The following is a 57,671-nucleotide window of genomic DNA, read 5'->3' on the forward strand; positions in this document are numbered from 1 at the left end:
GCTTTTTTCAAGTTCATCATCCTGTTTTGGTAAAACTGCTGAGCAGAAAATAATAAAGGAAAGAAATACAATTAATGGTTTCATCTGAACAATTACATAGATATCAGCAAAAAGGCCTTACCAAATATTCGATAAAGCCTTCTTGATTTTAATTATTTTAAGTCTTGGGCTACTGCGTACAACTTTTTCTGAATTTTCAGGAAAGATGTTTCAGGTGAATCATAGTAATGTCAGAGATAATTAATGTTCTAGGATAAGAACTTCGTGTTTAGTTTACTTACTTCACCAATTCCAACTCATTAAGATTCGCTGTAATAAATTCTATTTCTTCTTTGGTAAGGTCTATGTCCATTGCTTCTGCATTCTGAACCGAATGTTTAGCATCCCGGGCTCCTACCAAAGCAATGGTGATTCCCGGCTGTTCAACCGTCCAGCGAATCACGAGCTGACCCAGTGTTGCCTGTTTTTCATCAGCCAATGGTTTGATCTTATCCAGAAATTCATTTACACGTTTCAGGTTTTCATCCTTATAAAAATAGATTTCTGACCGGTGATCATCTGCTCCGAATTTGTAGCCGGGTTTCATTTTTCCTGTCAATAAACCGCGTTCGAGCGGACTGTATGCCAGAATAGATTTATTTTGTTCAATACAATAAGGCACTGTTTCTTCTTCGATATCGCGTTTTACCATACTATATGGCACCTGATTGGATACGAGGTTGATGTATTTTGCCGCTTCCTTCATCAATTCCGCGTCATAATTACAAACACCGGCATAACGTACTTTCCCTTGTTCGATCAGCATAGAAACTGCTTCCATAGTTTCCTGAATCGGGGTGGTTTTGTCGTTCCAGTGAATTTGGTATAGATCGATGTAATCCGTGCCAAGACGTTTTAAACTGTCTTCACATTCTTTAATAACACTTTCCTTGCCGGCATATTTATAAATGTCGATCTCTTTCCCATCATTGTTCTTGCTATGCATCGCCAGGTCTCCTTTCGCAAGATCCCAACGCATTCCGTACTTTGTCAGGATTTGAACTTTATCTCTGGGAATGTCTTTAATTGCTTCTCCAACTATTTCTTCGCTAAGTCCTTGTCCGTAAATGGGTGCAGTATCAATGGAGGTCACGCCATTGTCATGAGCGGCCTGAATTGCTTTTATCGCTTCACTGCGTTCTGTTCCGCCCCACATCCATCCGCCGGCTGCCCATGCACCAAATGTTACTACCGAAATTTCAAGATCTGAATGTCCAAGTTTTCTATATTTCATAAGAATGTAGATTTGTTTGGTTGTCTTATAAAACAACTATTCCACCGTTATGGGTTACACGGGTTTTTTAGTTTACACAGAGTATCACGGAGATAAAAGGAGGTTACACAGAGTTTTTTTAAATAAAATTATAATGCTCATTGTCTGCGCTTCTTTGTATATAAATAGAATTACAGTAAAAAAGAGGAGCACACAGATTTAATTAAAAAATCTCTGTGCCCCTCTTTTTATCTCTTCCTTCTCTGTGTAACCTAAAAACTACTTAGTAAGCGAGAAAGGCGCGGTTTCTGGTTTGATACCCCAGGCCTTTGAAGGCGCGCTGGCCATATTGAATTGAAGCGTTCCTCCGTTTTGGATATCCTTATGTTCAAGATATGTATTGGCGTAAGGCTTTCCATTCATCGTTGCACCATCCACATACATATTGGCATCACTTGTTTTTGGAGAATCAATAGTGAATTTTTTGCCATCTTCAAGGGTAATAGTAGCTTTTTTGAAAAGCGGCGAACCAATCACATACTGGGTTGTACCTGGTGTTACAGGATAAAATCCTAATGAAGAGAATACATACCAGGCAGAAGTTTGTCCGTTATCTTCATCTCCACAATATCCGTCAGGCGTGGCCTGATACAGTTTTTTCATTACCTGACGCAGCCAGAACTGTGTTTTTGAAGGTGCACCCGCATAGTTGTACAAATAAATCATATGCTGGATCGGCTGATTTCCATGTGCATAATTACCCATATTCATAATCTGCATTTCACGGATTTCATGAATAGGGAAACCGTAATAGCTGTCGTCAAAAATCGGAGGCATTGTAAATACTGAGTCCAGTTTTTGAACAAATGCTTCTCGTCCGCCCATCAAACCAACCAAACCTTTCACATCCTGGAATACCGACCAGGTATAATGAATGCTGTTTCCTTCCGTAAATGCATCACCCCATTTGAACGGATTAAAAGGCGTCTGGAATTTACCATCCTGATTTTTTCCACGCATCCATTTTGTCGAAGGATCGAAAATATTTCTATAATTCTGACTTCTTTTCAAATACAGGTCAATGTCTTTCTGTGGTTTTTTCAATTCTTTTGCCAACTGAGAAATACAAAAATCGGCGTAAGAGTATTCCAATGTACGGGCTGCATTTTCATTGATTTTCACATCATAAGGAACATAACCGAGTTCGTTATAATATTCATGTCCAAAACGCCCAACCGAACTTACCGGACCGGCATTTTCTGTATTTTTAATGATGGCGGTGTATAATTTTTCAATATCATAACCACGGATTCCCTTCATGTAAGAATCTGCAATAAGCGAAGCAGAATTGGACCCGATCATACAATCACGGTGACCAGGACTTGCCCATTCCGGCAAAAATCCACTTTCGTCATAAGCATTGGCCAAACCTTCCATGATATGCGCATTCATGGTCGGATACATCAGCGTGAAGAATGGAAAAACAGCCCGGAAAGTATCCCAGAATCCGTTATCGGTAAACATATATCCCGGACGAACTTCGCCATTATAAGGACTGTAATGCACTACTTTTCCTGCTTTGTCAAATTCGTAAAACTTTCTTGGGAAAAGCAAAACCCGGTATAAACAGGAGTAAAAAGTACGGATCTGATCAATGTTATCACCTTCTACTTTAATACGGGAAAGCTCAGTGTTCCATATATTACGTCCTTTTTCCTGTGTCTGGTCAAAAGTATCTTTGCCAAGTTCTGTTGTTAAATTTCTTTCAGCCTGTTCGTAACTGATGAAAGAAGAGGCAACTTTTAAACCTATTTTTTCACCCGTTTTTGTTTGAAAACGAACAACGGCACCGACGTGATTTGCTTTGATTTCAAGTGTATCTTTTGTGATCTTAAATTTGCTCCATGCAGATGAAAATTTGAAATCTTTATCAAAAATCAAGACAAAATAATTTTTGAAATTCGCAGGAACACCACCGCTGTTTTTGGTGGTATAACCAATAATCTTACGCTCAGAAGGAATCACTTTGACATAAGAACCTCTGTCAAAAGCATCCAGCAAAACATAAGAACTGTCTGATTTTGGGAAGGTAAAGCGGAATTGCGCAGCACGTTCGGTCGGTGCGATCTCCGTAGTTACATCATAATCAGCCAGATATACTTTGTAATAATTTGGTTTGGCCACTTCTGCCTTATGGGAAAACCAGCTTGCACGTTCGTTTTCATCAATCTTCAAAGCACCGGTAACCGGCATGATCGAAAACTGGCCATAATCATTGATCCATGGACTTGGCTGATGCGTTTGTTTGAAGCCGCGGATTTTTTCAGCATCGTACATATAACTCCACCCATCACCCATTTTGCTGGTTTGCGGCATCCAGAAATTCATCCCCCAGGGCATGGCAATGGCAGGATAGGTATTACCGGAAGACAAACTGAATTTTGACTGGGTCCCCATCAGCGGATTTACCAGATCGACCAGATTGGTATTAGTCGGTGCTGTCTGGGCAAAAACAATGGAATGTGTTAAAAGGGTAAAAAAAGCGAAACAGGAGATAATTTTCTTCATGTCAAGGGAAATCCTTTTGAGTTTATGGTAGCAGTAAAACAAAGATAGTGATCACGCGCTAAATCCTTTTAGTTTTCCTTATAGATTGAAATAGCTGGATTGATTTTATCAGGGTTGCCGTTTTCGGAAGGCAATTTACTAAAAAGATTTACGTGGAAAGAACGTCAGGAATTATTTAACTGTGGTATCATTTTTTTAAACTGATATCAACGAAGGAATATATTTGCAAAGAGAATTTTACAGGCTCGCTCGAAAACGTTTAGGCCTTGCAGTATCCCCGCCTTTTTTTACAAGAAATCGGTTTTCTCTTCGTTAAAGCAGACATTTAAGCTTATCTAGTAAAAGTATTTTATAAATCCCACTATGACTGAACACTTGAACCGCCTTACGCCACGACAAATTGTCTTTGAACTGGATCAGTATATAATCGGACAAAATGACGCAAAACGTAATGTTGCCATTGCGCTGCGAAACAGATGGAGGCGAATGAATAGTCCTGAAGATATTCAAAAAGAGATTATACCAAATAATATCCTGATGATAGGAGCGACGGGTGTCGGTAAAACCGAAATCGCGCGTCGTCTGGCAAAAATAGCTGACGCACCTTTTGTAAAAGTGGAGGCTTCCAAGTTTACCGAAGTTGGTTACGTTGGCCGTGATGTTGAAAGCATGGTTCGTGACCTGGTTGAGCAGGCTGTTGGAATGGTCAGGACTCAGAAAAAGGAAGAAGTAAAAATCAAAGCCGAGCAGGCTGTTGAAGATATAATTCTTGACGCGCTGATTCCTCCGATCCATGGAAATAACGCTGTGAAACCTCGCCCGGAAAATACAGAGTCAAACGGAACAATTCCTGAGGATGATAATGAACTGAACCAGCGTACACGTGAACGTTTTCGTGAAAAAATCAGGAATGGTGATTTGGACGAACGAAAAATTGAGATAGAAATCCAGCAGAACCAGTCGCCAAGTGTTGGTATGATCGGTGGAGCGATGGACGATATTTCGATGATGAATATCCAGGAAATGATCGGCAATATGGTACCGCGCCGTGGTAAAAAACGCAAGGTAACTGTTGGAGAAGCCAAAAAACTGCTTTTGGATGAAGAAGCGGGAAAACTGATTGATATGGACGAAGTGAAACTGGAAGCCATTCAAAAAGCAGAAAACCTCGGTATTATTTTTATTGATGAAATTGATAAAGTTGCATCAAGTCGCTCAGGCGGTGGAAGCGGGCCGGACGTTAGCCGTGAAGGTGTACAACGTGACCTTTTGCCGATCGTTGAGGGAAGTGCGGTTAATACCAAACATGGTGTGATTAATACGGATCACATACTTTTCATCGCAGCCGGAGCTTTTCATGTTGCTAAGCCATCCGATCTTATTCCTGAGCTTCAGGGCCGTTTTCCAATTCGTGTGGAATTGAACAGTTTGACAGAAAGCGATTTTTATCAGATACTGAAAACACCGAAAAACGCTTTGACAAAACAATATGAAGCGATGATGGAGGCGGAAGGTGTGGATCTTCAATTTGAAGATGGCGCACTGCGTGAAATGGCGCGGATTGCTTTTGAAGTTAATAGTGAGGTCGAAAATATCGGGGCCCGTCGCTTGCAAACGGTGATGAGTTTGCTTCTGAATGACTTTATGTTTGATATTCCGGATGTGATCGGGCCTGATTCTTCAATCGTGGTTACCGCAGATATGGTGAGCGAAAAATTATCCCATATGGTGAAAAACAGGGATTTGAGCCAGTTTATTTTGTAAATGATTTGAAAAGAAAAATGTCCCTGACCGAAGATTATGGCTTCGGTCAGGGACATTTTCTTTTAACAATAAAATCTTACTCTCCTGAATACAGCCACTTCAAAGCCTTGGGGAATTCTTCTCCCCAGCAGCTTTCTGAATGTGTACCTTTTTCATTTAAGGACGTTTTAATTTTAACACGACTGTAACCAAATCCCTGATTAACAAGTGTTTCTTGCAATTTTTGAATATTCGGGATCATTTCCGAGCCTTCTTTTCCGCCTCCGTACAGATAAATCCGCGTCTCGAAAGGTTCGAAAAAATGGATGGCGTCAAAATATATTTTACGGGAAATCCATAGCGATGGAGAAAAGATCATCAGTCTGCCAAAAATATTCGGATACATTAAAGCAGCATACAAACTCAACAATCCACCGACAGAACTACCCCCCATACCAGTGTTCAGTCGATCTGGTAATGTTCTGTACTTTTCATCAATATGTTTTTTTAATGTCTCGGTAACAAATTTCAAAAAGAGATTTCCAAGACCCTTTCCAAGATTCGGATTGTCGTATGGTGAAAATTCCTGAACACGCTCGTCTCCGCCGTGATCAATGGCTACAATGATCACATTTGCTTTATCTTCTCCGGCAAGTTCGGCAAGTTTCTTATCAATTTCCCAGTTTCCGTAAGGTGAACCTTCACCAAAAAGATTCTGAGCGTCGGTCATATATAAAACTGGATAACGACGGTCGGGCTGCTCATAATAATTGTGAGGCAATAAAACGTGTACGCGCCGTTCTCTTTGTAATTGTGGAATTTCAAACGTCTCGGAAAGCACTTCAACAATCGGCATCATGTCCAATTTTTTCGATTGATCTGTCTGCCATCTGATCACATAATCAGTGATGTTTTTTTCCTCTTCCGTGATAAAACGATTGGCATATGGCTGGCCGTAACGATCCAGCTCTACCTGGTCCCAACCGCCGCGGGTATACTTGTATTCCAGAGGAAATTCAAAATCAATGTCTGCGGGGAACTGAAAGGTGTAACGTCCTGGTGCCACTTTTGTCATCTGATAATCAGTCAGATCCGGCAACCACTTGCAAAAAGGACCTGTTATGAAAATGGGGCGATCGTCTGTATTCGGTGTAGTTAACGTTATAGTTATTGTTTCTTTTAACGTATCTATTTCTTTAAGCATTCTGTTAATAACACTGAGGTCGATATAAGTGTCAAATTTACAGTATTTTTACAACGAATTGTAACGGTATGAACAGATTAACGAATTTCTTCTATCATTCAATAGTATACTTCTATTCTCGCTAATTGCCTGATGATCATTTATTTCCTGATCATATCAACAAAGTCAAAAGAAAACTGATGCTTCTCATCCTGATTGTGATGTGTTCGTTCTGATTCTTTCCACAACTCAGGATTTTCTATTTTAAAAAATGTATCACCCTCAGTTTCAGTATGTACTTCTGTTATATACACGTTATCAGTAATAGGCTGTACCTGATTGTAAATATCTCCACCACCAATTACAAAGGCTTCATTCGTTCCGGTATTTCTTGCTTCTTCAATTGCTTCATTCAATGAGTGTACGACAATAGTACCTTCAAAAGTGAAATTTTGATCGCGTGTTATGATGATGGATTGTCTGCCTGGAAGAGGTTTTCCAATAGATTCGAAGGTTTTTCTACCCATGATCATAGGATGGCCAAGGGTTAGTTTTTTGAACCGTTTAAGATCATCCGGTAGACGCCAGATCAGTTGGTTGTTTAATCCTATTACGCCGTTTTCGGAAACAGCAACGATGATGGAAAGAAGCATTTATTGAAAAAGTAATGATTTATTAGATTGCTTAAAAAACGGGTTGTTGGGTTGTAAAAGGTTTTTTGTTTTGGTTCGCAGTACCCCGGATTTCGGATTTTTATGAATTTGTTTTGTACAAATATTACGGTGCGCTGCACCCTGAATTTCGGATTTTTATGAATTTGTTTGCTACAAATATTTCGGTGCGCTGCACCTTGGATTTTATCACCTATGTTTGATGCAAATACTTCGATAACCTTCTTCGTTTGCAATAGGTGCGGAGCACCGCAATATTTGTAGAGAGATGCAATGGAGGAAAGTAGTTAAAGGTGCAGCGCACCGAAATAAACACACTCAACCAAACAATTCGATCAAACAACAATTACAATTTTGCCCCTCTCAAAAAATCCCCAATTTCCATTTTTTTCTTCCCTTCCAATTGCAAAACCTCAATTGCCAACCAAAAATCCCCAGCCCGGAAATGCAAAAATGTTTTATGGTCCGTTTTAAATTCTCCCGGATTTGCTTCGCTGGAATCTTCTGTAATACCGGTTTTGAAAATTTTGCATGATAAACCATTCAAAATTGTCCATGCTGCCGGATAAGGCGAAAGACCTCTTACAAAATTATGGATTTTTTCAGCTGGTTGCGTCCAGTCAATTTCACAGGTTTCCCTGAAAATTTTTGGAGCCATTTTTATCTCTTTTGACTCATCCTGCGGTTCCTGCGGATAATTTCCATCTTCAATCGCCTGAACTGTTTTAACAACCAGCTTTCCTCCAATGTGCATCAATCTTTCATAAACAGAACCTGCATCATCGTCAGGTGTAATCGGATCTCTTTCCTGGAAAATAATTTTTCCGGTATCAATTTCCTTTTCAATAAAAAAAGTGGTGACACCAGATTCCGTTTCACCATTGATAACAGCCCAGTTAATCGGTGCCGCACCGCGATATTTCGGTAATAAAGAGCCATGTAAATTGAATGTTCCGTATTTTGGCATACTCCATACAATTTCCGGCAACATTCTAAATGCAACGACCACTTGCAAATCTGCATTTAATGACTTTAATTGAGCAATAAACTCAGGATTTTTGAGTTTTTCTGGTTGAAGAACCGGGATTCCCTGTTCTTCTGCATATATTTTGACAGGGGATGACATCTGTTTTTGTCCACGCCCGGCGGGTTTATCTGGCACGGTAATTACAGCAATTACATTAGAATTGCTCTCTACCAGGCTTCTTAAACTTTGGACAGCAAATTCTGGCGTCCCCATAAAAATGATTCTTAATTTATCAGGCATGGATTGTATCTGCTTTTAACAATTTGGTTTGTTACCATTTACAAATATTGCTATTTTTGTCGTTCATATTAAAAAACAATGGAAAAGATAAAAAGATATTGCTGTCGAAAAGCTAAGGTTTTCTAGTCCTCTACTATGGGTTATAACAAACTCTTGTAGGACGGTCTTTGAACCGTTCTTTTTTTTTACCCTAACCACCAATTAAAAATTTAAGGATATTTAAACATAATTAAGTCATGGCTAAAATTTCATACTATACCGAAGAAGGATTAAACAAGCTGAAGAATGAGTTGAATGATATGAAAACCAAAGGCCGCACCGCTATCGCTGCACAAATTGCAGAGGCGCGTGACAAAGGGGATTTGAGTGAAAATGCAGAATATGATGCGGCGAAAGATGCACAGGGAATGCATGAAATGAAAATTGCCAAACTGGAAGAAATCATGTCAAACGCCCGTGTGATCGATGAATCTTCGATTGATAATTCACAGGTTGCAGTGCTTTCCAAAGTGAAGATCAAAAACCGTAAAAACGGCATGGAAGTTACTTATACGCTTGTTTCCGAAGAAGAAGCTGATTTAAAAACCGGGAAAATTTCTGTTGGATCACCAATCGGAAAAGGTCTTTTAGGTAAAAAAGTAGGTGAAACAACCGAAATTAAAGTACCAGCCGGCATGATGGAATTTGAAGTTCTGGATATCAGCCGTTTCAGCGAATCCTGATTTTAGATAAACCGGATTAAGATCTGTTTATTAAATAATATAAAAAGAAGAATGTTGAATTGCTGAATGTTTATTCATTCACTAATTCAACATTTTTTGTTTAACATTGGGTGAAGATAAACAAGACCAATATGAAATTTAGAGGATATCTGCTGACATTTTCATTCCTCTGGGTGGATGGTATGGCTATTTTTCCTTTCATATTTTCAAAGTCAAAGATGCCTGGAAAAGTGCTTTTGTATCATGAAACTATTCATTTAAAACAGCAGCTTGAAATGGGTTTGCTGCCATTTTACATTTGGTATTTCCTGGAATACCTGATCCGTCTCTTTCAATATAAAAATCATTACCTGGCTTATCTTAATATTTCTTTTGAGCGCGAAGCCTATGCAAATGAACGCGAATTTGAATATCTTGTGGACCGGAAATTCTGGGCATTTTTGAAGTACTTATGACAGAAAATGTGACCCGATAAATACAAAGTGACAACAAATTTCAATTAAATTAGTATGACTGAAGAAAGTAAATCATTTTTATACAAATACCTGAACAATGCTTCCCCAACAGGTTTCGAAGCCTCGGGACAGCAAATATGGCTGGATTATATCAAGCCTTATATTGAAGAACAAATTATCGATGTATACGGAACGGCTGTGGGGGTGATCGGCGGCGGGCAGGATTACAAGGTTGTCATCGAAGCCCATTCCGACGAAATTTCCTGGTTTGTGAATTACATCTCAGATGACGGATATATTCACGTGCGCAGAAATGGCGGGTCGGATGCGGCTATTGCGCCTTCTATGCGTGTTAACTTACATACGGCTAAGGGTGTGGTAAAAGGCGTTTTTGGCTGGCCGGCCATTCATGTACGTGATACTGCCAAAGATCAGGTGCCAAAGGTGCATGAGCTTTTTATAGACGTTGGTGCTGCGAAAAAAGATGAAGTGCTCGAAATGGGAATCCATGTGGGAACGGTTGTAACTTTTGTTGACGGTCTGGATGAACTGAATGATAAATTTTACGTTGGCCGTGCTTTGGACAACCGCATGGGTGGTTTTATGATAGCAGAGGTTGCAAGAATGCTGCACGAAAACAATATTCAGCTCCCATTTACGCTTTACATCGTCAATGCAGTTCAGGAAGAGATCGGCTTGCGTGGTGCAGAAATGATTTCACGCAGATTGAAACCGGATCTTGCGATTTGTACGGATGTGACCCACGATACGCAGTCGCCTATGTATAACAAAAAAGAGCAGGGTGATTTGAAATGTGGAAACGGGCCTGTGATTTGTTACGGACCGGCGGTTCAGAATAATGTGCGCGATTTATTGATCAACGTTGCGGAAGAAAAAAGTATCCCATTCCAACGCCAGGCAGTCAGCCGTTCAACAGGAACAGACACGGATGCTTTTGCCTATTCGACAGAAGGAATTGCGTCTGCGCTGATTTCGCTTCCGTTGAAATATATGCATACAACCGTTGAAATGGTACATAAGGATGACGTTCAGAATGTAATTCAACTCATGTACGATGTGCTTCTTTCTTTGAAAGGCAATGAAGATTTCAGGTATATAAAATAATATTGAATTAAGACAACACGCAGTGGGAAAGGGAATAGCGTAATAAAAAACCTATTCTCTTTCCTTTTATTTAGCTGGCAGATATAAAGGCTGATAACTATTTTACACTTCATCAAATGGACAATCGGGCGAGAGGCAGGGGAGCCGGCATTAATACTGATAATAAATTTCGAAAGCAGGAAATTGAATATACTTCCGAAGACTGGCAAAATTGGGAAGAGCCTGAAACGAATGTTAAAACATTATTTATTGAGGAGATCTCTAAATCTATCCTGAGCAAATCGGATAGTCCGGATCTGCGGAATTTTAATTCTATCAATCCTTACAGGGGTTGTGAACATGGCTGTATCTATTGTTATGCACGCAATTCTCACGAATACTGGGGATTTTCGGCAGGGTTGGATTTTGAAACAAAAATTGTCGTAAAAAAGAATGCACCTCAGTTGCTTGAAAAGTTATTAAATTCAAAAAGCTGGGAGCCGCAGACAATATTCTTTTCGGGAAATACGGATTGTTATCAGCCTGCTGAAAAGAGATATGAGCTGACACGTCAGATGCTTGAAATTTGTCTGAAATACAGAAATCCTGTCAGCATACTTACCAAAAATGCGTTGATTCTACGGGATCTTGATATTCTTGAAAAGCTGGCGAAATTAAATCTTGTCCACGGAGCGGTTTCAATTACCACTTTGAATGAAGATTTGAGAGGGAAACTTGAACCTAGAACAGTAACAGCAAAACGTCGTTTGCAGGTTTTAAAAACATTGCACGAAGCTGGCATTCAGATGGGCGTCATGACAGCACCAATAATCCCGGGCTTAACCGACCATGAAATTCCTTCCATTATCCAGGCAGCGGCAGATGCAGGTGCAGTTTGGGCAGGTTATACAGTCGTGAGATTAAACGGAGCAATAGGCGAAATTTTTGTGGAATGGATCAATCACCATTTTCCCGATAAAGCTGCCAAAGTTTTAAATCAGATAAAGGAATGTCATGGAGGTCAGGTCAACGATTCTCGTTATGGTCTTCGCATGAGTGGTGAAGGCAAATTCGCTGAAAACATCAGACAGTTGCATGATTTTGCCTGTCGTAAATATTTTGCAGGCAGAGAAACAAAAGAGCTTGATACTTCGCTGTTCATAAGAGGCGGACAGATGAAATTGTTTTGAAACATTTATTTTTATACAAAGTCAGAATAACTCCTAAATCCATATGCAATGAAAAAAATAATTCTGGGCCTGAGTTTATTAGCTTCATTTGGAGCCGTAACGACAAGTTGCGCCAGCAGTTCCGGGACTAAAAGTCCATTTCTGTCTGTTATTGATTCTCTCGAAAATCGTTCTCCGTTGGTTGCAAAAACAGTGATTACCGGAGCGGATCAAACATCAGAATATCTGAAATATCTGAAAGGGAAAAGGATTGCCATGGTTGTTAATCAGACTTCCATTATAGGCAAAACACCCAGTGTGGACAGTCTATTGGCTCTTGGAATAAACATTGTCAGAATTTTTGGTCCTGAACACGGGTTTCGGGGAAATGCCAGTAATGGTGCAAAAGTGAGCGATGAAACGGATCCGAAAACAGGTATTTCAGTAGTTTCGCTCTATGGAAAATATAAAAAACCAAGTAAGGAACACCTTGCTGATATTGATCTGGTAATCTTTGATATACAGGACGTTGGGTGCCGGTTTTATACCTACATCAACACATTGGATCATGTGATGGAATCCTGTGCTGAAAATGGCAGGGAACTCATGATTTTAGATCGTCCGAACCCGAATGGTTACGTTGTTGACGGTCCGATTCTGGAAGATCATTTGCATTCGGGAATCGGTATGCACAAAATTCCGATCACACACGGAATGACCATGGGAGAATTTGCCCAAATGCTTAATGGAGAAAAATGGCTTCCCGGCCAATTGCAGTGTAAACTGAAAATCATTAAAGTAGCTAATTACGATCATGACACGCCCTATGATTTACCTGTTTTTCCATCACCAAACCTGAACAGCAATCAGTCAATCCTGCTGTATCCAAGCATTTGTCCTTTTGAAGGAACCATTGTGAGCCAGGGGCGTGGAACTTATATGCCATTTACTGTACTGGGGGCTCCGCTGTTGAAAGGAAAATACGAATTTTCGTTCGTGCCAAAAAGTATTCAGGGTATGAGCGAAACTCCGCTGCATCAAAATCAGGAATGTTATGGCCTGGATTTAAGAAAATACGACGTTGCATCTTTAAGAAAAAGTAAACAGATCAATTTGAAATGGTTAATTGAAATGTACAAAGCTTATCCCGACAAGGAGAAATTTTTCGATATGTCCCAGAGTAAGCAAATGGGTAATTTTGATAAATTGGCAGGAACTGAAAATCTAAAAAGACAGATCATTGCAGGTACCAGCGAAGCTGAAATAAGAAAAAGCTGGGAGCCCGGACTTACAGAATATAAAAATATGCGGAAGAAATATTTGTTGTATCCATAAGAAATCTTATATTATAATAACAAAAAACCCCTGAGGCATAGTCTAAGGGGTTTTTAAATTTACTCAACGAGATTAGATATTATTTTGTCAGATATCGGAACATCTATATAATTAAAGTGAGAAATATTTGCAGGCGTATATGCCATTTTCGCTATTTACGTTTTCTTATCACTTTTAGATCACTTGGATTAAAATTTATTTGAAATATTTTTCTATTTTTCGTATATGTCTGAAAATCAGACTTTTAAATCTTTATTATTTATAGATTTACACGAAAAAATACTCTGCCATTCTAGGCAAAGTATTTTTTTTGTATAAATATTTGACGAAATCAGTATTTATTGATCAGAATTTTGCTCCCAGCACCTTCGTATCGCAGCCCACTGCCCCATTGTTTACAAATCCGACACTAACGTCCGTAAGCCTGGTAGATTTTCCTGCCGGAAAATCCCTCTTAATGGTGATAACTTTCGTTGTTAGTGCTTCTTGTGTCTCAGACAGATATTTAAATTCCACCTCAATACTCTTTGCAGATTTGCCTGTTTTATTTTCAACAAGCATATTATGGATTGCGATTCCGCCAACAGAATGCCACTCGTTTTCAATAATTTTAAATTCCTGATCCACTTTGCTTTTTAATAAGGCATCCGCAATATTTATGGAATCTTTTTGATCTAATACCGTGGTTACCGACTTGGGTTCTTTGTCTTTTTTGAGAAAGTCGAGTTGGTTATAATAATACAGGATATAAATAAATGCACATATGGGTACAATTGCACTTACCCATTTAAGCCACTCAATCGCTACTTTTTTGAATTTGGCACTTTTTCGTTTTCTTGACGGCATTGTATTTGAATTGCAGTGAGACTTACAAATAAAAGCATCTTATGTAGTAAGAATACTATCCTGTGTCAAATTTTTACGGAAATGGAAATATTTTTTATTTGTAAAAGAGTGGATTTTGGATAAAAAGAAGTGTGTTAACGGATAAGTTAAACGAAAATTGATGTGGAAGGCTTGATATATAGAGGAGGTTGAAGGCGGAAATTGAAAATTTACCACCACACGTATTCTAAAATGTTATAAATAATAAAAACAAGTACTGAAAATAAAATTACAGACACAATAATTTTCCACCTGCCTGTATAATCAGGCTGGTCGTCACTCGAATTCTCCATGATATTCCAAATGTTGTAGAGGTAATGGTAAAATACTTTCTAATATATTCAACGCAGAATCACCAATTCTGATATTATTAGCGGGTGTATACTATGATCCAGGAAATAGGTGTGTGGTCTACATATGGTGACACAAGATTGGTTTTTTATGGTGTGACGCCAAACCGTTAAATAAGTTTTGTTGAAAATAGATGCATTTGTCGTATAAATACGATATACTGCTATAAAACTACTTGGAATAACGTTACAATTGTAAAATATGATTGTCTTTATTTTTTTTAAGTTTATTTTTAGGACGATTGACTGGGAAACAGAGAAAATTACCAGTTTCAGAAGGTGTAAATCAAGGATCAATATCAGGAATAAAATATTCCTTCATAGTTTTTAATGCATGTAAGAAGGTTGCATTTGTTACATTATATTTCAGAAAAAGTGGCGCACTCGGGTCACAGAGATTTGGATAACGGATGGACATAAATTAAAGCAAAGCGCCGTACAATTCGTTTTTAATCAATTTAACGTTATTTAACTGCGGTATAGCCAAAACTTTGTCTCTTGGAACGACGCCCCGCGAAATCCAGTTCTGGACACGGCTTACTTTCAAATTATGCATTCTTGAATAGTCTGAAATCGTAACCCATTCATGTAAGTCATATTCTGCCCCTGCAACAACAATCTTTACGTCATTTAGCAACCGAAGCTCATTTATAGCATCTTTAATATCTTTTATCGCTTGTCGTGCGGATTCTTTTATTTCTTGCCAAAACGGGTCAATTTCATTTCTTTCTTTTTCACTAAGTGAATAATACCATTTTGAAAACTCTGAGCGAAGTTTTGGAACTTCCAGTTTATCAGCCTTTTTCATTTGAGACAAATAATTGTCCAGTCTATTTTTTAAGTGAGCTTTCATCGTTATTGTAGATTTTAATCATAAAAATTTTAACATTTCCCGAAGCTTATTTGCTTCCGTTTTCAACTCCTCAAACTCCTTGTCAGTGAAATATTCTGGTGGTAACAGTAAGAGGTCATCCAGTTCTACGAGTCTTTGCGTAATGATTTCCATTAGCTCCTCTTTTCGACTTCGCTTCTTCATTGTAGTGTGCGTTATGGATATATAGTGTTTTGTAAACTAAGTATACAAAAACTTTTGTATATATACTATACATAGTGCTGAATTATTTGCTAACAGTTTTAGGGTTTTAAATATGGCAAGGTTCAAAGCGCTAAAAAAAAAGTTGACACCATAAATGATATCAACTTTGCTTATTAACATATTTATTCAAAACCAATTACGGTTTTTTCACCGTCGTCGTATCCGGATAAACAACACCTCCGGTCGTAATAACTCGTTTTTTCCTTCTAACCGTGTAGCCCGCTGTTGTATCTGCACCTGGCCGGCCGGTACTGCTTCTGCTGCCATCGACTGATCCATTAGAATTAACATTTCCGTTGTCGTTCAAAACCGGAGCATTTTCTTTTATGACCGGATCTTTTGACAAATTCACCCTTTTAGAGGTATCCATCACGGTCACTCTCTTGGAAGTTTTTGTTTTGGTAGCATTCTGTGTCTGGGAAAAACCGACAGCCGGGATAGCCAGTAATGTTATAATCAAAAAATTTTTCAACGATTTCATGCTGTAATTATTTATATATCAGATAAGAAGATTCTTATCTTTAAGTATTAAAAATATTATTCCAGTTATGATCCTGCTATGGAATAAATGACAGACTCACCTGATCTGCATTATTCTGTACTTCATCCATTTCTTCCTGCGCTTCGGTAAAGTTCAATTTTTCAGTGATTCGTAATCAATCAATTTTGACTTAAATCTAAAAAGCCTAAGGATGAAAACATTTTTACTTTCCCTCCCGATAATTTGTCTGACATTAACTACACTCGCACAAACAATAATATCCGGCAAGATTTCAGACCAAAAAGGATCTGGAATCCCTGGCGCTAATATTCTGATCAAAGGCACATACGACGGAACTTCCTCGGACGCGGATGGAAATTTTAAATTTGAAACATCGGAAACAGGAAAACATTTGCTGGTTTTTCAGGCAATGGGTTATAAACCGCAGGAACGTGAAATTGAATGCTCGGGTCTTCCAGTAAGTTTTCAGATTTCACTATCTGAAAACATCAATATGTTGACGGCTGTAACCATCACGGCGGGGGCTATGGAAGCTAGTGATACCAAAAAGGCAGTTGTGTTGAAACCGCTTGACATTGTAACTACGTCCGGAGCGATGGGGAATATTACAGCCGCCTTACTCACTTTGCCCGGAACGTCAACCGTCGGTAACGATGGAAGATTGTTTGTCAGGGGTGGTGACGCATCAGAAACTTCAATTTTTATAGACGGCTTACAAGTTGGAAATGCCTACGGAAGCACGGCAGCCAACGTGCCGACACGTAACCGTTTCAGTCCCAATTTATTCAAAGGCTCTTTTTTTAGCACAGGCGGTTATTCGGCCGAATATGGACAGGCACTCTCGTCTGCACTTGCTTTGAATACGCTGGATCTACCGCTTCGGAATCAGGGCGATTTGAGTATCATGTCTCTGGGTGGTGGATATACACAGACATTGGTAAAAGAAAATAACGCACTGACAGCAACTGCCAATTATTACAATCTGGCACCGTATCAATCGCTGATCAGCCAAAAATTTGACTGGGAAAAAAGTCCTTCGAACTGGGATACGGAGGTTTCGCTCAGACATAAGTGGGGGAAAGCAGGTTTTCTGAAAGCGTATGCGCATACCGAAGGAAGCGATATGACGATATGGCAACCGGTTGCTGGTGAATCGGGCAGGGGTGACCGGGTTCACATCAACAACCGTTATTCTTATGGCAATCTTTCATTTCGCCAGTCCGGGAAACATGATTGGTTTTTCTATGGCGGATTGGCCTATTCGCACAACCGTGATGCGATCAATTTAAATTACGTTCCTGTTCGTCAGGTGAATCAGCTTGGTCATGCTAAGGTGGTAGCTGTTAAAGATTTCAGTCCTCAGTTTTCGTTAAAAAATGGCATAGAATATTACTTGAAATCATATTCAGAGGAATTGGTTGATGACCATTTGAAACGCAGCATTACTGATAATCAGCTTACCCATTTTATTGAAACGGATTATTATTTCAGTAACCGGCTGATATTCAGAGGTGGATTGAGGTCCGGGTATAGTACTGCCGCAAAACAATTATGGCTGGATCCGCGGATTTCACTGGCTTATAAATTAAATAACCAGGGACAGTTTTCAATTGCTGCCGGGAAATTCCATCAGCTTCCTGATGAAAAATTGAGAGTGTTACAGAACAATCTTCAAAACGCAGAAGCCAGTCATTATATACTTAACTATTTCATTGTCAATAATAACAGGACATTCCGGGCGGAGGCATTTTATAAAACTTATGACAACTTGTCAACTTACAACGGAACCGATCTTGCACCGGTAAATATTACTCAGAAAGGCTCCGGATATGCAAGAGGTGCAGACTTTTTCTACCGTGACAAGACAAGTTTTAAGAATACGGATTTTTGGATTACATACAGTTTTGTCGATAGCAAACGCCGGTATTCAGTTTTTGAAACAAAAGTGCAGCCGTCTTTTGCGCCAAAGCATAATGGCTCTGTGGTTATCAAACATTTTGTCGGCGCTTTAAAGTCTCAGCTTGGCACTTCCTGGTCATGGAACAATGGCTATACCTACAACGATCCCAACCTTGCCGGCGAAATGCAGCGCAAAACCAGAGCGTATAGCGACCTGAGTATCAGCTGGAGTTATTTGCCTCGACCGAATATAATACTGCACGCTGCATGTTCAAATATTCTTGGAAGGAATAATGTGTTTGGTTATAAATATGCATCACAGCCTGATGAAGCTGGTTACTTTGCCAGAATTCCTGTTGGGCAAGGAGCAACCAGAATGGCTTTTATAGGTTTGTTTATCACCTTTTCTCACGATAAAAATGCAAATCAGCTCAATAATTTATAATCATAAACACAAAGATTTTCTCAATTCAGTTTCTATTAAACAAAAGTTCTAATCAAGTTTTTACAATGCTTTCCAACTTTTAAATCGATAAAAAATGAAAAAGTCACTGTTAACCATCATGTTTATTATTTGTGCGGTTATAACAACTTTTGCACAGGATTCTGCTTATCAAAAAGCCATGAAAAAGGAAATTGACAAACTGGATGCTGCTGATTCTTTGCATAAATTTCAGCAGTCAGCCAACGGTTTTGCCCGGATCAGCCAGTTAAATCCTAATGAATGGCAGCCATATTATTACAATGCTCTTGCCTGTATTTATCAGGGACTGGATAATTCACTGGACCTTAACAAAAAAGATGAAGTCCTTGCGAAAGCAGAAGAACTTATCAAAAAAGCTGATGCGATTTCACCCAACAATTCAGAAATCGTAACACTCGAAGGTTTCAAAATTATGGCAGAAGTAAGTGCAGATCCTGCCAGTCGCGGACAAAGCTTGTCGGGCGCAGTGATGTCAACTTTTGGAAAAGCAATGAAAATGGATCCTCAGAACCCAAGAGCAGCACTTTTGATGGGACAAATGGAATTTGGCCTGGCCAGATTTTTTAAATCCGGTACTGAAAAAGCATGTGGATTGGTGAAACAAAGTCAGGCTATATTTGCAGCCCAGGACGATGAAGCTTTGAAAGCAAAACTGGCGCCAACCTGGGGAAGACCACTTGCTGAAAAGTCTGCAAAAGCTTGTCAGTAAAACTTTGAAATATTACATTGGAAAAACAAACGGATCATATGGCATCTTCAATAAGAGGCTCAAAACAATTCTGGAATTTCTCCCCGGCCTTTTTTGGTGTGAATTTGATTATTGCCGCTGTAATTACAGTATTACTTTGTCCTTCCTGTTTTACCTCAACATCAGGCATATTATCCGTAGCCAGCGACTTTTTATACTCTTTTATTTTGTCATGCATATTGAGCTACGGTGGTTTTCTGGCAGAATATTATTTTGATAAGAAAATGCCCTGGATTCAATATCCACTCAAACGGCTGATTTTAGAAAGTACTAGCTATATTCTGTATGTTTTTGTTACAAGTTATATCATATTATTTTTAATCGAATTCCTGATAAGACAGTCTTTTTCGATCAATAATGTTCCCTGGAAATGGCTGATGGTACATACCAGATTGCCCATGCAGATTTCCGTAATTATTGCATTTGTACTGATCAGCCGGTCTTTTTTGCTGGAATGGCGTAAGTCGGCAATTGAGGCTGAACAATTGAAAACGCAGCAATATGCCCGGCAATACCAGACTTTGAAGGATCAGTTGAACCCGCATTTTTTGTTTAATTCCTTTAATGTTCTGAGCAATCTGGTTTATGAAAATTCGGATACAGCGGCCAGGTTTATCAGGCAATTATCTAAAATTTATCGATACGTTTTGGAAGTTCAACAAGAGAAACTGGTCAAACTTTCCAGCGAACTTGAATTTGCAGAAAACTTTCTTTCACTTCAAAAAATAAGGTTTGAAGAGGGTTTGCTATATACAATTGAAGTTAGTCCAAAAGCGGATTTTTATCTTCCACCGCTTTCGCTGCAAATGTTGCTGGAAAACGCAATCAAGCACAACGTTGCGTCCATGGCCGATCCGTTATTTATTGAAATTCTGCTGGAAGAAAATCAACTGACCGTTAAAAATAACCTGCAACTGAAAAGTAGTTTGTCCGAGGAATCCACAGGAATCGGCCTTTCCAATATTCGCAAAAGATATGAATTGCTTACCGAAGAGGCTGTATTAATTAAAGAAACGGCTGATTATTTCATTGTGAAACTTCCATTAATAAAAAATCCGCAAGTTTAAATTTTGCCAGACAACTAAAAAAATGCGAATACTGATCATTGAGGACGAAAATATGGCGGCCCGACGCCTGATCAAGTTGATAAACGATTCCATACCAGACTGTGAGATTTTTGGTAATCTGGATACGGTCACTTCTGCTGTGGATTGGCTGAATCATAATCCACAGCCCGATCTGATTTTCCTTGATATACAACTGGCAGACGGAATCAGTTTCGAGATTTTTGAGCACGTAAAAGTTACCTCGCCCATTATTTTTTGCACCGCTTTTGACCAATATGCGATCAAGGCATTCAAGTTAAACAGTATCGATTATCTGTTAAAACCAGTCGATCCGGACGAGTTGAAAAACGCTTTGGATAAATTTCAATCAGGAAGAAAAGCACCGGAAATTACGCTGGATCAAATTCGGGTTTTATTACAACCTGTTCAAAAGGTATACAAAAACCGTTTTCTGGTAAAAACCGGAGAACGTATCCAGACAATCGCAATTGACGAAATCGGTACATTTTATAGTGAAGATAAAGTCACTTTTTTGATGACCAGACAAGGCAAAAAGTTTATCATCGATTATACGCTCGACGAAGTTGAAAACTTACTGGATCCGGAATTGTTTTTCAGATTAAACCGAAAATACATCAGCTCAGTCGGTGCGATAAAAGGTGTTTTTACCTATTCAAACAGTAGGCTTAAAATACTGCTTGAAAATTCCAGTGATAACGATATCTTGATAAGTCGTGAAAAGATGGCTGCGTTTAAAAGCTGGCTGGGGCAATGAGTAATAGCAAATAAAAATCCATAAGATACCCGAAGACATTTTCCAAGCCACTCGTCCGACGGCTTTTTTTGCTGTCGGACGGGTTTAAAAACCGGCATAAATGTTAAAATCCAAAATTAAAACCCACAAACCCTATCTCAAATCCCTTCATAAATCCATTGACTTTTCTACAGTAATAATAGATCTTTACAAAAGCCAGGCGGTATTATTGTGGTTTGCCAACAAACATTAGTACATTAAAATGTAATCGCTGAAATTCCAGATCACTGGAACGAAAGTTGCGCTTATAACCCTGGTGAACTGTATCATTCAATAGAAATCAATACCTATTCATATGTCAAAAAAAGTAGCAGAACAACTGACGGATATGCTCGTTCAGGCAGGTATCAAACGGATTTATGCAGTAACAGGCGACAGTCTGAATGAGTTGAATGATGCGGTAAGAAAAAATCCGGATATAAAATGGATTCATGTAAGACATGAAGAAGCCGGGGCATACGCCGCCGCGGCAGAAGCCGAACTTAATGGTTTGGCTTGTTGCGCAGGCAGCAGCGGACCAGGTCATGTGCATTTGATCAACGGACTTTATGATGCGCACCGCGCAGGAGCATCGGTTTTGGCAATTGCATCAACTTGTGCTACCGTGGAATTTGGAAGCGGATATTTTCAGGAAACAAATACAATCAAACTTTTCGACGATTGCAGTTATTATAACCAGATAGCGGCCACACCAGCCCAGCTGCCAAGAATGACGCAAGCCGCATTGCAACACGCCATCCAGCAAAAAGGCGTGGCGGTGTTAGGTTTGCCGGGCGATGTGAGCGCTATGGATGCAGTAGAAAATATCACTGCCGACAAAAATTATTTTTCCAAATCCCAGATCAGGCCAAATGATGATGACCTTCTGGCTTTGGCAAATCTGATCAACAAACATAAAAAAGTCACGATTTTCTGTGGAATCGGTGCGTCGGATGCGCATGACGAAGTTGTGGAATTGGCTGCGTTATTGAAGGCTCCGGTCGGGTACTCGTTCCGCGGGAAAATGGGTATTCAATATGACAATCCTTATGAAGTTGGAATGACTGGTTTGCTCGGATTACCTTCCGCATATCACGCTATGCATGAAAGTGACCTGGTGATTTTGCTCGGAACTGATTTTCCATACACACCTTTTATTCCGCAGGATAAAGTTTTGGTACAGATCGATACGCGTCCTGAAAGACTGGGAAGAAGGGCGAAACTGGAAATGGGCTTGCATGGAGATACCAAATCGACAATCAAGGCACTTTTGCCACTTCTGAAAATCAAGGAAGATGAAAGTTTTTTAAAAGCGCAGCTGCATATTTATGAAAAGGTAAAAGATCATTTGCAGACCTACGTTGAAGACAAAGGCAAAAAAAATGCGATCCACCCGGAATCCGTTGCTGCCGAAATTAATAAGCTGGCTACGCAGGATGCCATATTTACGGTGGATACCGGTATGTGCTGTGTCTGGGCTTCCCGGTATATTCAGGCAACCGGAAAACGGAGTATGGTTGGGTCTTTCACGCATGGTTCTATGGCCAATGCCATGCCGCACGCAATTGGTGCCGCGCTGGCCTGTCCGGATCGTCAGGTAGTTGCTTTTTGTGGTGACGGCGGTATTTCCATGTTGCTTGGGGATTTGGCCACGATCAAACAATACAATCTTCCGATCAAAATCGTAGTATTTAATAATCGTTCGCTGGGCATGGTGAAGCTTGAAATGGAAGTGGCCGGTTTGCCTGATTCTGAAACAGATATGGTAAATCCGGAATTTGCATTGGTGGCAGAAGCAATGGGGATAAAAGGAATAACAATCAACGATCCGGACAATCTGGAATCCGGTTTGAAGGAAGCATTTCTTTATAATGGGCCGGTTTTGGTGAATGTGATGACGGATCCAAATGCGCTGGCCATGCCCCCAAAAATTGAATTGAAAATGATGACTGGAATGGCGCTGTCCATGACCAGACTAATGCTTGGCGGAAAGTTTGAGGAAGTTTTGGATACTGTAAAGTCTAATTATAAACATTTAGAAGGTTTACTGGATTAATAATTGATATAACAGAAAAAAAATGGTTGGACTAATTCGGTTTCCGGATTAATCCAACCATTTTTTACATGTAATTTTAATCAAAAAAAATCATGACAAAGGCATTCAAAGCTTTATATATAAGCCAGGAAGAGGGAAAGTTCAAAAAGGAAATTAAAGCGTTAAATATTTCTGATCTTCCGGAAAACGATGTGCTCATCAGGGTGAGTTACTCATCATTGAATTATAAGGATGCTTTATCGGCGTCTGGTAATAAGGGCGTAACCCGGAAATTCCCACATGTGCCCGGAATTGATGCCGCCGGAATTGTAGTGAAATCCAGCACAAAAGATTTTAAAGAAGGCGACTTGGTTCTGGTAACCGGATTTGACCTGGGCATGAATACCTGGGGTGGTTTTGGTGAATATATCAGCGTTCCCTCCTCCTGGATTGTGGCCTTGCCGGATGGTCTTTCATTATTGGAAGCGATGCGTTTTGGGACGGCAGGTTTAACAGCCGGTTTATCCGTTGAAAAAGTAATCACCGGCGGAATCACGCCCGATCAGGGCGAAATAATAGTAAGCGGCGCAACAGGAGGGGTTGGCAGTATGGCCACGGCCATTTTATCAAAATTGGGTTTTGATGTTGCGGCGATTTCCGGGAAAAACGAAAATGATTTTCTGACCTCTGCACTCGGTGCCAGTCAAATCTTAAAACGCGATGAATTTATTGAAAAATATAACAGTAAACCTTTGTCATCATCTGATTTTGCAGCTGGGATCGATAATGTGGGTGGTCCGACTTTGTCCGGAATTTTGAAATCTGTAAAGCAAAATGGAATTGTCACCTGCTGTGGGAACGTCTCTTCGGCGGATTTGAATACTTCTGTTTTTCCATTCATTTTACGCGGTATCACACTGACGGGAATCGATTCCGCCCAGGCTTCTATGGCTTTGCGAAAAAAAGTTTGGCAGTTGCTGGCAAAAGATTGGAAACCGGTTCATCTTGATATGATGGTTCAGGAAATTGGTCTGGATGAATTGGCAGATAAGCTGGAAGAATTATTAAAGGGACAAGCAAAGGGAAGATATGTGCTGAAACACGATTAGCAATCGAGTGGATTAGAAATAGCCAGGATATAGGATCAACGACCTATTACTCGGGCTATTTCTTTTTAGGATTATTTTATTTGAATATATGATAATTTATAAGTGAAAATGGGTTTGGTTAATCTTTTATTAAGCATTCTGTTAATCCCCTGCGCCTAACTTGGCTGAAAATTATTCCGGTTGCTATCACGACTGATTCGCCTTTTTACTTTTATTAAATATTTACAAATAAAAATGATTAGAGTATTCTTTTTCGATTCTTATCTAAGTGTCACCTTTCTTTTATTTTCAATCACTACTTTTTGATAAGGTATCTAATCATTCACATGAAAAATATTATTCTTTTCTTCACTGTTCTATTGCTTACATCCAAGGCATTTGCTCAGCAAACTGGTGCGCTGAAACTTTGGTATAACAAACCTGCGGGCAAAATCTGGACGGATGCACTGCCGGTCGGTAACGGGCGTTTAGGGGCGATGGTTTATGGAAATCCTGAGCAGGAAATTATAAAATTGAACGAGTCGACGGTATGGGCTGGCGGGCCAAACCGCAATGATAATCCCAATGCGCTTGCCGCATTGCCACAAATCAGAAAATTGATTTTTGAGGGAAAACATGCCGAAGCAGAAAAGTTGGCGGCACAGAATATTGAATCGAAAACCACCAATGGTATGATGTACCAGCCGGTTGGGAATCTTAATCTCGCTTTTCCCGGACATGAGTCGGTAACGGACTATTACCGTGAACTGGATCTGGAAAAGGCGATCACGACCACTTCCTATACCGTCGATGGTGTTCGTTACACCCGACAAGTTATTTCTTCGGTGCCTGACCAGATCATTGCAATTCGCCTGACTGCCGACAAACCCGGAAAATTAAATTTCACTTCATTTCTGACAAGCCCGCAAAAGGGACAGCGGAAAACGGATAAAGGTGGGAGACTGATATTTTCCGGAATCACCAGCGACAATGAGGGTATTAAAGGACAAGTTGCTTTTAATGCTCATGTGAAAGTGCTGAACGAAGGTGGGCAAATCACGGAAAATGATACTTCCGTTACCATTAATAAAGCCAATGCAGCAACGATTTATATTTCGATCGCTACCAACTTTGTCAACTACAAAACATTGACGGATAATCCCGTAGCCAAGGCAGATTTATATCTGAACAATGCATCTAAAAAATCTTTCAAAACAATTCTTGACAGTCACGTTCTGGCATATCAAAAGTATTTCAACCGTGTAAAGCTCGATCTGGGTATCAGCGATGCGGCTAAACTGCCTACCAATGAAAGAATAGAAAAATTTGCATCGGGAAATGATCCGCAACTGGTTTCCTTGTATTTCCAGTTTGGCAGATATCTGCTGATTTCGTCTTCACAGCCAGCTCAGAATGGTATGCCCGTAGGGCAGCCTGCAAATTTGCAAGGTATATGGAATGAACAAATGAGCCCGCCATGGGATAGCAAATATACCATCAACATCAACACTGAAATGAATTACTGGCCAGCCGAGGTTACCAACCTGACTGAGATGCATGATCCTTTGATTCAGCTGGTTAATGATTTATCTGAAACCGGAAAGGAAACAGCAAAAGTGATGTATGGAGCAGGTGGCTGGGTAGCACACCATAACACCGATCTGTGGAGAATTACAGGTCCGGTCGATCCGATTTTTTACGCCATGTGGCCCATGGGAGGCGCCTGGCTCAGCACGCATGCCTGGGAGAAATATTGTTATTCCGGAGATAGAAATTATTTGAAATCAGTATACCCGGCACTGAAAGGTTCTGCACAATTTTTTGTTGATTTTCTGGTTGAAGAGCCAACGCATAAATGGCTCGTTGTGGCTCCCGGTATGTCGCCGGAAAATGCTCCGGCTTCCCGTCCTGATGTCACAATTGGTGCCGGAAACACGATGGATAACCAGATCGTCTATGACATTTTTACCAGTACCTTACGCGCTGCCGAAGCACTAGGAACAGATCCGGAATTTGTCAAAATATTAAAGGAAAAACGTGCAAGACTGGCTCCGATGCAAGTTGGGAAATTTGGTCAGTTACAGGAATGGCTCGAAGATCTTGACAACCCGGAAGATAAACATCGTCACATTTCACATCTATATGGATTATATCCTTCACATCAGCTTTCTGCATACCGGACGCCTGAACTTTTCAGTGCCGCACGGACTTCACTGGAACATCGCGGTGATGTTTCAACAGGTTGGTCAATGGGCTGGAAAGTTAACTGGTGGGCAAGATTGCAGGATGGAAACCGGGCATATAAACTTATCACGGATCAGCTATCGCCTGTAAACGCACCTGGCAAAAAAGGTGGCGGAGGAACTTACAAGAATCTTTTTGACGCACACCCGCCTTTTCAGATCGACGGAAACTTTGGCTGTACTGCCGGTATTGCTGAAATGTTGATGCAAAGCCATGACGGCGCCATTCATCTATTGCCAGCTCTCCCTGATGGCTGGAAAACCGGCAGCATTTCCGGGATCCGGGCCAGGGGCGGTTTTGAAATTGTTTCTCTGGAATGGAAAGATGGTAAAGTTTCAAAATTGGTAATTCAGTCCAATCTGGGTGGGAATTGCCGTCTGCGGTTACCAAATAATTTACAAAGCCAGGGATTTGCTTTACGACCTGCAAAAGGAGAAAATGCTAACGTTTTCTATAAAACCGAGGATGCCGTTAAACCTGTTATCTCTTCGGCAGCAACGATCAATAAACTGAATATCAAAGAAACTTCCGTTTTCGATTTTGATACCCAAAAAGGAAAAATTTATACCCTAACCCTGTAAATGCTTAACCCATTGATTATGAAAAAATACATTTGGATCACCTGCATCCTGACAGCTTTTATACTGATCACCTGTCAGGTTTCACGTCAGAAGACAACTGACAATACGCTCAGGACGACGGATGCTTCTGTGGCTGCTATTCCGGCTTTCACTGCCAATCCTTCCCCGGAACATTTGACGCCGGAGCAAAGTCTGAAAACATTTAAGCTTCCAAAAGGATATCATCTGGAACTTGTAGCCAGCGAACCAATGATCCATGAGCCGGTTGCTGTTGCCTGGGACGGAAATGCACGGATGTATGTGGCGGAGCTGAATACTTACATGCAGGATGTGGAAGGCACTAACGAACATGCACCAACAAGCCGCGTGATGCTTTTGGAAGATACCAATAATGATGGCAAAATGGACAAAAGTTCTGTTTTTATTGATAAGATGCTTTTGCCGAGGATGTTATTGTGTGTCGGTCGTGAACTGCTTGTTAATGAGACGGATACTTATAATATTTATAGTTACAAAGATACAAACGGTGATGGCGTTGCTGATGATAAAAGACCGGTTTATACCCCAAACAAAAAAGCCCCCGGAAACCTTGAACATCAGCGCAGCGGACTGGATTGGAATCTTGATAATTACATCTATACAACCGTAGATCCTGTGCGTTTCCGGTATTCAAAGGGAATATTAGTACCTGATTCTATTCCAGGCGGATCCAACGGGCAATGGGGTTTGACGCATGATAATTTCGGCCGGCTTTTCTTTTCTTCTGCGGGTGGGGAAGTGCCTGCGCTTGGTTTTCAGATCAATCCGATTTATGGTAGAATGGAATACAACGATCAGTATACCCAGGAATTCAACGAGGTTTATCCAATTATAAAAACACCGGATGTTGAAGGCGGATTGAAAAGATTAAGACCGGATACGACTTTGAATCATTTTACAGCGAGCTGCGGACAGGTTATTTTTCGTGGCGACAGATTGCCGAAGGATCTTGACGGAGATTTACTGATCAGCGAACCGGTTGGCCGGTTGATCCGTCGCGCGAAAGTGATTGACAAAGGAGGGAAAATAACCCTGGAAAATGCATATCAAAAAGAAGAATTTATTGCTTCAACAGATATGAATTTCCGGGTTGTAAATATGTATACCGGTCCGGATGGCTGTTTATATCTGGTAGATATGAACAGAGGGATTATTCAGGAAGGAAACTGGACGGGACCAAATAGTTATCTGCGGCCGCAGATCAAGCGTTTAGGTCTGGATAAAAACATTCAGCATGGCCGTATTTATCGTCTGGTTTATGACGGAATGAAACCAGGTCCAAAACCTGATTTACTGGATGCTTCATCAAAAAAACTGGTATCCTATCTTAATCACCCCAATGGCTGGTGGCGTGACAATGCGCAAAAAGAATTGATCCTCAGAAATGACAGGTCGGTAATTCCTGCTTTAAAAATGATGGCGGAAAGCCAGAATGAATCGGAGAAATCTACTTCTTCACTAGGCCGTCTTCATGCATTATGGACTTTGGAAGGTTTGGGTGCGCTGGACAGTGCGGTTGTTCTGGGTGCGATGAAAGATAAAGATGCAGAAATAAGAAAAACAGCAATCCGGTTGACAGAGCCTTATCTGAAAAAGGATGATCAGATGATCGGGCATCTTGCCAGCTTGAAAACGGATGCCAGTTACGATGTGAAAATGCAGCTGATGTTATCGTTGACATACAGTAAATCGGATAAGGCAAAAAGTTTGATTGATGAAATTATTACATCCTCGAACGGAAATGAGGTATTGGCTCGTACACAGAAAAGTATTGAAAAAAATGAAGATGTTAAAAAGTTTGGTCAGCGGTTGGGTCGTTTAGATGAAGTTGACAGAAAACTGATACTGAACGGAGCAGTCATTTACAAATCACTTTGTACCGCCTGTCATGGTGTTGATGGAAAAGGTCTACAAAGCAAAACCGCTCCTCCGCTTGTAGGTTCGCCAAGACTTGGAAAAGGAAAGGATATGGCACTTCGGATATTACTGCACGGACTTTCCGGCCCAATCGACGGACAAACTTATCCAAGCGAAATGCCGGCGATGGGAGATAACGATGACCAATGGATAGCGTCAGTACTAAGTTACGTCCGTCATGAATTTGTAAACGCGCCACCGATCCGGCCGGCAGATGTCAAAACCGTCCGTGATCAGACCGCAGGCCGTACAAAATCCTGGTCATTATCTGAATTGTCAGGATTGTAGGGGCGACCCTCGTGGTCGCCCAGCATTGCATAGTCCTCTAATGGTCGCCCAGCATTGCATAGTCCTCTGATGGTCGCCCAGGACTGCCCGAACGCCTTTGATGGTCGCCTTTGACTTCATGAGCCCCTGATGGCCGCCCAATCCCAGAATTTAACCAAACGATCTGAGGAACCATACAAATTTGAATCAAGTCTGTTTGGAAGATATATTTAATAATCCAGGGCGACCACGAGGGTCGCCCTAACCTGCCCAAAAATAAATTCCTAAGCCGCCTATGAAAAATAAATTCCTGCCCATAATCCTTTTGTTTTTCCTGATCGGGAAGATCAACGCGCAGCCAGTATTCACCGGTGATAAAGTTTCATGGCACGGCTTCGACCGGTATGATTTCGTTATGGATGAGGCAACTTTAAAAATAATCCCATTTAAACCCGATACGGATGAAAAAAATGCGGTAAAAACTCTCGAAAAAGGCCAGCGCAGATGCATTATCGTTGTTCCGCAAAAAGCAGCAGCGGGAAATCCCTGGTCGTGGCAGGGATGTTACTGGGACCATGAACCACAGACAGAAGTGGAGCTTTTAAAAAGAGGTTTTTTCATCGCTTTCATTACTCCTGATCCGGGAAGAGAGTGGAATGCCTGGTATCAATTTTTGACAGAAAAATATGGTTTGGGAAAAAAGCCGGCTTTTGTGGGCATGAGCAAGGGCGGCGTAAATGAATACGACTGGGCGACTAATAATCCGGATAAAGTTTCCTGTATTTATGCTGATAATCCGGCAATACGTCAGACTACTTTCTCGAAGCTTGATGAACTTGCAAAAAATGATATTCCATTATTAAATATCTGTGGTTCAGCCGATTTTTTGTTAGAACGAAATACATTGGCTATTGAAAAACGTTATCAGGAATTAGGTGGAAGAATTACCGTTATGATAAAAGAAGGACCGGCGCATCATCCCCACAGCCTTAAAAATCCCAAATTGATCGCCGACTGGATTGAATCCAATATGAAACTTGCGCCGGAAAAAAGACCGGATTTCGCCATCGATAATTTTATCAAATCCTATTATTACAGCCTCCGGAATTCTTACCATTTTCTGCCTGAAGAAAAAACATATGCCATTAGCCGGGGACCGGGTTTTACAAAATGTTATGAACGATATGATCAGGAAAGGAACAGCCAGTGGGGTGTTACCGGCATAGCGGTTATCCTACCCGAAAATGCAGCTGCCGGGAAACCGTGGGTTTTCAGAGCTGGTAATATTAACCGAGACGATGTTGTTGATCAGCAATTACTTGAAAAGGGCTATCACATTGTCATTGCTCCGTTAACGGAACAATCGGGTGCAGTAAAAACTCAGTGGGACTCGACCTATAATTTCATGGTTCAGCATGGTTTTGCCAAAAAAGTGGCGTTGGAGGGAGAGGGTGCCGCAGCAGGTGAATGTTTTGCCTGGGCGATTGAAAACCCGGATAAAGTAATAGCCATTTACACTGAAAATCCGGTATTGATGAGTTTGATGTCAAAACAAATTTTACTTGATAATCTGGAACCTCTGGCCAAAGCAAAAATTCCTCTTTTAACGGTGAGCGGAAGCCTGGATCCTTGGTTGAGTGAAAATACGAAGGTTCTGGAACAGCGTTACAAAAAACTGGGAGGGAAAAATACAGTAATAATCAGGCAGGGGGAAGGCCATTTCTTAACCCTAAAAGAGCCGGAGGTTATTGTCAGTTTTATCACAAACAACACCAAATAATTCAAAATTTTATCTATCAGGCAAATGCGCAGGATTTTACTAATCGGCCAGCTTTTGTTAAGCATTGCGATGTTTAGCGCACGCGAAAAGGAAAAGTATTCCGGTCCGGGTACCGACTGGCCAACCTATGGTGGAAATAAGGCCGGAAACAGATATTCGCCATTGGACCAGATAAATACCGGGAATGTAAAGGATCTGCAAGTGGCCTGGATGTACGACGCTTCCGAAAAACCTGATCCTGATAATCCGGGCAGGTCGCGTAACAGAGCAATTCAGTGTCAGCCGATTGTGGTTCATGGGGTTTTATACGGGACAACCCCGGAATTAAAATTATTCGCGTTGAAAGCCGGCACAGGCGAACAGCTCTGGAAATTCGAACCTTCGAAAAATGATAGACTAAATTCCAACCGCGGCGTGGTGTATTGGGAGGATGGGATGGATAAGCGTATATTGTATACAGTTGGTTCTGGCCTGTATGCGGTTAACGCACAAAACGGTGAAATTATTAAAAGTTTTGGTGTCAAAGGGAAGGTCGATATTCATGAAGGATTGCAGACCAAAATGGATCATGATGTCAGCGTTTTGTCTGTCAATGCCACCAGTCCGGGTATCGTTTTTAAAAATACATTTATCCTCGGTTCAGCGGTTTCTGAATCCGGCGACGCGGCTCCCGGGCATATTCGTGCTTTTGATGTGATTACTGGAAAACTGAAATGGGTTTTTCATACCATCCCGCAACCGGGCGAATTTGGCTATGATACCTGGCCAAAAGACGCGTACAAAAAGATCGGTGCGGCCAACAACTGGAGTGGTATGAGCCTTGATGAAAAACGGGGAATTGTATATTTTGGAACAGGTTCGCCTGCTTCTGATTTTTATGGTGGCGATAGAAAAGGTACCAATCTTTTTGCCAACTGTATCATGGCTCTGGACGCGCAAACCGGTAAAATGAAGTGGTATTACCAAACAATCCATCACGATCTGTGGGATCGGGATCATCCAAGCCCGCCAAATTTAACTACCATAAACCATAAAGGGAAAAAAGTAGATGTACTTGTTCAGTCAACAAAAGACGGTTTGGTATATGTATTGGACAGAGAAAAAGGAACTTCCATTTTCCCCGTGGAAGAGCGGCCCGTTCCCACAAAAGGACTGACGGGAGAACATCCTTTTCCAACCCAGAGATATCCCGTTAAACCACTTCCATTATCGCGGCAGGTTTACACCGAAAATGATATAACCGACCTTTCGCCGGAAGCGCATGCTTATGTAAAAGAGCGCTATTTGAAAATAAAGACAGATAACAAATTCGCTCCGCCCAGTACTTCGGGTACTTTACTTTTTGGTTACAGCGGTGGTGCAGAATGGGGAGGAAATGCTGTGGATCCGGATGGTATTTTTTATCAAAATGCAAATGAAGAACCATGGGAGCTGATCATGATGGATGCTGCTCAGAAAAAGACAGATATTCCAAGAACGGCCGGAAATGCTTTATACATGACAAATTGTTCGGCTTGTCACGGCCAGGACCGGAAAGGAAGCGGAAACGAATTGCCGTCACTTATTGACATTGGTAAAAAACTGAATACGGCATCAATCAAAAATATTCTGAAAACCGGAAGCGGAAGAATGCCTTCTTTTTCTCATTTGTCTGACAAAGAGCAGGATGCAATTATTTCTTTTTTATTAAATTCAGAAAAAGACCAGAAGGAAGTTGTAAATAAAGTGGCAAAAACTCCGGTTAAAAAAGGCGGGTTTCCTTATACGCCGGCTTACGTCAGCAAAACCTGGCAAAAATTCACAGATCAGGATGGATATCCTGGTATAAAACCGCCGTGGGGAACGCTGAATGCCATCGACTTAAATACGGGGGAATATCTTTGGCGCGTACCTCTGGGAGAATATCCGGAGCTGGCAAAAAAAGGAGTTCCAACAACCGGAACAGACAGTTATGGCGGGCCGTTGGCAACAGCCGGCGGACTTGTTTTTATCGCCGGAACAAAGGATGAGAAGATCAGGGCCTTTGATAAGAAAACCGGAAAAGTAGTCTGGGAATACCAGCTTCCGGCCGGTGGTTTTGCTACGCCGATCAGTTACGAAATTGATGGAAAACAATTTATAGTCATTGCCGCCGGTGGAGGTCGTGGACAAAAAATTGGAGGAAATTATATTGCTTTGGCTTTGAAATAATAAACCTATAATCCTTTAAAGAGATGTTTAGATCAGAAAAAAATAGTGATGACAGCCGCCGTAAAGCGCTGAAATTATTAGCTGCCGGTTCAACAGCCGGCCTGTTTTCATTGTTTGAAAGTCCGGCTGCACGTGCTGAAAAATATGAGACACCAGCTTATGCAAAAGCAATGGCACCGGTAACAATAAAAAGTGTAAGAGCAATTACTACGGCACCGGGAGGCTCCAATCTGGTTATCGTAAAAGTGGAAACTTCCGAGCCTGGTTTGTATGGTTTAGGCTGTGCCACCTTTACACAGAGAGCGCTGGTGGTAATACCTGCGATCAATGTTTACCTTAATGAATTTTGCGTGGGAAAGGATGTTGACAACATTGAAGATATGTGGCAATCGACTTACGTAAGTTCTTACTGGCGGAATGGCCCAGTGCTTAATAACGCGCTTTCCGGCCTTGATCAGGCATTGTGGGACATAAAAGGAAAACGCGCCAAAATGCCGGTTCACCAGCTTTTGGGTGGAAAAGCGCGCATTGCTGTCGAAACTTATACACATGCGAGCGGCCCGACGCCGGAAGCGGTTGCTGATAAAGTGCAGCAGTATATGTCCGAAGGTTTCCGTCATATCCGGATTCAGCAAGGCGGTTACGGCGGGGTAGGGGCGATAGACGAAATTAAACCGGATTTCAAAACAGCCGGTTTCGGCCGTTCAACAGACGATTTCAGTGATCAGCGTACTTACCTGAAACGCGTACCAAAAATGTTTGATATTGTAAGAAAAAGATGTGGTGAGGATATCGAATTGTTACATGATATGCACGAGTTGGTAGAGCCCATGGATGCCATCAATATGATCAAAGGTCTGGAAGAATACCGTCCTTATTTTGTTGAAGATCCGTTTTCTCCTGAAAATATGGGCTGGTTCAGGCAGCTTCGCCAAAGCACTACGGTACCGATCGCGATGGGGGAATTGTTTAACAACATCAACGAATTCCGCGAACCGATGGCGCATCAGTTGTTTGATTATATCCGCTGCCACGTTTCTCAGCTAGGCGGAATTACACCGGCTATGAAAGTGGCGCGTTTGGGCGAATGGTTTAATGTAAAAACGGCCTGGCACGGTCCGGGAGATACTTCTCCGGTTGGCCATGCTGCCAATAATAATATTGATATCGCGATCTGGAACTTCGGAATTCAGGAATCTCAGAAGTTTAGCGAAAAGGTGCAGGAAGTTTTTCCGGGCTGCCCGACAATTAAGAATGGGTACTATTATGTCAATGAAACACCCGGACTTGGTATTGATATAAACGAAAAAGAAGCAGCAAAATATCCGATTAGCTCTAAATCCAGGTGGACAGTCAGGAAAAGTGACGGAACTTTGTTGAAACCTTAATTTAAAAATATCCGGTTATGATGAATGCCGGGGATCATTGTTCAATGTTGTCATTAATTTCAAATTTTATTGAAATTGTTAAAAAAATTATTCAAAAAACACCGTTGTTAATCGTTTATTAAGATTTTCTTAAGGCCGTCAATCTATGTTTGCCAGCGTTAATTATTAACCCTTTTGGCAAAATCATATGAATGACGCAGACTTGTGGAGAAGCTTTCGAAGTGGAGATGATCACGCTTTTTCCCTGTTGTATCAGTCTTACATCGAAGTATTGTACAAATATGGACATAAGCTTACTGTCGATTCTGAGTTGGTAGAAGATGCCATCCAGGATATGTTTATCGAACTTTGGAATAGTCGTCAGCGGCTGTCAGATACTGATTCTGTCAAATTTTATTTGTTTCGTGTCCTTCGAAGAAAAATTACGCAAAACCCGTTAGCCAGAAAAACTACGGATTGTGGTGTTGAAGTTATGGATCAAAAGTTCTTTTCAGGTTCTGCGGAGAATCAGCTAATTGCTGCCGAAAGTGAAAACACCAGAAAAAAAATGCTGGGCAGAGCTCTGCTGAAATTACCACCACGCCAGCAGGAGGTTGTTAATCTACGTTTTTTCAATGAATTCAATCACCAGCAAATTGCTGATATCATGAATATTTCTATCCAGTCGGTGCATAATACCCTTCAAAAATCCATGAAGGGTTTGCGCGAAATACTTTCCGATTACACCGAAATTATTTTAGTCATTACGCTGATTTGTTTATGTAAATGAGAACCGCTTTTGATATAATTTAAATATTTCAAAAAAAAATTTAATTCTTGGGGTAATCTGTTTCAAAATCTCCCATTTGATGGATGGATAAGAGAATCAAGATTTTCTATGAATTATTTGTTATTTGAACCGGAGGATTTTGCGCTGGATGAATTTTTCTGCCGGTGGGTCCTGGAACCCACGCCGGAATCTGAAATTTTCTGGCGTGACTGGTTGAATGATTTCCCCGGCAAGAATAAGGAAATAGAAATTGCAAGACAGTTAGTTTTGGTAGCAACTTGCGACGACGAGATTTCTCCCTCACAATTAACTATCGACAAAATCTGGGAAGGAATTCAAAATGGAAAGCAAACCAAAGTCAAAGATTTTCAGAATATCCGGTTCTGGATGAAACTGGCTGCTGCTATCACCATTTTATGCCTGGCCTTTGCCGGATATTTTTACAAACGTGTTCAAAACCATACTTACCGCACTGCATTCGGTGAATCCAGAAGATTGTCATTACCCGACGGTTCGCTGGTAACACTTAACGCTAATTCCAGATTGCGCATCTCAAACCGCTGGGGCATGGCCAAAGAGCGGGAAGTCTGGATAGAAGGTGAAGCTTTTTTTAGTGTGAATAAATTGAAAAGAAGTGGCGTTCCAGTAAAATTTGTCGTACACACGCCTGATCTCGATGTTGAAGTAAAAGGTACCGAATTCAATGTCAATACCAGAAAAAACCAGACTCAGGTGGTATTGAGTGAAGGTAGTATCAATCTTCATTTGTGGGGCATCGAAAAGAAAAATGAAATCCGTATGAAGCCCGGTGATCTGGTAGATTTTTCCCAAAACAATAAAAAACTTTTAGTCCGGCATTTGAAAGATGCTTCACCGGTTTTCTCCTGGAAAAATAACCGATGGACTTTAAATGATACGTCCCTGGAAGAAATATCTTCACTGATCAGAGAAACGTATGGCGTAACCGTTACCATTGAGGAGGATTCTCTGCGACGCAAAAAAATTTGCGGAATAGTCCCTACCGACAATATGGATGATTTGCTCAGCTCGCTTGAAAGTATTTTACCCATAACAATTCTGCACTATGAAAACCAATTAATCATCAGGACGCGATAGTACTAAACTAAATCAAAAATTTTCACTAAAACCTTAATTGAATCCCATGAAAAAAATTAGTCTACTCATAATGGGACTGACCTGTTTTTGTCATTCCATTGCTGATGCCCAGATATTTGCCCGCGGACAGGTGCCTCAAAAACCGCCTGTTTCTCAAACGACTTACAGAAGTCTGGATCAGGTTTTGAAAGATCTGGAAAAGAAGCATTCGATTTATTTCATGTATCAAAATGAAAAAATCAAATCGATGCAGGTTCAGTATCCTTTGAAAGCGGGAGAAGATGTGGATGCCACGCTCGACCGGGTCTTGAAAGCCAATGGACTGGAATATAAAAAACACGGAAAAATTTACGCAATCTTTCCAAAAGATGCTGATTCGAATGCTATTAAGGAATTGAAACAGTCGATGAAACATACGCAGGTGCCCGGAAATGAGCCGGAATCCGGTTCAACTGAAAATCAGCCTTCGGACCAGGCTTCAGAAAACAAATTAATCGGAATAAAAGGTAAAGTTACTGACGAGAAAAACGTCGGTCTGCCGGGCGTTAGTATCGTTATCAAGGGTACACAAACCGGAACAACGACAGATGCCGGCGGTGAATATCAGCTTGACATACCGGATGCCCAGGCATCCAGCGCTGTTTTGATTTTCAGTTTTGTCGGATATGAAAGTCAGGAAGTGGTCGTTGGCAGCAAAACTTCTGTCGATGTGAACCTAAAAGTGAGCGAACGCGGTCTGGATGAGATCGTTGTGGTAGGTTATGGGGAACAACGCAAAAGTGAAGTAACCGGCGCGACGAGTACTGTTTCTGCCAAAGAAATTGCTAAACGTCCGCTTTCAAGATTGGAACAGGCATTGCAGGGAACAACGGCCGGTGTGATGGTCGTGAGCCAGAACGGTCAGCCGGGACAAGGACTTCGTGTGAAAATCCGTGGAGCCAATTCGATCACAGGAAGCAATGAGCCACTTTATGTTATTGACGGAAATATTGGTTCAGGTTCCGATGTGAATGTCAATGATGTTGAATCGATCGAAATTTTGAAAGATGCGGCTTCCACGGCTATTTATGGTTCGAGAGGTTCTAATGGCGTTGTAATGATCACGACAAAGTCCGGGAAATCAGGAAAAATGCAGATCAATCTGGAATCGTGGGTTCAGCAGGCATCCATTCCAAGAAAACTTAAATTGATGAATGCCTATGATTTTGCCCGTTCAGTAAATGCTCAATTTGTTTCGACCGGAAGTACAGCGGCATTTAATGAAACGCAACTTCAGGCTTTTAAACAAAATGGCGGTACCGATTGGCAGGACGAATTACACACAAAACCTTTTGTCAAAAATTATCAGCTGGATGTATCCGGCGGTTCAGATGCGGTCAGATATCGTTTTTCTTTGGGATATCTTGATCAGCCCGGTGTGATTTTGAATCAATCTTACAAAAGGGCCTCTTTCCGGTCTAATATTGATGCGCGGGTTAATGACAGGATGAATATAAAATTTATTGTAGCAGCGACAATTCCTCAAAATCATAATAACAGTTACGGCGGTGGTTTGGGTGATCCTTTCAATCAGGCGGTGGAGTGGGACCCGACATCGCCCATCCGTGACCCGGTTACCGGAAATTATATTTCCCATTCATCTTATGCTTCGATTCAGTTCAATCCGATAGCGCAGGCCAATAACCAAAGGGTTGACAACACGAGCACCAATGTTTCAGGAACGGGAACATTTACGTATAGAATTTTAAACGATCTGACTTTTACTTCCACCAATGTCTACTCTCTTGGTTCAGGTTTTGGCCAGCAGGTTTTCGGGCCGGGAACGGGCGCTTATGACTCCAAATCGGATTATGCACAGGTGAATGCGAACAGATCTCACAGTTTTCTGAGCAGTAACTTTCTGACGTACAAAAAGAAATTCGGCGATCACTCACTTACTGTGACCGGTTTGTATGAAGTAATGTCGGGACAAAATACTGAAGTCCAGGCTTTGGCAAAAAACCTGTCAACTTATGCCCTGGGTTATTACAATTTAAGTCTGGGTGGAACACAGCAAACTTCTTCAACTTATTCAGCTGACGTTTTGCGGTCTTACATGGGGCGTGTTAATTATTCCTTCAAAGAAAAATATTTCGTAACGGCCAGTATCCGTACCGATGGCTCATCTCACCTGACAGATAAATACAGCTCCTTCCCATCTGTTGGTGTAAGCTGGAATATTGCTAATGAGGATTTTTTGAAAGATTCAAGAATTGTTAGTAATCTGAAAGTGAGAGCTTCTTATGGACAAACCGGAAACCAGGCAGTGGCGGCATATTCAACCATTCCGGTAATTTCTACGGGTGGATCTCAGCCTTCTTATTACTTCGACGGAAGTACGCCAAGCGTGGCAACACCACTCGGTTCGCCGGTTTCTCCTTCATTAAAATGGGAAGTAAAAACATCATATGATGTTGGTATCGATGCGGCATTCCTGAACGGCAGACTGACTTTTACGGCAGATGCTTACAAGAATACGATCAACGATCTTTTGTATAATTATCAGGCTCCGTTTTATCTGGGTGGTGGTACTTACAGCCGTAACATCGGCAGCGTTTCCAACAAAGGTCTGGAATTTGCTTTGGGTGGCACGCCGGTGGTAACTGAAAATCTGCGTTGGAATACCAATTTCACAATCGCTTTCAACCGCAACAAAGTGCTTGACCTTGGCGGACTTGATAACGTAATTACCGGCGGAGTTACTAACCAGGGAATTTTGAAGGTGGGTATGCCGCTGGGCGAATTTTACGGGTTCGATTTTCAGGGAACATGGAAATCAAATGAAGCCGCGCAGGCCGCAGAATTTGGTATGAAACCAGGCGATGCAAAATACAGGGATGTGAATGGGGATAAAGCATATACATCCGCGGATTATGTGCCGATTGGAAATGGTACGCCAAAATACAGTTTCGGATTTATTAACGACGTTTCTTACAAAGCTTTCACTTTAAGTTTCATGTTCCAGGGAACGCAGGGAAACCAGAAATTCTCCCAGACACAAGCTTATTTGTGGGGTGGACTGGGTGACATGAAAAACGCAACAACAGTGGAAGCTGTTCCTGAAAATCTATGGTCGCCGGAGCATGAAACCAACAATCCGGCCTGGAGCAACACCGGGAAAAACTATAATTTGAGCAGTCGTTATGTATATAACGCAAGTTATATCAAACTGAAAAACGTAGCACTTTCCTACCGCATTCCAACAGATTTGCTTAGCAAAATCAGAGTGAGAAGTCTGGAAGTATATGTCAGCGGACAAAATCTTTTCATGATCACGCCTTACAAAGGTTATGATCCGGAAGTTGAAAACGGAAACGATGCCATTTCGCAGGGACAGGAATTCGGGGTTATTCCAAATCCAAGAACTTACACCGTTGGCGTTCGGCTGGGACTATAATTCAAACCTTGCGGTAAACCAATTATTCTAAATTTTATTAAAGAATATAAAATGAAGACAACATATTCCATATTGACAGTGGTCCTTTCCATGATGATTTTCGCCGGGTGCCAGTCGCTCACCGAAGATCCGAAAGGCACTTTAACACCAGTCACTTATTTCAAAACGCAAAGTGATCTGGATGCCTCGGTTACTGCTATGTATATCCGGCTGGCCAGAGATGGTGGCTGGGGCTTTACAAGCAAAGAAACGTCGTATTTTGGTTCAGATGATTACACCACAGATCCGGGTTTGAACAAACAGGATATGCGTGATTTTGACAAACTGGCGGGCGGTAGTACCAACCAAAGTATGGTTTCGCAATGGCAGGGTCCATGGGAAACGATTTATCAGGCCAACAACGTCATCGCTAATTATGATAAAGTAACGTCAACAGCTGAATTGAAAAATGCTTCTGCCGGACAGGCTTATTTTCTAAGAGGCCTTTGTTATTATTATCTGGTAAGAACTTTCGGGCCTGTACCTGTTATTTTAGGAACAATAGACGTAAATGACCGTCCGCCGAGAGATGAAGTCGATAAGGTTTATGCTGCGGTTGTGAGTGATCTGCAAATGGCGAAAACGCTTTTAGGTACCCAACTGGAACAGGGAAAGCCAAATAAATATGCTGCAAGTTCACTTCTGGCTGATGTATACCTGACGATGGCCGGCTGGCCGCTTAATAAAGTCGAGAATTATGCGCTGGCTGCTTCCGAAGCCAAATCTGTGATTGATGCCAATGTCTACAATTTGAATACGCCTTATGACAAGGTTTTTTCAACAAACAACAGTTCCGAATCTATCTTTGCCTTGCAATATAACATCGGCGGAGGGCTTCCAAACCGTCGTTTTGGATCAAGTAATATTCCTTTGGACGAAGTGGCAGTGGATGGTTCCAGTGGATGGGATGATGTCTATCCTGAAATTGCTTTTTTCGAAAATGCACCAAAATGTACCCGTACGGATCTGACTTTTTACACTACGTTGAAGTTAAGACAGGAAGATAAAACCACATTCAAACTGGTTCCCTGGAGTTCGGCAGAAACACATGCGCAACATCCGTATTATAAAAAATTCAGAGCGGGTTTGAATGGTGACGGGGTTCGGGAAACGGATACGCAGCTGCTATCCATACAGCCAAGTACCAACAAGGCAACGGATATTATTCGTTATCCTCTTGTTTTGCTATGTTATGCAGAGGCATCCGCCATGGCATCGGCGCCCACAGCGGATAGTTATTCCGCAATCAATCTTGTGCGGAAACGGGCAGGTTTGCCGGATCTTGCAACGGGACTTTCCCAAACGGCGTTTCGGGATGCCGTAGTTTATGAGCGTGCCTATGAATTTGCCGGGGAATTTGGCGTGAGATGGTTTGATATTGTGAGGCTGCAAATGCTGCCTAAAATTATAGCCGCCAGAAATCCGGTTGAAAACCCAATTCCAACAGGTACAAATATCAGCCAGAAATACATAGCGCCCATTCCGTATACCGAAATGGTAAGGAATCCGGAATGGCAGCAGAATCCGGGATACTAAACTGTAAACCGGCATTTTAACAGATCAATAGTTTAATCGTGCGCAGGCATGGTTAAACTTTTTTCTGTTGATGATGAGCTTTTGGCAATTAGATATTAGGTTTTACATTGGAAATCTGGCTTGAATGAGAATTTTTTTCGTTGATACGGTTAATTTCAATCATGAGTAAAAAGCAAGTTTTGACAGGAAAACCGGCCATGAAGCCTGATCGGATCATCGCCTTTCGGGTGATTAGTATTCTGTTTCCTTTTTTGCTGTTATTTCTTGTTGAAATTGTTTTGCGCACTTTTCATTACGGTAATGACCTGAGTTTATTTATTGAATATCCGCAGGACAAAAGTTACCTTTTCCTTAATCCTGACGCATCAAAACGATATTTTTCGAATCAGAAAAATGCAACGACCGGAAACGTCGAACCATTTAAAAAAAAGAAGGAAGCAGGCACTTTAAGATTTTTTGTACTTGGAGAATCTACTACGATCGGTTATCCTTATTTCCATAATGGCTCTTTTCACCGCTGGCTTCAATACCGCCTGACGCATTCCTATCCGGATCAAAAGTTTGAAATCGTTAACATTTCCCTCACTGCCGTTAATTCCTACACCGTTGCAGGTTTTGCGAAGGAAGTAATCAATTATGAACCTGATGCTGTTTTGATCTATACCGGGCATAATGAATATTACGGTGCATTGGGAATAGGTTCAACAGAAAATATTGGTGGAAATCGTTTTTTGATAAAGTTGATACTCAAACTTCGGGACATTAAGATTGTTCAGCTGATCAGCAGTGTGTACGATAAAATTATCAACGCCGGCGGGAGCAATAACCGGGATTCAGATGGTACGCGTATGCAACGTATGGTATCGGAACAAAAAATCCCTTATCAGTCTGATTTGTATAAAAGAGGCGTTGAACAATTTCATGATAATATCGATGAAACGCTGGAAACGTTTAATGATAATCATATACCGGTCTTGATCAGCAACCTTGTATGTAATGAAAAAGATCTGAAACCATTCATAAGTTTCCCGGTTGACAGTGCCAGGTTTCCCGGTTTTTCCCTCAATTATAAACGTGGACTAAAAGCAATTAGTGACAAGGCCTACGGTTCAGCTTACAACTTTCTAAAAGCTGCTGATAAAAGTTACTCTGAAAATGCAGCTTGTAATTATTATCTGGGAAAACTGTCCTATGCTGCCAAAAACTTCAATATAGCAAAACAATATTTTTCCAAAGCAAAAGATCTGGACGGTCTTCGTTTCAGGGCACCTGAGGAATTAAATTGCATTTTGAAAAAACTGATATCAAAATATCCCAACACACATCTGGTAGATACTAAAAGTTTTTTTGAAGCACATTCGGCAAATAAAATTATTGGAGACGAATTAATTCTGGAACATGTTCATCCGGATTTATTGGGTTATGCACTGATGTCGGACGTTTTTTTTAATGAAATTGAAAAACAAAAAATCATCAGAACTACTGGTAAGATAATGAGGTTTGATGTATTGTTAAAGGAAATGCCGATCACCAAAATTGATTCTTTGACAGGTATCTACAAAGTTGCAAATCTTAAAAACAGCTGGCCTTTTACGGGTAAAATGCGTTCTGATTCTTTCAAAATAAGGTCATTTGAGGAGAAATTGGCATATGAACTGGCGAACCGGAAAATTTCCTGGCTGGATGTTATGGACCGTTCCTACAATTATTATGTTGAAAATCATGATTTGATAAATGCCAGAAAAACAGTTGAAACACTAATTCTGGAATATCCCGCAGACGGACAGTACTATCTAAAATCGGCTATGTTAAGTGGGGAAATGAAGGATGAAAAAAGTGCGGTTTTTAATTTAAAAAAAGCTTTCAGTATTACACCGTCTTTCGAAATAGCGCGATATCTTTTTGTCATTTTCCTTAAACTTGACAAACCCGCCGAAGCAATTCCATACCTGGATTATGCGATTGCAAACAACACTTCCCGTTTTGATCTTATTCCTGTTAAAAATTCCGTGGTTAAAATTACAGAACTGGAAAAAGCTTTTTCTCAAGATTCTACGAATAAATCTGCTCCGTTACAGATTGCTGATTTGTATTACAAAATGCAAAACAAGGAAGGTGCAGAGAAATATGCGCAGAAAGTTCTGACTCTTGATCCGGGAAATATGGATGCCAAAGTGATTATTTCGGAATTAGCGAAACGGTAATCCCTCATTTATGATTGGTATCTGATGACAGGATTTGCTGACGAATAGCTTCATAAGCTTTTATTCGTCTTAATGCATTTTGTAAAACAATCCCCTCAAAACGATCCGGATCTGGTTCATTATTGAACTGAATATCGATCCGGTTTGGCAGTATTTGGTATTCTTCGCATGTAATAAATTGTGTTCTCATAGTATCTTTTTTGATTTTATAATCTGCATTGTTTGTATCGATTTTTTGCTCAATTCAATTTTAAACAGGTTGCATCTATTCAAACCTGGATTGATTTTTGTTAATTTCTGTTATCATTAAAAACACAGAGATTATGGAAAATACAAATTTGCCCTCCGATCATGTTTCTATTCTTTTTACAGACCAATCCGGAATTAGTCACGAAGGAATTTACAATTCTGCTATCCATGCATTTGTAGAAAAAATTGGTGATGAAGGGCCGGAAGATAGTGGTATCACATATGCTGCGGAAGAAATCCGGGCGTGGGAATATCTGGATGACCAGATAAGTTCTGATCCTGATATTATTGATATTTTGTAAAACAGGTTCGTTCCGGTATCCTTCGAATGAAATACCGGGGCTGAAATGATCAATTAATTAAAAGGAGATTTGAATGGAATTATCAGATAAGCAGTGGGAGCTATTTGATTTCGTGAAGGAGCAGCATGGTGAGCAAAAGCGTAAATACACCGGTGAACCTTACTGGACGCATCTTATGTCTGTCGCCAACATTGTGAGTGATTACGCTACCAACCATTTTGAAGTTGAAATCGCTTTATGCCATGATTTATTCGAAGATACACCTTGCCCCCCGGATTTGTTAAATCAACATTTGATCAACCTTGGCTATGACAAATCGGGCCGGGACACCATACTTAGAGGTGTGAATGATCTTACAGATAAATTTACAAAAGAAGCGTATCCCAAATTTAACCGCAAACTAAGAAAGGGTTTTGAGGCGCAGAGATTATGGAAAATAAAACCTTATTGTCAAACCGTAAAGTATGCGGATATTATTGATAATACCATTTCAATTGTAGAAAATGATGCGGGTTTCGCCAGGGTTTACCTGAGAGAAATTGATTCTTTTATATGGAAAATCAATGCCGGAAATAAGGATTTGTATGCCCGGTGCTGCAACCAGTTTAGTGATGCAGTACGCAAATTGTTATAATCAGGAAGATAGCCTGATAAAAGGAAGGTCCTGGCTTAATTCTTTGTGACTCGCTGTATACATATTTGCATTTTGCCATTAAATAAGTTAATTATTTTATACTTATAAATTCAGATTATATTTACCAATAACGTTGAGTAGTAGTTTTTAAAAGGGCTTCGGGATTTTCGAAGTCCTTTTTTTGCTTTATGCAATCCGGCCGGATGGGTTGTCAGGGTAAACATCTAATTATTCGATACGACAATTGGATAAGTTTTTGTAAAAAGAATTTTGGGTCTTCTGAGGTTCTTTTTTGCATAAATTTATTAAAACAGCAAGGTTTTATGCGAGTTACGATTAGCTACATTTAAAAACAGACAAGTCCGGCAGTTTTTTCTCTTTTAATTATTCTATTGGTTACAAATGTTTTACTTTTGCCAAAACTTACAAATTGTGAGTTAGGTAGAAATAATACTTCAAGAACTTCGGAGCTTTCGGAGTTCTTTTTTGTTTTCTGATTCTTCACATTTTTGATGGCATATGCATTTAGAATGAAGGGCTGAGACTGGTTCCGGATTTTATTAAAGACCCGGATTGTTTAAAAATGTCGTAACTTAAAAAGGAAAACAAAAATTGTGCGTTATGAAAGTGAAGATCGTATCAAAGGAGGACCTGCCTGAACCTGGTTCAATATTAAAATTTAGAATAAAAAATACTACGCAATGGCGCCTTGGCCGCAGAGATGCGGAAGGGAGCGATTTCATCGAAGAGCCACGAGGCATCATATACAGATATTCCTGGAACCAGATCGACGAATATATGTTATGGACAATTCCGGAAGTTGAAATTTAAATGTATTTAGCCGGATTAATAAGGAGGCTGCCGGTCTCCTTTTTACTTTTATTGTAACAAAATTCTTTTTACTTCTGCTTTTTCATTTGATCCGGCATTTGGCATTACATATAAATAATAGGTTCCGCGGGGCAGACTGCTAACATCCACTTGCGTTTTGCTGTTCGACACGTTTGCGGTCATTGTCTTGTTGTTCAATATAGTGCGCACCACATCTGATCTCTCGTTATATAAAATAATTTGTTTTGGCTGCACCTCTTTATTAGAATTACTGCTATAATCCAGATTAATTACATCTCTTGCGGGATTTGGGTATACACTTAGTCCTGATTGCGTGCATTGCCAGCTGAAAGAAATTTTGTTGCTCATCGGGGTGGTTCCACAGGCATTTTTTACCGTAGCCTGTATAAAATGAGTTGTTCCACAATTTCCGCTGTTGATATCTTCTTCATTTCTGATACCGGTCAGTGCCAGATTTCCATCCAGATACCAGTTGTAAGTTGCATAAGGCACTTCCGTCAAAATGGCTGTGATTACACCATCAGCATTTGGCGTGTTTGCAGCAAACGAGATAACCGGAATACCTACATAAACCTCTTTGGTGACTGTGATCGGTGTACTACATACGTCGATGACAGCGGTTATCGTAACAAGGCCATTTTCGGTTCCAATTCTTTTGGCAACGCCTGTCGCAGGATTGATGGATAATAAAGTAGAATTACTACTTGACCAGGCAACCGAGGTGCCAAATAAGTTCGCTCTGAATGTTGTGGTGGTACAAACAGATGAATCGCCAAGAATTTCAAAATTATAATCCGAAGTAAGCAGACTGCCTTCGTTACCGGCTATCCAGGCGTTAATTTCTGATTTGGAAAATTCTGAGAACATCGGTGCGTCGTCAAGGCTGCTGCACATTAATGACGGTGCTTTTTCGCTGCAACCGGAAGCTGCGTCAGTGGGGTGCGAAGCGTTGAAATTATGACCGATTTCGTGTGCAATGGTAAGATATTCATTGGTAGTGCCGTAAGTCAAAGAGTAAGCCATGGAAGGTGTTTTGCCAATTACACCTTTGTTTGCGATACCAAGCGTGAATCCTTCAAGGAATTTGGAAGTGAACAAATGTGCCACATCTCTTTTCACATCTGTGTGATTCTTATTCCAGTAACTTGTAAACTCGGTAAGAAGTTTGGCCGGATTTGTAGAAGTGTAAGGATCGTTTGCCGTTGCATACACATGCTGGTAAGTAACCAGGATTTTGATATTAAAAGTGCTCAGGTAAATTCCGGCCACAATGTTCATATCGTTTAAAATACGTGCATTCGTGTTATCCTTGTTGTTTTTGTAAAATTCAAAATCTGCATCCGTAGCCACTTCCAGAATTCTGCATTGTGTTGAAACTGTCGCCGCTTCTCTTGCACTGCTCTGGGCTTTCGAAACAATCTGGCTCACAGATTCTTCAATTCCACATCCGGGAGCTGTTGACTTTACGTCTTTTGTATTATACACAACGTACCGATTGTCCGGCAGATTTGATCTCGTGATCGTTGACAAAGGCTCAATGGCGTAAAATCCATTTTTTCCGTCGCTTATGATCCCTTTGATCTGGTCGTTATCTATATAAAGACGAACAAACTGGTTTGGGTCGTTGTTTGCGTAACCTGAATAAGTGTTGATGGTTGTCGTTGAAGAGTCTGCTACTTCGCCATTGTCTGTGGTAATAGAAGCCTTATAACCAGCGCTTCTGATCTCATTTTGCTGAATGGTCAGATCCAGTGTCAGATTAGTTGATACGGCTAACTGAAATTTTTTCGCCTGCAATGGATTTCTTTTTACAAAACTGTTCAGTGAAGCGGATTCTAAATTTACTACGTTTAAAGATTTGGCAAAACCGTCCAGTGTCAATGTTTCTTTTTGAGATAGTCTGGCAGGCGAAGAAATAGGTGTGATGGTCTGTGCTTGTACTGTTTGGAACAGCACAATGAACATAATGAAAAGATTTTTCATGATCGTGAGATAAAGCTTATAAACTGATAGGGAATGAATGCGTAATCCTTAAATTATAACGAATGGTCGTTGGGTTTTTTGAGCCTTTAAATGCCTGAAACTAAGTTCTTCTACAAAGGGATATCGGAATCGATGTTTTGGGGTGTTTTCTGTTGCTCGAATCTAAGTACTACAACAAAATTTGATTTGCAATAGATTTTTGTAACTTTTTTCTATAAAGTATATACAATTCTACCAGCTTGTAGAATTTCTTATTTTGTTGATTACAAGCATTTTATGGTGATAACGTCAAGACAGCGGTCGAAGTTATGATTAAGATATGACCAAATTTTTGGATGAATTATAAAAGATGTTTTATATAAAAATACCGATGAATTTATATGCTTATAGCTTGAACTATTATTAATAATTTTGGTTAATTTAAGATCTTCAAAATTTAATTTTTAAGGCTTAAAAAACGTCCGGTTTTTGGGTATTCTTGCTGTACAATTACTACTAATTAAACGCGAACATTATAGTATATACGTTTGAGTACTAATGCTACTTTCATTTTTTCAATTTGTAATAACAATCTTACTTCCGGAATCGAAAATTGCTTGTGTAATTAACCTGGCTCAAAAAAGTAAAGTAATATCCAATTATCAGGTCATCTGAAACCAGATATTACTTATAGCAAAAGAAAAATGAGTAGGGACTATTTAATAATTTGGTACGAGGTGATTTCAAAAGGATTGGCAATGATATCTTCCAGCGTAATGTCTGGATAGGTTACTACATAACCGCTGACTTTCAGGATTAATCCGTTTTTTTTGGCTTCTTTTGGGAAATTGCAGGCACCGAGATAACCGGTGAAAATCTTTTTGAGACCACTGGCCCGGAGTATAAACATGCTGTCGCCAACTTGTTTTACCTCTGTTGTGTAACTGGTGAGCGTACTGTCAACAGTGCTTCCGGTTCGCCAGTTACAGGTAAGTCTGCTATCGATGGCCGGGCCATCCGGCTCTCCTTTTTGGCCGTTGGGAAGCGTACTTCCTTTTTCACAAGCCACAGAACTTAGCATTAATGCCAAAATTATGGCAGGATAATATTTAACGAATTTCATAACGTTGAGTGTAAGGTAACATTTGTATGTGAAATTAGAGGAAATAAACGCAGTATACAAGAACTAAATCACAGATTGTTTGAAATCTATAGGCGCTTCCGGTTTGGTCAAAATAACATTCGACCAAATAGTTATCAGACATTTATGAAAACAGAGTGCACAAAAAATTAAGCGATCTGTTTTTGATTAAATAAATAAAATGTGCAGTTTAGGTTAATCAAAATACACAGCTAAATAATATTGAAATGGCATTTGAAACAATAACCGTCGAAGCTACAATAGAAGCTCCTATTGAAAAAGTCTGGGAAACCTGGACCAAACCTGAGCATATCATACATTGGAACAATGCATCTGACGACTGGTTTACGCCCAAAGCAGAAAATGATCTGCGTCCGGGTGGAAAGTTTTCTTCACGAATGGAAGCCAGAGACGGCAGTTTTGGATTTGACTTTGAAGGGGTATATGATGAGGTAACGGATCACAAACTGATTTCTTACACGCTCGGTGATGAGAGAAAAGTTAAAATAGAATTTGAAGAAAAGGGAGATCAGACATTGGTTACAGAAACTTTCAATGCAGAAAATCAGAATCCTGTTGAGATGCAAAAGGCGGGCTGGCAGGCGATACTGAACAATTTTAAGAAGTATACAGAAGGATTATAAATCCGGGCATTGTTTATAAAGGAGCTGCTACATTAAAATAGCAGCTCCTTTGTAGTTATTTTTCGGAAGAAGGAACCAGTTTTGCTCTCAAATCAGGATCTTTCATGTCTTTGTCCAAAGGATACATCGGGTGCTGGATTCTCTTATAACCAAGTCTTTTTAAATCCTGGTCAACACCACCCGGTGTCAGTGCCAGCAGCCAGTCAGCGCGCATATTGTAAAGTTCAGGTTCAAGATACCCGATCTTGACAACAACAATGTCCGATTTGCGCGGATTCAGTCCAAGTCTGGTAAAATCTGCTTCTTTGTGATACGGTTTACGTTTTTTGGTAACAATCACATGCACACTTCCCACCTTTATCACGACTTCGGTCTCAGCATTTAAATCGCCATGCTCAATAGATTCAACCGTTCCCACGAGCCTTACCGGAGGAGCAAAACGGGCATCAACAGCCGCACCGGCCAGGGCATCAATTTTTCCACCTACACCAGCTTTCACAGCGGCCTCAATAACGGCAGGCCCCGGAATTGAGGCATAGATAAGCGAAGGTCCGTTTTCTGATTTGAACTCTGGACGTTTCAGGATTTCGGTTAGTGTCCACGTTACATCACCGGCCCCACCCGCGGTAGGATTATCGCCTGAATCACTGATAAAAAACGGGTGTTTCTGACTTTTTACAGCTTTGTTAAGTGCTTCATCCAACGTGGCAGTAGGTGCCACGAAATCAAACTGAGAACGTACATTCCAAAAATTTCCTGCAAGCTGCTCTGCGGTTTTTGTCACTTTGTCCTTGTCATCGCCCGTCACCATCACAACCGCATGGTTACGAGGCTCATCCGCCCATGCATATCCGATCCAGATTGCCGCATCAATGATCCCTGGTTGCAAAGAAGCTGGTGAAACTGCCGCATATAAAGTTTTTCCCGGCTCAATCCGCGTGCTGGTTTGCTCTCCCGGCAATAATATCGGGATTGGAATCCAGGCCTTGTAAGCAGGTTTTCCTTTGCCACTTTCCAGGCGGGACAGCATATTGGCAACTGCACGCCTCTTGGTCGCCATCGCATCTTCATGAGGGGCCATCCGGTAGCAGGTGATCAGGTCGGTGTTTTGTGCCAGACGCCAGGAAACATTTCCGTGCAAATCCATTGAGGTTGAAATGAAAGGTTTTTTGCCAACCACTTCGCGGATCCGGATCAGAAAATCACCTTCCGGATCGTCCATGCCCACCACGCTCATAGCGCCATGAATGTCATAGAAAATGGCATCATATGGAAGATTTTTTCTAAGCAGATCAAGTGATTGTTTTACCATCGACTCATACGCTTCTTTTGTAACCGTGCCACCCGGTAAAGAACGGCCCATGAATGCAGGAAGCCAGTTGGCACTTTTACGAAGTACAGAATCAGGCGAGAAAAAAGGATACGATGTAAAAATCTGATCGCCACGTTTTGGATGAAAGGCCTCTTCATTCGTACGTGCAGGAGAAAAAGTACTGGATTCAATGGCCAAACCAACAATACCTATACGGGGAAGTGGTTTTTGCTGTGCGTCAGAAGCTGATTTTTCTTCAACAACAAATCTTTCAACCTCCTTTGCGGCGACCGGAAGAATGGTTTGAGAAAAGGTTAAATAAATAGAAGTGAGAAGCAAAAAGGTTTGTTTCATATATAAAATTTGGTTCAGGGGATATTTTAAAATATTTTATTAAATATAATCAACTTTCAACATCTCTGGTGAATTTGTGATAAAACTTTCGTCAAACGCTGTTAAACTGTTGTTGATTGATTAAGAAGTATAGCATGCAAACTGCTATTTGGTCACTTTTAATTTGAATTTTATAAGTTTTGGATTGTTTTTGGCAAGCATCGGCATCTGTGCAATGTATATTTTTGTGAAACCAAAAACGAAATGGACATGATCATCAAATTAATCAGCGGAGCACTAATTGTGTTCACAGCTTACATGGGTTTCAAACATGGCTGGCAGGCACTTCATATCAAACCAGGTGATACAGGTCCCGAAGTAGATTTGTTTAATAAGTTGAATGTTAGTCCGGTTACCATAAAAATTATTGGAGTTCTGAGCATTTTGGGCGGTCTTCTTATTCTGGCTCCCCAAACATTTTTCATAGGAAATTTACTGAATGCTTTTGTGATCGTATTTCTGATGGCGATGTTTTTAAATGTCAATGAAATTAAGCCGGCATTGGTTGAAATACCATTTCTGATCGTGCCTTTGTTGCTGATTTATTTAAAATATCCATATGACTTTGGATAATGTAAAGTATAAAAAACTTGCATATTCAATCAACGTAGATAAATTTATGATCGATTTATAAATGTTGAGGTGAAATATTTTCATGAATAAACCAACTCCCGAAGAACTGCAAAGCTTTTTTCGTTCAGATATTTTCCGGTCTGAACGTGCATTGAACGGAGATTTTACGCAGGCCATTGAAGCTTTTTACGAACGATTTTATTCAGCATTTGATCAAAAAAAATATAATGAAATTGGTATTCACATTGACGACATCCGGCGTGAGCAATTGCTTTTCGATGAGCAAACGGATACAGATTTTAAAGTAATTATTGATTTTCATTTTATTCAGGAGCCAGAAAATAAACAATCATTTTCTTTAATTGGAGCTGAGGAAGAGAAGATGTTTTATGATCAGGATAAAGAAGAGCTTCTCAGTTTTTTCATATTAAGGTTTCGAAGGTATAGCCGGCTTTTGATTCAGTGAAGTCATCATTATTTTAATTTTATTTTCATAAGTCAAATCCAAATTCTGATTTGTATCGTACATAGATTATCCATACCTGAAAAGGTTTGGATAGAGGAGGGTTTAGAAACAGCTTCGGAAATTCCGGGGCTTTTTTTTATGCCCCAATTTTCTATGAAAATACGTTCAATAAGATTAGTTTAAAATTTAAATAGTTGCAGTCAGGAGAGTGCAGAATTTAAATTATTTTGCATAAAAAATAGAAATTTTATTACTGATCAGTTTATGGCCGACAGTTTTGAAATTTCCAAATACATGCCTGGTCAATGAGTGCTTCGGAAAAAGAAAAGGTGATGCTGGACAAAGTCAATCAGATTATTGAAAGAAATTTTAATAAGTCTGACTTTGGAATCGATGAAATTTGCCTGGAACTTGGTACAAGCCGGTCCCAATTATACCGGTATATAAAGGAGCAAACCCAGCTTTCGACTTCCCTGTATATCCGGCATAGAAAGTTGATCAAAGCACGAGAATTACTGGAAAGTTCGGAAATGAAAACGTCTGAAATTGCCTATTATCTGGGAATAGACAGTCCACAAAATTTCAGTAAATATTTTACCCAGGAGTTCGGGCAATCGCCAACTGCTTACCGGAAATTGATTCTGGAAGGGAAAAATAATGTAGCAGAGAAAACGGTTGATGAAATCCCGGATTCTGCATTACCTCCGGTTATTGAACAAAAGAATAACAAAAGATATCCTCATAAATATTTTTATCCGGTTATCGGATTTATTCTAGGTCTGGCACTGATCATTTCCTTTTGGAAACCTTTCTCTGGAAAAACTGAAAATGTAAGGAGTCTCCCAATATTTTCGGGAAATTCTATTGCCGTTATGCCTTTCAAAAATCTTGGTTCGCCGGAAACGGCGTACTTTTGTGACGGGATTATGGAGCAGATACATGGTTCGCTTTCGCTGATTCATAAACTAAAAGTTATATCCACAACTTCCTCAGACAAATATAAAAATTCTCAAAAACTGGTCCCGCAGATTGCCAGGGAACTGGATGTTAATTATATTCTTGAGGGTTCTGTTTTTCAGGTAAATAATAAGATCCGGATAAATGTTGAGTTGGTTAGAGCACGCGACGACCGGTCGGTCTGGACGAAAAGTTATGACGGGGATACAAAAGACGTTTTTAAATATTTAACCAATGTTTCCAGAGAAGTAGCCAGTGAACTGGATCAAAAACTGAGTGATGCCGCAATGGAGAAACTTGGCAAAGTACCAACCACAAATCCGGCTGCTTACAACGAATATCTGAAAGGGAGTCAGCTGATTGTGTCCAGAAAAAAGTCTGATCTTGAAGAAAGTATTGTCAAACTCAATAAAGCGATCGCACTGGATCCTGAATTTGCCGCCGCTTATGCGAGCAAAGGACAGGCATATCATCTTTTGGGCGAAAGCGAATTTATTGATAATGCCAAAGCGCTGAAAATGACCGAGCAAAATTCTCTGACCGCCATCAGGCTTGATGCAGAAAATGGACTTGCCTATGCAAATCTTGCGAATATTTATCGAAATCAATATAAATGGGAGCAGGCAAAAACGGCATATGAAATCGCACTGAAATATAATCCGAATGATGCTCAGATCAATTATTGGTTCAGCCTGTTATTGAGAAGTACCGGCAAAATGAAAGATGCGATCCGTTACAGTTCAAAGGCTGTGGAGCTTGATCCGCTGCATCATGTTATTTTTGGAGGTAATCTTTTGAATTATATATATGGCGGAGAACTTGATCTGGCCAAAAAAAGTATGGATGAAGGGCGTGTTCTTTTCAGTGATTCATGGGTATATTATTGGTGTGCAGGCTATTATTTTATTGCCAAAGGACAATACAAAGACGCTCTGAAATGTTATGCTCTGGCCAATCAGAAAAATCCCGGAATAAAATCAATTAAATACCAGACTGTCTATTGCCAGGCCATGGACGGGCAAACTGATAAGGTCGTTTCTTACTTAAAACAATTACCTGAAATTCCTGAAAATTATATTTCCAGATGTGTAATTTACGCCGGCCTGCACGACAAGAAACGCAGCTTGTACTATCTACGGAAAGCGGCTGACGCCGGTATTATGTCCACTGACATGAAAGTATCTTCCCTTTTTATCAGTCTTCGTGGAGAACGGGAATATAAAGCTGTTTTGAAGAAATTCGGTTTGTAAGCATTCATTTCTAAAAAATTAAATTACCAATTATTGTCCTCAATCCGGCATTTGACCAAATAGACTAAAGAGTTGGTCAAATAAACTAATCCCGAATCAATACGCCAAGTAATTGAACTGATATACCAACACGTGCAGAAACGGGTTGGCTAAATTTGTTTTATCAGTATACCTTCTCAAAGCTCCCGGAAAATTCAAGATGAAATCGATCATTCAAAGATCTTCTATGGACTTTACTTTCATTGTTATTCTGATGTTTATCGGAATAACGTGTAGTAGCGACCGTTCAATCAAGGAAAGCATTACAGAAGCTTCATCTGCCTATGGAATTCTGGCAGAAAAGTCGCTGGATCTGATGGCCGAATTTGATTTTGAAACATGGGGCACCATGTTAAGTGATAGTGTGGTTTATTATTTTCCTAACGGGGATGAAGCAAGCGGGCAAAAACTGATTGGGAAAACGGCTTTGCTTGCCTGGTGGAAAAATTATATTACCGTTTCTGGTATAAGATCCATGTCTATCGAGAATGCCAGTTATGTACCTATATGTATTGAAAAGAATGCCAGATCGGGGGTATTGCCCGGCAATCAGGTGATCGCCTGTTTTTTAAACAAAATGATCTATGAAAACGGTGTCGTATCCGTGAAAATGAACTTCATTATCCATTTTGATAAAAATAAAATGATTGATGGCTACTACACTTATTATGACATGACCGCAATCAATAAAATACAGAAAGTTTAAAATATAGCCGGGAATTTTAGTCTCCAAATTCTTCGGGACAGATTTTCATATTGCCAGAATACAATTTTTAACCCAGGAATCTTTTAACATAAACAGAAGGATTATGTATCAACTTTACATTATCAGAAAACGTGCGGGAAGGTGTTTAGTATCATTACTGCTCATATTTCCATGGTATTTTTCAGCATCGGCGCAGGTAACTTCCAGTTTGTATTTTGACAATGCAAACGGTCAGATCAGTTTTCTTGAATCAGCTCCCGGCCATCTTGTGAAACATTACCCGGCCAATTCGACGGGTATACAGGAAGGCGACATTACACTGTATGAAGGCGTGAGAACGATTCCTGGCGGTCCTGTAATAGATTGTATTGTCAAAACGGTGCGTTTGACCAATGTTGATACCTGGGAGTCCTTTGACGAAAACAGGACATCGCTCAATACGCCTACTGTATTTGCGAATAATTCTCCGGATTATTTTTCGCCCCAAATTTATTTTTTAACCGGTGGAGGAAATGTTGTATTCGAGTTTCAGTTCATTCTTGGCGGGACTTTCAATACTACATCACTTGCAGGTACCAATGTAACACTGCAAAACGTGAAGTTGAATACCTATGATCTTGATGGTAACAACTTTCCCGGATCTTTTCAATATAATAAGTTCACCGGTTTTAATTCCAGTCAGCTATATTCCAGTCCGCCTAACATCACACGTGTGACCCCCTCTTACGACGGATCAACTGGTCTGACAGTATTTACGGCAAACCAGATTGCAAATCTTAACCCCATCACCGATCCCCGTACCAGAGTTCTTGTCAGCAATAACAATTTAAGTAAATTTACACTGGTTGCAGGAAGCTATGGCGACGGAATCTCATTGTTTTTTCTGGATTTTTCCCAGGGTGCTTCTTTTGAATCTGTAACACTTCCGGCCCCGACAATTGACCTGAATACAACTGCAATCGGGGTTGATAACCTGGAATCTTCCTGTGATATTGAGCTCTCATTTTCAAAGGCTTCACAAACGAATATCTCCACGGCCAGTCAGCCATTGTTATCACTGGATATTTCTTATCCCTATTCAGGAATCCTGGATGGAGCCAGTGAGAAGCTGCTGATCAATGGTGCCACCGCCGGAACATCATCTTACGACCTGAATTTTGCAACAGAAGGTGCTCCTGCTTTTGTCACGGTTGGGGGTATGGTTTATACAGTGACAGAAAGTGTAAATACGGTTTCCGGTGTTATTTATAATAAATTATCATTTACGCCACCAGTAAGTTTTACCATTGATCAGGCCGAGTTTCTGTTGGATGCTCTACGGTATACTAACGTTTCAGCGGCGCCGGCGCAGGGAAAGCGTAATTTTGTCATAAATATCCGGGACGCTACGTTTAAAAGTCCTGATGCAATTTTCAGCGTTTCTTTGCCTTGTACGCCACTTCCCGTCACGCTGACGTCATTTGATGTTTTAAATGAAAATGAAACGGTGATGATTAGCTGGTCTACTACCGAAGAAAGTAATAGTGATTATTTTGAAATACAGCATAGCAGTGATGCCAGGCTCTGGAAAAAGCTGGGAACCGTTTTAGCGTATGGTGATACAAAAACCGTTCAGCAATATCACTTTACAGATAATTTTCCTTTGGCAAATATCAATTATTTCCGTCTTAAAATGGTTGACCGAGATGCGACTTATGCTTACAGCCGGATTCGGACGCTAAATTTTGATAGGGAGGCATCAGCCAGAATTTTTCCAAATCCGGTTTCTGATATTCTGACTATCGAAACGCCTGACTGGTCGTCTGTTTCCGGCATAGAGATCTACAATGCAGCTGGGCAAAAAGTATTTGGCAGGAATGGAAAAGATCTTCAAAAATCCATTGATACAAGCTCATTCAGTCCGGGGATATATGTTGTCAAACTTTTGAAAAATAATACTGAATCCCATTTTGATAAGATTATAATTAACAGATAACCAGTTTGTTATTACTTATTATGCCAAAATTAAAACCCAAATCCGAGTTCACATTAGTCTTATATCTTAATCATAACCATCTGTAACTATCTTTTACATTATGAAAACCAAACACTTCTACCCGATTTTATTTGCTCTTCTTTTTTTATCATTCGCGAGCCAGGCGCAGAGTTATTATTTGTACTACCCGGGCATAACGGTGGGAAAAGGTGTAAAAGGACATTCTGACGAGGTTTACATAATCGCCCTTTCAAACGGATTCAGCAAACCATCTCCTTCAGGTCCTCCTGTTTT

General features: G+C 40.5%; 46 protein-coding genes (2 of these 46 cut by a window edge). 32 read left to right on the forward strand and 14 right to left on the reverse strand.

The annotated features are described in order from the left end of the window. The 3 genes from LXL81_RS00500 to LXL81_RS00510 form a co-directional block, all read right to left on the reverse strand. A protein-coding gene (locus tag LXL81_RS00500) for a cytochrome c (RefSeq protein WP_234644746.1) crosses the window boundary here: on the reverse strand, positions 1-84 show its 5' end (the start). 321 nt of this gene lie to the left of the window's left edge; the window shows 84 of its 405 coding nt (coding positions 1-84); the start codon lies at positions 82-84; its stop codon lies beyond the left edge, outside the window. A gap of 193 nt (positions 85-277) precedes the next feature. Next, positions 278-1,273 (reverse strand): aldo/keto reductase, encoded by a 996-nt coding sequence (locus LXL81_RS00505; RefSeq protein WP_234644747.1) that lies wholly within the window; start codon positions 1,271-1,273, stop codon positions 278-280. A gap of 258 nt (positions 1,274-1,531) precedes the next feature. Then, positions 1,532-3,820: a GH92 family glycosyl hydrolase gene (locus LXL81_RS00510; RefSeq protein ID WP_234644748.1), complete on the reverse strand. Its 2,289-nt coding sequence runs from the start codon at positions 3,818-3,820 to the stop codon at positions 1,532-1,534. A gap of 363 nt (positions 3,821-4,183) precedes the next feature. On the opposite strand from LXL81_RS00510, the gene hslU reads away from it, so the two are divergent. Further along, entirely contained in the window at positions 4,184-5,584 is a 1,401-nt protein-coding gene (hslU, locus tag LXL81_RS00515; RefSeq protein WP_234644749.1) for an ATP-dependent protease ATPase subunit HslU, read from the forward strand. Between the two features lie 76 nt (positions 5,585-5,660). Here hslU and LXL81_RS00520 read toward each other — a convergent pair whose 3' ends face one another. The 3 genes from LXL81_RS00520 to fmt all read right to left on the reverse strand — a co-directional run bounded on the left by LXL81_RS00520 (position 5,661) and on the right by fmt (position 8,684). Beyond that, the gene (locus LXL81_RS00520; protein ID WP_234644750.1) at positions 5,661-6,767 is read right to left on the reverse strand and encodes an alpha/beta hydrolase; all 1,107 of its coding nucleotides are present in this window, start codon (positions 6,765-6,767) and stop codon (positions 5,661-5,663) included. A gap of 140 nt (positions 6,768-6,907) precedes the next feature. After that, positions 6,908-7,399, reverse strand: a complete 492-nt coding sequence (locus LXL81_RS00525; RefSeq protein WP_234644751.1) for a dihydrofolate reductase — start codon at positions 7,397-7,399, stop codon at positions 6,908-6,910. A 364-nt stretch (positions 7,400-7,763) separates the two neighbouring features. Then, positions 7,764-8,684, reverse strand: a complete 921-nt coding sequence (fmt, locus tag LXL81_RS00530) for a methionyl-tRNA formyltransferase (protein ID WP_234644752.1) — start codon at positions 8,682-8,684, stop codon at positions 7,764-7,766. Positions 8,685-8,920: 236 nt separating this feature from the next. On the opposite strand from fmt, the gene greA reads away from it, so the two are divergent. From greA to LXL81_RS00555, 5 genes are all read left to right on the forward strand, one after another. After that, complete coding sequence (gene greA, locus LXL81_RS00535) at positions 8,921-9,406, forward strand: transcription elongation factor GreA (RefSeq protein ID WP_234644753.1); 486 nt, start codon at positions 8,921-8,923, stop codon at positions 9,404-9,406. A gap of 131 nt (positions 9,407-9,537) precedes the next feature. Further along, positions 9,538-9,861: a hypothetical protein gene (locus LXL81_RS00540; RefSeq protein ID WP_234644754.1), complete on the forward strand. Its 324-nt coding sequence runs from the start codon at positions 9,538-9,540 to the stop codon at positions 9,859-9,861. A 54-nt stretch (positions 9,862-9,915) separates the two neighbouring features. Then, positions 9,916-10,986: a M42 family metallopeptidase gene (locus LXL81_RS00545; RefSeq protein WP_234644755.1), complete on the forward strand. Its 1,071-nt coding sequence runs from the start codon at positions 9,916-9,918 to the stop codon at positions 10,984-10,986. A gap of 116 nt (positions 10,987-11,102) precedes the next feature. Beyond that, entirely contained in the window at positions 11,103-12,155 is a 1,053-nt protein-coding gene (locus LXL81_RS00550) for a PA0069 family radical SAM protein (protein WP_234644756.1), read from the forward strand. A gap of 48 nt (positions 12,156-12,203) precedes the next feature. Next, positions 12,204-13,469, forward strand: coding sequence for an exo-beta-N-acetylmuramidase NamZ domain-containing protein (locus LXL81_RS00555; protein ID WP_234644757.1), 1,266 nt, complete (start codon positions 12,204-12,206; stop codon positions 13,467-13,469). A 345-nt stretch (positions 13,470-13,814) separates the two neighbouring features. Here LXL81_RS00555 and LXL81_RS00560 read toward each other — a convergent pair whose 3' ends face one another. The 4 genes from LXL81_RS00560 to LXL81_RS00575 form a co-directional block, all read right to left on the reverse strand. After that, positions 13,815-14,315: a hypothetical protein gene (locus LXL81_RS00560; protein WP_234644758.1), complete on the reverse strand. Its 501-nt coding sequence runs from the start codon at positions 14,313-14,315 to the stop codon at positions 13,815-13,817. Positions 14,316-15,125: 810 nt separating this feature from the next. Continuing rightward, positions 15,126-15,557: a hypothetical protein gene (locus tag LXL81_RS00565; RefSeq protein WP_234644759.1), complete on the reverse strand. Its 432-nt coding sequence runs from the start codon at positions 15,555-15,557 to the stop codon at positions 15,126-15,128. 18 nt (positions 15,558-15,575) lie between these two features. Beyond that, a complete protein-coding gene (locus LXL81_RS00570; protein WP_234644760.1) occupies positions 15,576-15,740 on the reverse strand; it encodes a hypothetical protein in 165 nt (54 codons plus the stop codon). A 196-nt stretch (positions 15,741-15,936) separates the two neighbouring features. Then, a complete protein-coding gene (locus LXL81_RS00575) occupies positions 15,937-16,281 on the reverse strand; it encodes a hypothetical protein (RefSeq protein WP_234644761.1) in 345 nt (114 codons plus the stop codon). Positions 16,282-16,492: 211 nt separating this feature from the next. Between LXL81_RS00575 and LXL81_RS00580 the strand changes: the two genes are divergently transcribed. From LXL81_RS00580 to LXL81_RS00655, 16 genes are all read left to right on the forward strand, one after another. Next, positions 16,493-18,646, forward strand: a complete 2,154-nt coding sequence (locus LXL81_RS00580; protein ID WP_234644762.1) for a TonB-dependent receptor — start codon at positions 16,493-16,495, stop codon at positions 18,644-18,646. Positions 18,647-18,740: 94 nt separating this feature from the next. Beyond that, positions 18,741-19,394, forward strand: a complete 654-nt coding sequence (locus LXL81_RS00585; RefSeq protein ID WP_234644763.1) for a hypothetical protein — start codon at positions 18,741-18,743, stop codon at positions 19,392-19,394. Between the two features lie 38 nt (positions 19,395-19,432). After that, complete coding sequence (locus LXL81_RS00590; protein ID WP_234644764.1) at positions 19,433-20,500, forward strand: sensor histidine kinase; 1,068 nt, start codon at positions 19,433-19,435, stop codon at positions 20,498-20,500. A 22-nt stretch (positions 20,501-20,522) separates the two neighbouring features. Further along, a complete protein-coding gene (locus LXL81_RS00595; protein ID WP_234644765.1) occupies positions 20,523-21,275 on the forward strand; it encodes a LytTR family DNA-binding domain-containing protein in 753 nt (250 codons plus the stop codon). Positions 21,276-21,609: 334 nt separating this feature from the next. Beyond that, complete coding sequence (locus LXL81_RS00600; protein WP_234644766.1) at positions 21,610-23,349, forward strand: thiamine pyrophosphate-dependent enzyme; 1,740 nt, start codon at positions 21,610-21,612, stop codon at positions 23,347-23,349. 92 nt (positions 23,350-23,441) lie between these two features. Next, positions 23,442-24,437, forward strand: coding sequence for a YhdH/YhfP family quinone oxidoreductase (locus LXL81_RS00605; RefSeq protein ID WP_234644767.1), 996 nt, complete (start codon positions 23,442-23,444; stop codon positions 24,435-24,437). A gap of 326 nt (positions 24,438-24,763) precedes the next feature. Then, a complete protein-coding gene (locus LXL81_RS00610) occupies positions 24,764-27,241 on the forward strand; it encodes a glycosyl hydrolase family 95 catalytic domain-containing protein (protein ID WP_234644768.1) in 2,478 nt (825 codons plus the stop codon). Positions 27,242-27,259: 18 nt separating this feature from the next. Next, complete coding sequence (locus LXL81_RS00615) at positions 27,260-29,485, forward strand: c-type cytochrome (protein ID WP_234644769.1); 2,226 nt, start codon at positions 27,260-27,262, stop codon at positions 29,483-29,485. A gap of 274 nt (positions 29,486-29,759) precedes the next feature. Continuing rightward, positions 29,760-31,244, forward strand: coding sequence for a hypothetical protein (locus LXL81_RS00620; protein WP_234644770.1), 1,485 nt, complete (start codon positions 29,760-29,762; stop codon positions 31,242-31,244). 24 nt (positions 31,245-31,268) lie between these two features. Beyond that, positions 31,269-33,434, forward strand: a complete 2,166-nt coding sequence (locus LXL81_RS00625) for a PQQ-binding-like beta-propeller repeat protein (protein WP_409013828.1) — start codon at positions 31,269-31,271, stop codon at positions 33,432-33,434. A gap of 23 nt (positions 33,435-33,457) precedes the next feature. After that, positions 33,458-34,822 carry an enolase C-terminal domain-like protein gene (locus tag LXL81_RS00630; protein WP_234644771.1) on the forward strand — a complete coding sequence of 455 codons (1,365 nt, stop codon included), beginning with the start codon at positions 33,458-33,460 and terminating at the stop codon, positions 34,820-34,822. Between the two features lie 187 nt (positions 34,823-35,009). After that, complete coding sequence (locus LXL81_RS00635) at positions 35,010-35,591, forward strand: RNA polymerase sigma factor (RefSeq protein WP_234644772.1); 582 nt, start codon at positions 35,010-35,012, stop codon at positions 35,589-35,591. A 108-nt stretch (positions 35,592-35,699) separates the two neighbouring features. Beyond that, the gene (locus tag LXL81_RS00640) at positions 35,700-36,707 is read left to right on the forward strand and encodes a FecR family protein (RefSeq protein ID WP_234644773.1); all 1,008 of its coding nucleotides are present in this window, start codon (positions 35,700-35,702) and stop codon (positions 36,705-36,707) included. A 46-nt stretch (positions 36,708-36,753) separates the two neighbouring features. Continuing rightward, positions 36,754-40,143 (forward strand): TonB-dependent receptor, encoded by a 3,390-nt coding sequence (locus LXL81_RS00645; protein WP_234644774.1) that lies wholly within the window; start codon positions 36,754-36,756, stop codon positions 40,141-40,143. Between the two features lie 51 nt (positions 40,144-40,194). Then, positions 40,195-41,718 (forward strand): RagB/SusD family nutrient uptake outer membrane protein, encoded by a 1,524-nt coding sequence (locus tag LXL81_RS00650; RefSeq protein ID WP_234644775.1) that lies wholly within the window; start codon positions 40,195-40,197, stop codon positions 41,716-41,718. 161 nt (positions 41,719-41,879) lie between these two features. Continuing rightward, positions 41,880-43,922 carry a hypothetical protein gene (locus tag LXL81_RS00655; protein ID WP_234644776.1) on the forward strand — a complete coding sequence of 681 codons (2,043 nt, stop codon included), beginning with the start codon at positions 41,880-41,882 and terminating at the stop codon, positions 43,920-43,922. A 4-nt stretch (positions 43,923-43,926) separates the two neighbouring features. Here LXL81_RS00655 and LXL81_RS00660 read toward each other — a convergent pair whose 3' ends face one another. Then, entirely contained in the window at positions 43,927-44,112 is a 186-nt protein-coding gene (locus tag LXL81_RS00660) for a hypothetical protein (RefSeq protein WP_234644777.1), read from the reverse strand. Positions 44,113-44,245: 133 nt separating this feature from the next. Between LXL81_RS00660 and LXL81_RS00665 the strand changes: the two genes are divergently transcribed. From LXL81_RS00665 to LXL81_RS00675, 3 genes are all read left to right on the forward strand, one after another. Further along, positions 44,246-44,473, forward strand: coding sequence for a hypothetical protein (locus tag LXL81_RS00665; protein ID WP_234644778.1), 228 nt, complete (start codon positions 44,246-44,248; stop codon positions 44,471-44,473). Between the two features lie 73 nt (positions 44,474-44,546). Continuing rightward, positions 44,547-45,107, forward strand: coding sequence for an HD domain-containing protein (locus tag LXL81_RS00670; RefSeq protein ID WP_234644779.1), 561 nt, complete (start codon positions 44,547-44,549; stop codon positions 45,105-45,107). 621 nt (positions 45,108-45,728) lie between these two features. After that, entirely contained in the window at positions 45,729-45,938 is a 210-nt protein-coding gene (locus LXL81_RS00675) for a hypothetical protein (protein WP_234644780.1), read from the forward strand. Between the two features lie 48 nt (positions 45,939-45,986). Here LXL81_RS00675 and LXL81_RS00680 read toward each other — a convergent pair whose 3' ends face one another. Together LXL81_RS00680 and LXL81_RS00685 are read right to left on the reverse strand one after the other, a co-directional pair. Continuing rightward, a complete protein-coding gene (locus LXL81_RS00680) occupies positions 45,987-47,942 on the reverse strand; it encodes a M12 family metallo-peptidase (protein ID WP_234644781.1) in 1,956 nt (651 codons plus the stop codon). Between the two features lie 694 nt (positions 47,943-48,636). Beyond that, the gene (locus tag LXL81_RS00685) at positions 48,637-49,044 is read right to left on the reverse strand and encodes a hypothetical protein (RefSeq protein ID WP_234644782.1); all 408 of its coding nucleotides are present in this window, start codon (positions 49,042-49,044) and stop codon (positions 48,637-48,639) included. A gap of 245 nt (positions 49,045-49,289) precedes the next feature. Here LXL81_RS00685 and LXL81_RS00690 point away from each other — a divergent pair, with 245 nt between their 5' ends. Further along, entirely contained in the window at positions 49,290-49,706 is a 417-nt protein-coding gene (locus LXL81_RS00690; RefSeq protein WP_234644783.1) for an SRPBCC family protein, read from the forward strand. A gap of 55 nt (positions 49,707-49,761) precedes the next feature. On the opposite strand, the gene LXL81_RS00695 is transcribed toward LXL81_RS00690, so the two are convergent. Beyond that, a complete protein-coding gene (locus tag LXL81_RS00695) occupies positions 49,762-51,372 on the reverse strand; it encodes a M81 family metallopeptidase (protein WP_234644784.1) in 1,611 nt (536 codons plus the stop codon). Between the two features lie 249 nt (positions 51,373-51,621). On the opposite strand from LXL81_RS00695, the gene LXL81_RS00700 reads away from it, so the two are divergent. The 6 genes from LXL81_RS00700 to LXL81_RS00725 all read left to right on the forward strand — a co-directional run. Continuing rightward, the gene (locus tag LXL81_RS00700; RefSeq protein WP_234644785.1) at positions 51,622-51,984 is read left to right on the forward strand and encodes a hypothetical protein; all 363 of its coding nucleotides are present in this window, start codon (positions 51,622-51,624) and stop codon (positions 51,982-51,984) included. Between the two features lie 82 nt (positions 51,985-52,066). Then, complete coding sequence (locus LXL81_RS00705) at positions 52,067-52,450, forward strand: hypothetical protein (RefSeq protein ID WP_234644786.1); 384 nt, start codon at positions 52,067-52,069, stop codon at positions 52,448-52,450. Between the two features lie 305 nt (positions 52,451-52,755). Beyond that, positions 52,756-54,657, forward strand: a complete 1,902-nt coding sequence (locus LXL81_RS00710) for a helix-turn-helix domain-containing protein (protein WP_234644787.1) — start codon at positions 52,756-52,758, stop codon at positions 54,655-54,657. A 199-nt stretch (positions 54,658-54,856) separates the two neighbouring features. After that, positions 54,857-55,402, forward strand: coding sequence for a hypothetical protein (locus tag LXL81_RS00715; protein WP_234644788.1), 546 nt, complete (start codon positions 54,857-54,859; stop codon positions 55,400-55,402). Positions 55,403-55,505: 103 nt separating this feature from the next. After that, positions 55,506-57,377 carry a T9SS type A sorting domain-containing protein gene (locus LXL81_RS00720; RefSeq protein WP_234644789.1) on the forward strand — a complete coding sequence of 624 codons (1,872 nt, stop codon included), beginning with the start codon at positions 55,506-55,508 and terminating at the stop codon, positions 57,375-57,377. 100 nt (positions 57,378-57,477) lie between these two features. Next, positions 57,478-57,671, forward strand: the start of a protein-coding gene (locus tag LXL81_RS00725; RefSeq protein ID WP_234644790.1) for a type VI secretion system tube protein Hcp. 301 nt of this gene lie beyond the right edge of the window; 194 of the gene's 495 nt are visible here — the first part of the coding sequence; its start codon is at positions 57,478-57,480; its stop codon lies beyond the right edge, outside the window.

The organism is Dyadobacter sp. CY356 (assembly GCF_021440195.1).
Classification (GTDB): Bacteria; Bacteroidota; Bacteroidia; order Cytophagales; family Spirosomataceae; genus Dyadobacter.

Excerpts from the sequence above, each read along its gene's own strand:
- LXL81_RS00505 (WP_234644747.1), bottom strand. The coding sequence starts at position 1,273 with ATGAAATATAGAAAACTTGGACATTCAGATCTTGAAATTTCGGTAGTA.
- LXL81_RS00510 (WP_234644748.1), bottom strand. The coding sequence starts at position 3,820 with ATGAAGAAAATTATCTCCTGTTTCGCTTTTTTTACCCTTTTAACACAT.
- hslU (WP_234644749.1), top strand. The coding sequence starts at position 4,184 with ATGACTGAACACTTGAACCGCCTTACGCCACGACAAATTGTCTTTGAA.
- LXL81_RS00520 (WP_234644750.1), bottom strand. The coding sequence starts at position 6,767 with ATGCTTAAAGAAATAGATACGTTAAAAGAAACAATAACTATAACGTTA.
- LXL81_RS00525 (WP_234644751.1), bottom strand. The coding sequence starts at position 7,399 with ATGCTTCTTTCCATCATCGTTGCTGTTTCCGAAAACGGCGTAATAGGA.
- fmt (WP_234644752.1), bottom strand. The coding sequence starts at position 8,684 with ATGCCTGATAAATTAAGAATCATTTTTATGGGGACGCCAGAATTTGCT.
- greA (WP_234644753.1), top strand. The coding sequence starts at position 8,921 with ATGGCTAAAATTTCATACTATACCGAAGAAGGATTAAACAAGCTGAAG.
- LXL81_RS00540 (WP_234644754.1), top strand. The coding sequence starts at position 9,538 with ATGAAATTTAGAGGATATCTGCTGACATTTTCATTCCTCTGGGTGGAT.
- LXL81_RS00545 (WP_234644755.1), top strand. The coding sequence starts at position 9,916 with ATGACTGAAGAAAGTAAATCATTTTTATACAAATACCTGAACAATGCT.
- LXL81_RS00550 (WP_234644756.1), top strand. The coding sequence starts at position 11,103 with ATGGACAATCGGGCGAGAGGCAGGGGAGCCGGCATTAATACTGATAAT.
- LXL81_RS00555 (WP_234644757.1), top strand. The coding sequence starts at position 12,204 with ATGAAAAAAATAATTCTGGGCCTGAGTTTATTAGCTTCATTTGGAGCC.
- LXL81_RS00560 (WP_234644758.1), bottom strand. The coding sequence starts at position 14,315 with ATGCCGTCAAGAAAACGAAAAAGTGCCAAATTCAAAAAAGTAGCGATT.
- LXL81_RS00565 (WP_234644759.1), bottom strand. The coding sequence starts at position 15,557 with ATGAAAGCTCACTTAAAAAATAGACTGGACAATTATTTGTCTCAAATG.
- LXL81_RS00570 (WP_234644760.1), bottom strand. The coding sequence starts at position 15,740 with ATGAAGAAGCGAAGTCGAAAAGAGGAGCTAATGGAAATCATTACGCAA.
- LXL81_RS00575 (WP_234644761.1), bottom strand. The coding sequence starts at position 16,281 with ATGAAATCGTTGAAAAATTTTTTGATTATAACATTACTGGCTATCCCG.
- LXL81_RS00580 (WP_234644762.1), top strand. The coding sequence starts at position 16,493 with ATGAAAACATTTTTACTTTCCCTCCCGATAATTTGTCTGACATTAACT.
- LXL81_RS00585 (WP_234644763.1), top strand. The coding sequence starts at position 18,741 with ATGAAAAAGTCACTGTTAACCATCATGTTTATTATTTGTGCGGTTATA.
- LXL81_RS00590 (WP_234644764.1), top strand. The coding sequence starts at position 19,433 with ATGGCATCTTCAATAAGAGGCTCAAAACAATTCTGGAATTTCTCCCCG.
- LXL81_RS00595 (WP_234644765.1), top strand. The coding sequence starts at position 20,523 with ATGCGAATACTGATCATTGAGGACGAAAATATGGCGGCCCGACGCCTG.
- LXL81_RS00600 (WP_234644766.1), top strand. The coding sequence starts at position 21,610 with ATGTCAAAAAAAGTAGCAGAACAACTGACGGATATGCTCGTTCAGGCA.
- LXL81_RS00605 (WP_234644767.1), top strand. The coding sequence starts at position 23,442 with ATGACAAAGGCATTCAAAGCTTTATATATAAGCCAGGAAGAGGGAAAG.
- LXL81_RS00610 (WP_234644768.1), top strand. The coding sequence starts at position 24,764 with ATGAAAAATATTATTCTTTTCTTCACTGTTCTATTGCTTACATCCAAG.
- LXL81_RS00615 (WP_234644769.1), top strand. The coding sequence starts at position 27,260 with ATGAAAAAATACATTTGGATCACCTGCATCCTGACAGCTTTTATACTG.
- LXL81_RS00620 (WP_234644770.1), top strand. The coding sequence starts at position 29,760 with ATGAAAAATAAATTCCTGCCCATAATCCTTTTGTTTTTCCTGATCGGG.
- LXL81_RS00625 (WP_409013828.1), top strand. The coding sequence starts at position 31,269 with ATGCGCAGGATTTTACTAATCGGCCAGCTTTTGTTAAGCATTGCGATG.
- LXL81_RS00630 (WP_234644771.1), top strand. The coding sequence starts at position 33,458 with ATGTTTAGATCAGAAAAAAATAGTGATGACAGCCGCCGTAAAGCGCTG.
- LXL81_RS00635 (WP_234644772.1), top strand. The coding sequence starts at position 35,010 with ATGAATGACGCAGACTTGTGGAGAAGCTTTCGAAGTGGAGATGATCAC.
- LXL81_RS00640 (WP_234644773.1), top strand. The coding sequence starts at position 35,700 with ATGAATTATTTGTTATTTGAACCGGAGGATTTTGCGCTGGATGAATTT.
- LXL81_RS00645 (WP_234644774.1), top strand. The coding sequence starts at position 36,754 with ATGAAAAAAATTAGTCTACTCATAATGGGACTGACCTGTTTTTGTCAT.
- LXL81_RS00650 (WP_234644775.1), top strand. The coding sequence starts at position 40,195 with ATGAAGACAACATATTCCATATTGACAGTGGTCCTTTCCATGATGATT.
- LXL81_RS00655 (WP_234644776.1), top strand. The coding sequence starts at position 41,880 with ATGAGTAAAAAGCAAGTTTTGACAGGAAAACCGGCCATGAAGCCTGAT.
- LXL81_RS00660 (WP_234644777.1), bottom strand. The coding sequence starts at position 44,112 with ATGAGAACACAATTTATTACATGCGAAGAATACCAAATACTGCCAAAC.
- LXL81_RS00665 (WP_234644778.1), top strand. The coding sequence starts at position 44,246 with ATGGAAAATACAAATTTGCCCTCCGATCATGTTTCTATTCTTTTTACA.
- LXL81_RS00670 (WP_234644779.1), top strand. The coding sequence starts at position 44,547 with ATGGAATTATCAGATAAGCAGTGGGAGCTATTTGATTTCGTGAAGGAG.
- LXL81_RS00675 (WP_234644780.1), top strand. The coding sequence starts at position 45,729 with ATGAAAGTGAAGATCGTATCAAAGGAGGACCTGCCTGAACCTGGTTCA.
- LXL81_RS00680 (WP_234644781.1), bottom strand. The coding sequence starts at position 47,942 with ATGAAAAATCTTTTCATTATGTTCATTGTGCTGTTCCAAACAGTACAA.
- LXL81_RS00685 (WP_234644782.1), bottom strand. The coding sequence starts at position 49,044 with ATGAAATTCGTTAAATATTATCCTGCCATAATTTTGGCATTAATGCTA.
- LXL81_RS00690 (WP_234644783.1), top strand. The coding sequence starts at position 49,290 with ATGGCATTTGAAACAATAACCGTCGAAGCTACAATAGAAGCTCCTATT.
- LXL81_RS00695 (WP_234644784.1), bottom strand. The coding sequence starts at position 51,372 with ATGAAACAAACCTTTTTGCTTCTCACTTCTATTTATTTAACCTTTTCT.
- LXL81_RS00700 (WP_234644785.1), top strand. The coding sequence starts at position 51,622 with ATGATCATCAAATTAATCAGCGGAGCACTAATTGTGTTCACAGCTTAC.
- LXL81_RS00705 (WP_234644786.1), top strand. The coding sequence starts at position 52,067 with ATGAATAAACCAACTCCCGAAGAACTGCAAAGCTTTTTTCGTTCAGAT.
- LXL81_RS00710 (WP_234644787.1), top strand. The coding sequence starts at position 52,756 with ATGAGTGCTTCGGAAAAAGAAAAGGTGATGCTGGACAAAGTCAATCAG.
- LXL81_RS00715 (WP_234644788.1), top strand. The coding sequence starts at position 54,857 with ATGAAATCGATCATTCAAAGATCTTCTATGGACTTTACTTTCATTGTT.
- LXL81_RS00720 (WP_234644789.1), top strand. The coding sequence starts at position 55,506 with ATGTATCAACTTTACATTATCAGAAAACGTGCGGGAAGGTGTTTAGTA.